Origin of the sequence: Paenarthrobacter sp. NPDC091669, from assembly GCF_044756725.1 — a bacterium.
GTDB classification, from domain to species: Bacteria; Actinomycetota; Actinomycetes; order Actinomycetales; family Micrococcaceae; genus Arthrobacter; species Arthrobacter bambusae_C.
The window spans coordinates 1-57,671 of sequence record NZ_JBIVTK010000016.1 but is presented as its reverse complement, the minus strand read 5'-3'; the positions used below and the strand labels follow the sequence as shown (position 1 = coordinate 57,671).

Here is a 57,671-nt window from a genome sequence, read left to right as displayed (position 1 = left end):
CGCCGACGCCGCAGGACAGACTCTGCGCCGGGCCGGAACAGCCGTGGAACCACGCCTTCAATGGCCCAGTGGAATGGACCGGCTCGGAGTGGCGGTCAAGGGAAAGATCAAGCCCGACGAGAGCGTGTCCGAGGGCCGGATTCTTGCCAGGCTCACCGACCTTGGCTGGGGTGGGTCGCTCCGCGAACTGTTCGCCGCCGGGGCGCCGGACCGGGCAGTAGACCCCGCCATGCTGCAGGCCTGTGTCCAGGTCCTGCGCGAATGGTCAGGTGCTGAGGGCGGGACCCCGTGGAGCGGTGCCGGCCGTCCGGCAGCCGTGGTCAGCATCCCTTCAAGGAGCAAACCGCAGTTGGTCGAGTCCTTGGCTCAAGGAATAGCAGGCATAGGGCGGATGCCGTACCTCGGACAACTGCAACCCCAGCACGGCGGGCCCACCGGCGCACGTGGAGGAAACAGTGCGTACCGGTTGGCCGGGGTGTGGGACAGGCTGGTGGTCGGTCCCGACCTCGCCCAGGCTTTGGCAAGTCTCGGCGGCCAACCCGTGCTGTTGGTCGATGACCTCATTGACAGCCGCTGGACCATGACGGTCTCGGCCAGGGCATTGCGCCAGGCAGGCGTGAGCGCGGTGCTGCCGCTCGCGCTGGCCCAAGCCGGGTAGTGCCGCCCAAGTCGGGTAGTGCACCGGCATCTCTCCGGTAGAACTACGTCATGTTGTGATCGCTCCCACGCCGCATCTATAGGATCGACAGGATCGACCAAACAGCCTGCTGCCCGTCGCAGGCACACGCCAGAACCCGGACCGGAGCCATGAGCGCAAACCCGAGCAACCCCGACGTCGATGCCGCCGACCAGACGACGTGGCGGCCGCGCCTGGCGTTGCTGGTGGCTGCGACGTTTTTCATGGAGTTCCTGGACGGGACCATCCTCACCACGGCCATTCCCAGCATCGCCTCCGATTTCCGGGTAGCACCGGCCGACATCAACATCACCATGACGGCCTACCTGGTAACGGTCGCCATGGGCATTCCGTTGAGCAGTTGGCTGGCAGAGCGGTTCGGCGCCCGCAGGATTTTCTGTCTCGCAATATCGGTGTTCACCCTTGCATCCCTGCTCTGCGCGATCAGCACGGACCTGACCATGCTCACGCTCAGCCGGGTGGCTCAGGGCGTGGGCGGGGCCATGATGGTTCCCGTGGGTACTTTGGTGGTGCTGCGGGGCACTCCCAAGTCCGAACTTCTCCGGGCCACCGCCTACCTCGTGTGGCCGGGCCTCCTTGCTCCCGTGTTGGCGCCGATGGTGGGTGGCGCACTCACCACCTTCCTGTCATGGCACTGGATCTTCATCATCAACATTCCGCTGGGGCTGGCTGCCTTCATCGCGGCCCTCAGGCTGGTGCCGCGGACACAGTTTGACGGGAAGCGCCGGCTGGACTGGTTCGGCCTGTTGCTGACCACGCTGGGTGTAGGCGCGTTGGTGGTGGGGTTGGAGACCTTAGGTGGGCACGCGTCAAATGTTCTGGCCGCAGGAGTTGTCTTTGCCGGGGTCCTGTCCCTCGCCGGCGCGGTTTGGTGGATGAGCAAAGCGAAAGTCCCCCTGTTCAACCTCAGCGTCTTCGGTACCCGGACCTTCAGGGCAACATCCACCGGTGGGTTCATTTACCGGCTGACCATCAGTTCGGTCCCGTTCCTGCTGCCCCTGATGTTCCAGGATGGGTTTGGCTGGGATCCACTGAAGGCCGGTGTCATGGTGGCAGCGGTGTTCGTTGGCAACATTGGAATCAAACCCGCCACTACGCCCTCGATCAGGCGTTTCGGGTTCAAGCCGGTGCTCGTTTTTGCCTCGTTCGCGTCCGCCGTGACCTTTGCCATGTGCGCTTTCCTTGACGCCCAAACACCCGAACCGCTCATTTTCGCCCTGCTGCTGTTCAGCGGCGCCTTCCGTTCCATCGGTTTTTCCGCCTACGCCTCGGTGCAGTACGCGGACATCGCCCCGGGGCAGCTGCCCTCTGCCAACGCCATATCGGCAACGCTGGTTCAGTTGGCGGCAGCGGCCGGGATCGCCGTGGGTGCTTTGTTCCTGCGCCTGTTCGAGGCTACTGAGGTGTTCGGTCCGGACCAGGTGGCGGCTTACAAGGGGGCCTTCGTGGCCATGGCGGTTCTGATGCTGATCAGCACAGTGGACAGCCTTACCCTCCACCGTCATGCGGGGGCTGAAGTAAGCGGCGGTTCAAAGCGCGGTTAAAACGCAAAAGGTCCCGGTTCGAAAACCGGGACCTGTTCGCGGAGACGGGGGGATTTGAACCCCCGGTGGAGTTGTGCCCCACACTTCATTAGCAGTGAAGCCCATTCGGCCGCTCTGGCACGTCTCCCTTTGCTATTGCTAGCCCACCAAGGATACGCAGAACGTGCCGTCGAGCGCAAAACGCGGCCATTCTCCTGCCCATTTCGCTGGTTCGCTGCGGGACAGGCCGTGCGAACGGCCCGGTGGGCAGCGAACCATCGAATCGGACCTCACGTGGCTGCTAGTTACTTCCGGCCAGCGCACGCCACAGGAAGTGGTTGCTCCGCGCCTGCAGCGATGCCGCCTGCCTGTTGTCCGAGGCGCCGGCGTGGCCACCTTCGAGGGCCTCGTGGAACCACACATTCGGGATGCCCATGGCCTGCATGCGTGCTGCCATCTTGCGGGCTTGGACGGGTCCCACCCGGTCATCGGAGGTGGCAGTCCAGATGAACGTCTCGGGGTATTCCACGCCGTCATGAAGCAGGTGGTACGGGGAGAAGGTGCGGATGAACTCCCACTGCGCGGGGACATCAGGGTCCCCGTACTCGGCAATCCATGAATACCCGGCCGAGAGCTTGGTGTATCGGCGCATGTCCAAGAGCGGCACGCCGCAGGACACGGCACCGAACAGTTCGGGGTACTGGGTGAGCATGTTTCCCACCAGAAGCCCGCCGTTGGAGCCGCCGACGCAGCCCAGACGTGAGCGGCTGGTCACTCCGCGGGAGATCAGGTCCCGGGCCACCGCGGCGAAGTCCTCGTAGGCGCGGTGACGGTTTTCCTGGAGGGCAGCCCGGTGCCATGAGGGCCCGTATTCGCCACCACCCCGGATGTTGGCCACAACATACACGCCGCCGCGCGAGTGTGTGCCGGCGCCATCCTCAGAGGCAACGCCCGCTGTTCGCCGTTCAAGCCATGCCCGGCCGATGGATCCGCTGTAGGCCGGGGTCCGGGAGATCTCGAACCCGCCGTAGCCGGAGAGTTGCGTGGGGTTCTGGCCATCGAGGACCAGATCCTTGGACGCCACCTGGAAGTACGGAACCTTCGTTCCATCGGCAGAGACAGCAAAGTGCTGCTGGACCTCGTACCCGGCTTCGTTGAAGAACGACGGCGACCGCTTCACTTCGGCATGCCGGCTCACCACGCCGCCGGACTCCACACAGCCGGAGTCCACTCCGCCGGACTCCACGCCGCCGCGCGTGAGCGCTCCCCGGGTCAGGGTGGTGGGGGTGGTGAAGCCGGTAGCCACCAGCCAGAAATCATTGCCGGCTGCGCCCAGGTCTTCGTCGTCTACAGCGTAGGCGTTGACATCATGCAGCGGCGGGCAGGCATCCAGGATGGAGGACGCCCAAGCACCTGCGGAGTCAACTGTGGAAGGGTCCAGCACCCGGATCTCGGAGGAGACGTCTCGCAGGAGGTTCAGCAGCAGGTAGTCCTTGGTCCAGCTCCAGGACTGCAACGACGTGTGCACATCCGGGGTGAAGAGGACCAGCAGTGAACGGGATCCCGCAAGATAGGAGTCAAAGTCGGCCGCCAGCAGAGATCCTGCAGGATGCACAATACCCTCAACATCCCAGTCTTTCTGCGGACGGAACAGCAGCCAGTCGCGGTGGGCGCTGATGTTGACGTCGGTGGGAACGTCGATTGCCACCCACGAGTCCTCGCGCAGCAGCCAGGTGCTCCGGTTGTAGAAATCGATGTAGTCCACGGCGAAGGTCCGCTCGTAGCCCGGGGTCGAGTCATGGGCCACCATGGCCAGCATGTGGTCCTCGGGAATCTCAAAGAGACGCTCGGCTTGGGCCAGTGTCTGTCCGCGTCGCAGCTTCACGCCGGTCCGCGCATAGGAAGACGTCGTCGCAGGCAGTCCCTCCGCCGTGCTGGACACCAGCAGCGTGTCGGCATCGAGCCAGCTGACATTTCCCTTGGCAGTAGGGAGGTCAAAGCCGCCCTCCACGAAGGTGCGGGATTCGACGTCGAACTCCCGGTGGCGGTCCGCGTCGCCTCCGTCGGGGGAGAGCGAGACCATGGCCAGGCGGTACTCATCGCCATCGGCCGGCCGGAGGAAACCGGCGCCGTGGAAGACCCACTCCACACCTTCGGCGGCGGCAAGGGCATCGATGTCCAGCAGGACGTCCCACTCGGGCTCGTCGGTGAGGTAGCTTTCCCAGGTGGTGCGGCGCCAGAGGCCTTTGGGGTGTTCCTGGTCCTTCCAGAAGTTGTAGTAGTGGTCGCCCCGCTTGGAGACCATGGCGATGCGGTCTGTTGAGTCGAGGACCTCCAGGATGCCGGCCTCAACAGCTGCATATTCGGCGTCCTCGAGCAGTTCCTCAGTGCGGGCGTTCTGTTCCCGGACCCACGCCAGCTGTTCCTCGCCGTGGATGTCCTCGAGCCAGACGTTTTCATCCGTGGGTTCAGCCGCCACGTCCGCAGCATGGCGGGGCCCGGAGGTGGTAGCGGTGTCATTCTCGGGAAGTGGCGTCTGATCAGCTTCTGTGGTGGTCATCGCCCCATCCAAGCAACAGTGTTCGACCCTAAGCAAGTCACAGGAAGTTAGGCTTGAGCGTGGCTAAATCGCAAACCATCCGTGTTGCCCTGATCGGGGCCGGCCCTCGGGGCACCAGCGTCCTTGAGCGGTTGCTTGCGAATTGGGCTGCCGGGAGCCCTTCGGGGACCACCCTGCACCTTGACGTGGTGGATCCGTTCCCGGCCGGATCGGGACATGTGTGGCAGCCCGAGCAGTCGCGCTTGTACCTGATGAACACCCAGTCTTTCTATCCGACACTCATCCCCGAAGACCCCATGCTGGCCCCGCCGTTGGCAGGTGGTTCTTTCGACCAGTGGCGTGAGGCCCGACGTTGTGATGGCGCGGGACTGAACGATGCCGAGAAGGCCGAGTTGGCCACCCTCGAGTCAAACAACTTCCCCAGCCGCGCGCTGTATGGCAGGTATCTGCGCCAAACCCTGGCGGGATTGCTGGAACGGCTTCCCGACGGCGTCGAGGTCACCTTCCACGAGACCACCGCGGTGGCGGCGCGCCCTTTGGTGGAGGGCACGGCGAACCGCGCAGGGGACGGGTTCGACGTCGAACTCGCCAACGGCGTCACCCTCACCGTCTGCTCCGTGGTCCTCGCCTTGGGACACATTGAGTCCCGGCTGAATCCGGAACAGCGCTCGTTCAAGCGCGCCGCTGCCGAACAGGGCCTGCTGTATTTTCCGCCCGCACCGCCGGCCGACGTGGACTGGCAAGCCGTGCCGGATAACGAGCCCGTGCTGGTCCGGGGTATGGGATTGAACTTCTTTGACGTCATGGGCCAGCTGACAGAGGGGCGCGGGGGCAAGTTTGTTGATGCCGGTGCGCCGGGAGCAGGGGTATTGGAGTACAGGGCATCGGGGCGCGAGCCAAAAATCATCGCCGCCTCCCGCCGTGGCACGCCGTACAGGGCCAAGGCCGGCCTGGATGGCTACTATCCGAGCAGCATCACCATGCGGTACCTGACCGAAGACGCCGTGGACCGGTTCCGTGCAGCGGGAATCCAACCTGGTTTTGACCATGATCTTTGGCCGTTGCTGCACCGCGACGCTTTGTGGGCCTACTACTCAACGCTGGCCCGCTCCCAGCCCACGGCCATCAAGGACCCTGCGCAGTTCCTCGTTGATCTTGAGGACGCGCTCCAACCACACGCCCACACCACTACGCACTGGGAAAGCAGCGTGGGCGACCTCGTGGAAAAGCACGTTGTGTCCTCCCGCCGGTTGAACCTCCGCGGACTTGCTGCTCCGCTGGCAGGACGCACCTTTTCCTCCCGAGGTGAGCTGGATGCGGCCATCACGGCGTATCTGGACGATGATGCACGACGCTCGGCGCTCGGTGAAGCAGACCCCGTCAAGATGGCCATTGGTGCGCTCCACACCGGCCGGGCCATCCTCAAATCGGTCGTGGCAGATGGCGGCATCACGGACGAATCGTGGCTCTCAGGGTTGCGCGGCTGGTTCGAGTCCTTCGTCGAAGGGCTGGCCAGCGGAGCCCCTGCACTGCGATCGGAGCAGCTGGCCGCTTTGGCGCGTGCCGGCGTCGTGAGTTTCGTGGGACCCGACCCCAAATTCAGCGTGGACCGGGCAGCCAAGGTGTTCCGGGCGGTTTCGCCTTGGGTTCACGATGCGCCGGCCGAAGCACCTACCTTGATCGAGGCGATGTCGCCGGCCAACAGGGTGGGCATGAACGTCTCCCCGCTGTTGGAGCAGCTGATGGCTGATGGCCTGGTGCGGACCAAGATCATGATGGGCGGCGAGGGCGCTCCTGTGCAGACCACAGGATTGGACGTTGAACCGCATCCTTACAGGCCCCTGGCCGCGAATGGATCCATCACCAGGAACCTCTACGTTTTGGGTCTGCAGCTCTCCGCGGTGCAATGGGGCACGGCCATCGCTGCGGAAGCCCGGCCCCGGACCGGACCGGCCTACGCCAGCGGACAGCGGACCCTCCGGGATGCCGACGAAATTGCCCGCAGCATTCTGGCCCGCTGAGCCACGCACGCTACGGATCGACTTAGCCTTCATCACGCAGTCTTGGTGTTCAGCGCAAAGTCTTAGCATTGAGCACAAAAGGCAGGGTCCTCACGGAAGGTAAGTTCGTGAGGGCCCTGCCTTTTGGCGTTCAGGGGGTTGCTAGCCCCGCAGGCACCTCTGGTACTCCAACCAGGCGAACGCATACCGCAGCCAGCCCACGATGTCGTACCACTTGGACGGCTTGGCAGGTGCGGTGCACTGTGGCGGGTTCGGGCCGCTCTCAGCCACCTTCACCAGTGCTTTCACCACGGTTCCGCTTTCGACGGCGGTGAGCACCAACGTGCCAGTGCCCGCCGCTGCCGAGGCGGGAACCTTGAGGTCCACCGTGGCTGCACCTGCTGTTACCGGAACAGCTCCGAGCGTCACGGCCGCACCCTTGCTGTCAACGAAGACGGCGTTGAGGGTGGCGTTGGCGGGGCTGCCAATCGATGTCAGGTTCAGCTTGGAGACAGCCAATGCGATGGGTTCGCCGGCCTTGACCTCGGCTGCGGTGGAGTTCGCCACAGCGACGGAACGACGGGCAAAGTCCGGAGACACCGGCTTGTGCTCCTGCAGGTACTTGATCCAGGCGTCCCGGTCCACCAGTCCGGTGTCCTTGGTGTTGCTGCCTTCCTTGAACACGCGGAAGTTATCTCCACCGGTGGCAAGGAAGCTGAACGTGCCGATCCTGTACTGTTTCGCGGGATCGATGACGGCACCGTTCACCCAGATGCCGGTGATGCGGTCCCCTGCCGGACGGGCGGCGTCGTAGGTGTAGTTGACGTTCTTGGACAGGCCAAGCTGCTGGTAAGGGCGGCTGGGCACGGTGCCGTCAGCGTTGGTCTGCCACTGCTGCTCCAGGAGCGTCTTGAACTGGGCACCTGTCAGGGACGTGGTCCACAGGTTGTTCACGAACGGCAGGACCGCGTTGGCCTCGGCGTAGGTGATGGTGCCATCCGGGGCGTAGTAGAGCTCGTTACGCAGGCCGCCGGGGTTCACGACGCCGATCTCCGCCGCACCCAGTTCGGGTGCCTTGAGCGTATCCACCAGGGAGTCCGCCACCAGGTTGCCCAGCGTGGATTCGTTTGCGCGGTCGTCCCGCTTGGGGGCGCCGCCGGCTGGATCCGGGGTGAAGGCGGTGGTGATATCGGCCGTGACTGTGCCAACGGGCTGGTTGCCGATTTCAGCAGCTTGGGCCAGCGCCTTGTCCACGATGGTCTTCACTGCAGCCACCCTCGGGTACGCAGCAACCAGGCTTTCGGCGGTCTCGGTGGTCCGGTCCACGATTGCGGCCTTGTAGGCCGTCACCGACTTGCTGGCAGTGTCCACAGTGAGCGTCACGCTGCCCACGTTCTCGCCGTAGTTGCCGGTCTGAACGATGGGACGGGTCTTGCCGGTCGGCTGGCCGTTGGCGTCCAGTACCGGTGCGTCCCAGGCGTATTCCTTGTGGGTATGTCCGGTGAAGATGGCCGCAACGTCGGGAGTGGTTTCGTTGACCAGCTTGGCGAACGGTCCTCCGGCGGCAACTTCCTGCTCCAGCGTGGCACCCTCAGGAGTGCCGGACGCGGCGCCGTCGTGGTTTTCCACGATGATGAGGTCGGCCAGATCGTCGGCCTTGATCTTCGCGGCAACCCGGTTGATGGCCTCCACGGGATCCCCAAATTCGAGGTCCGAGATTCCGGCGGGCGTCACCAGGGAAGGAACTTCCTGGGTGACAGTGCCGATGACGGCTACCCGCATGCCGTTCATGTCCAGCACCTTGTACTCCGGCAATACCGGCGTGGTGGTGCCCTTCTGGTAGACGTTCGCACCGAGGTACGCGAACTTCGCGTTGGTACCTCCGGCGACGACGCGGTCGCGCAGGTCCTGCCAGCCGCCGTCGAACTCGTGGTTGCCCACAGCGGAAGCCTGCAGCTCCAGGGCGTTCAGGACGTCGATGGTGGGCTGGTCCTTCGCCACTGAAGAAGCGAAGAGTGAGGCGCCGATGTTGTCGCCGGCTGAGATGAAGGCCGTAGCGCCGGGAGCAGCTGCCGCGCGGAGCTTCTCCACCGTTCCGGCGAAGAGCACGGTGTTGGTGTCGATGCGGCCGTGGAAGTCGTTGATCCCCAGGAACTGCAGGTCAACGCTTGCGGGTGCTTCCGTGGTCAGGTTCAGGCCCACCACCACAGGATCGTGGTCGCTGGCCCGGAACTCGTCCGCGGCATAGTAGTTGGTCACATTGTTGTTATACCTGCTGTACTCCAGCGCGACGGACTCCACGGAGTTGATGTTCCAGATGTCGGTTCCAGTGACGGTCTTGGCGGCAGCAGGTGATGCAAGGATGTGGTCCAGGGAACCCACCATGCCGCCGAACAGGTACGAGTGCTTGCCGGTGCCGGCCTCGAGGTCGGAATAGCCGGCGCCGGTGAGGACATTGATGGGGTCTTCCTTGGCGTAGGCGTTGAAGTCGCCGGTCAGGAAGACCTTGTCCGTGCCCTTGGAGGCCTGAAGATCCTTCGAGAAAGCGAGCAGCGATTCAGCCTGCTTGGTGCGGGCAATGTTCGAGGCACCCTGGCCCTTGTCGGTATCGTCCGGAGTAGCGGCCGAGCCCTTGGACTTGAAGTGGTTTACGATCGCGATGAACTTCTTGTCATCGGCTCCGCCAACCGGTTTGAAGACCTGGGCCAGCGGCTTGCGTGCACTGGCGAATGCCACTGTGTCGTTGTGGATGATGGACTCACCCACGGGCTCAGCCACGGCCTTTTTGTAGATGAACGCGGTGCGGATCATGTCTTCATCGCTCAGCGGGGGAGCGTTGGCGGGCGTCCGCACGTAGTCCCACACGCCAGGTGTTTTGACGTTGAGGGCCTCCACCAGCTTGGACAACGCGTAGTCGCGCGCCTTGCCGAACTGTGCGGAGTTTTCGATTTCCTCAAGGGATACGACGTCGGCGCCGGACTTGGTGATGGCCGCTACGATCTTGGCCTGCTGGCGTTCGAAGTTCTCCGCATTGGCAGCACCGCGGGCGTTGCAGCCTTCCTTGACCGTGATGGGGTTGCCCTCGCGGTCGGTATAGAAGACGCAGCCGGCCAGCTGGTCACCGGTGGTGGGGAAGTAGTTCAGCACATTGAAGGAAGCGAGCTTGAGGCTGCCTCCCACATCGGCGGGACCTTCGGGCCGGGTGCCGGTGAAGCTGGCCGGTTGGACTGAGCCGGCGTTTGCCGCGTTTAGTGCGGTGAGCGGCTGGAACTTCCAGGAGTTGTTGCCGTAGCCCAGGATGACGTCGGTCCGGAACTGTGCGGGCGAACCCACACGGACAGGATCCGAGGTTGTCAGGTACGGCAGTTGCTGGGCCTTGGTGGTGGCGTCCTTGAGGAAGTTGGTGGACGCACCGTCGTCGAGCTTGATGCCGCGCAGCGCGTTGTCCGCCACCACGGCGGCGTACTCCGGTGAGCCGTAAGCTGCCACCGCGGTGGGCTGGACCAACGGCGAAGTACCGGCCGCGAGGCCGATTTCGCCGTATTGGTTCAGGGAGTAGTTATCCGTGACAGTGAAGTCGCCCTGGGGAGCCACGAGCATGCCCTCCAGGCTTTCCCTCGCCGCCTCATTCGCCGGCAACGCAAACGGCGTGGACTTGACCTCGGGGGCCGCCTCAGCGAGCTTCTTCAAGCCTGCAGCCTCAACAGTGAGCTGGGTCTGGTTGGCGAATTCGCTGACGACGCCTGTGAGTTCCAGGTAGTCGCCCTGCTGGATGGTACCGGTGGTCGTGGGTGAGTAGACGAACAAAGCGTCCGACGCCGTCCTGGCCGCCCCGGCAGTATCGCCGCCGGTTCCGGGGGTCTGGACGTAGTAGCCGTTGAACCCGCCGGTTGCGTAGAGGGCGGTGACCTTGCCTCGCGTGGTCACGGTGCTGCCGGCCAGGGGGCTCGCCGTACCCGTTCCCTGGATCTCGGCAATGGCCTTGACGCCGGGCTCCGGCTCCGGAGCCGTGGGAGGGGTTCCACCGCCGTTGGAGGCCGTGGGCGTGATGGTGGCGTTCAGGCTGAAGTCTGTGGCGTTGGAGTCGGTGTCTGCCCCGTTGGTGCGGTTCAGGCTCTTGACGTCGGAGTTGCCGGTGGGCGCAGTGGCCGCAGCGGTTTCGAACGTATTGGAGGTGCCATAGCCCAGGAGGTCGGCAATGGCAGCGTTGCCCGTCACTGATCCAGCCGGCAGCGGGGACACAGCGGTGGCCTGCTTGGCAAGGACCAGTGTTCCCGTGGTTCCGCTGGGGTTCAGGGTTCCAGTGGCTTGGAGATCGGCCGGGGGAAGCGCCGGCGCGGTGGAGGTTCCGCTGTTGGTGGCTCCCTGGACCAGGAAGTAGCCCTTTGCGGGGATACTGCCGGTCAGGGGAGTAATCCCCGTGGGTGCGGCGGTGGCTGTTCCTGAACGGTACTGCAGCGACCAGCCCGCCAGGCTGACCGGGGAATCCGAGGAGTTGTAGAGCTCAACGAACTTGTTCTTGAACGCGGCGCCGGCACTGCCACCGCTGAGATACGCCTCGTTGATGACTACCGGCGATGAGCCGGCAGGGGCGGACGGATCATCCGCCGCCATGGCCGGAGCGGCCGTCAGCGGGGCGGCAAGCAACCCCGCTGACAAGACCGTTCCTGCCAGTACTTTCCACTGTTGTTGGTGCATCCGCTCTAACTTTCATTAGGGGACCCTGTGGGGCCCTTTGGACGACGCCCACAATCTTGTGAAGTGGGCGTTGTTCCGGAAGTTACTCCGGGGTAAACCTATTGCTCCGGCAAAGCAGAACACGATGGAATGAATGGGAGGTGGACCGAGGATGGCCGCAGGGTTCCCCGGGCACTCCTGCGTTACTTGGCAGCGCCCTTCAGGGTTCCTGTGGTGGCGGCTCCTGCTGCGCCACCGATCAGGCAGACGATCTCGCGGTCTCCGTTTTTCCAGGAATCACTGGTGGGGTGCAGGAAGGTGACGTCCAGCTCGGATTCCTCGAACGGCAAGCCAACGAACGGCGCGAACTGGGCGCCGCAGTACTCTTCAGCTTTGGTGCCCACCTCAGTGTCACCGGGAAACGTTGACGCGTCCATGTTGGTCAGTGCGTAGGCTTCGAGGTCGTGGCTCTGATCGCACGGAATGATGGTGACATCCATAACTTCCTGGCTGTCCGGATTGGCGATGCAGTCGCCCAACTTCACCTTGAACGCATCGGCCTTGGACGATTCCGTAGGCTTTCCTGATTCATCCCGCTTGGCATCGCCGCTGCTGATCAACGAACAGCCAGCCAGTGCGATCGAAGCCATGCCCAGCACGGCAGCGGTCCTCAATCGTCGTGAAAAGTGGTGCATGTGGGTCCTCATTCCCCGCGGGATCGCAGGCAACAGGCCTGCGATCGACAATGAGGGACCAGACAAGGACCCACGCCGGCTGATCCCCCAACGCCGGCAATGAGCGGATCTGGCCGGCCCCCTTGGGTAGAGGGCGGCCGGGCAGACCCGATGTGATGAAACCCTAGGCCGTTTGGCCCAGGTCCTGGATAACCTTGAAGACAGCTCCCGTGGGGTCCTGCACCGTCGCCAAACGACCAAACGGAGTGTCCTCTGCAGGTTGGGTAATGGTAGCGCCCAGGGCCGTGGCTTGCTCCACGGTGGCGTCCGTGTCCTCCACAGCGAAGTAGACGCTCCACATGGAGGGGACCTGGTCCGGAAGGAAACCGGAGGCATCCATGATGCCCGCCTTGGCATCGTCTCCGGCGCCAAGGGTGGTGTACCGGAACTCCGGAGTGTCGCTCATGACGTCGGTGTCCCAGCCGAAGACCTTTTGGTAGAAGGTGACCGCTGCCTCGTAATCCTTGGAGAGGAGTTCATGCCACGCGGGAGCACCGGCCTCAGCCGCCAGCTCGTAGCCCGTCATTCCACCGAACTCCCAAGCGCCGATGGACGCGCCCGAGGCATCGCCGTACATGGCCATGCTGCCCTGCTCGGGTACTTCCATGGGTTCCAGATACACCTGGCCTCCATGGGCGGCTGCTGCCTCGGTGGTTGCGTTGATGTCATCGGTGCGCAGGTAAGTGGACCAGACGTCTGGCATGGCACCCATGTCAGCCTGCTTGGCCATGATGCCCGCCACCATCCGGCCGTCCTTCAACGCCGTGATGTAGCCGCCGTACTTTTCCTCATCCCCGGTCTCATACGTCCAGCCGAAAAGAGCGTTGTAGAACGTCTTCGCCTTCTCAGTATCGGACGTCATCAGATCAATCCAGCAGGGTGCGCCGGGAGTGATGTCAGGCTTAGGCATGGGTCAGGCTCCTGTTGTTATTTCGCGGCGAAAGCTACGGCATATGTCAGTGGTGTGGAGACAGACAGAACACTATGCGGGGGGTCTGACACTTTCAATGATCTACCGGGTGTCAGTTCTCAGTTGCGCGCGCCTTGGGGCCCCTGCCGAGGCCCGTACAGAGGGGCGGCAGCCGTGCGGAACAGCAATCAAGCAAACAAAAATGCCCCGGGTCCTGGGACCCGGGGCATCTCTTTGGCGGAAGGTAAGGGATTTGAACCCTTGGTACGGGGTTACCGCACACTGGTTTTCAAGACCAGCTCCTTAGGCCGCTCGGACAACCTTCCTCGCCTAGTAGTGTTTCATAGGGAGTTGGCTGTTCCAAAACATCACGTCCTCCAACCCCTGCCCCGGGGGTTTGAGGACCAGCAAGAAACCGGGAGTTCGTCATGAAAGCCGTCTACATCTCAGAGCCAGGCGGGCCCGAAGTCCTCGAAATCCGCGAGGTCCCCGCACCGGTGCCAGGCGCCGGTGAGGTCCTGATCGACGTCGTGGCCGCCGGGCTGAACCGTGCGGATGTCCAGCAGCGGCGCGGCTTCTACCCGCCACCGCCTGGCGCGTCCGATATTCCCGGGCTTGAGGTCTCCGGCCGCATCGCAGCCTTTGGTCCCGGCGTCACCAAGGCGTTCTCCGTGGGGGACAAAGTCGTTGCGCTGCTCTCCGGCGGCGGCTACGCCCAGCAGGTTGCGGTGCCAGCGGAACAGGTTCTGCGGATTCCCGAAGGAGTGGACCTCATTACCGCCGCGGCCCTGCCTGAAGTTGCTGCCACCGTCTATTCCAACCTCATCATGACAGCGCAGCTGCAACCCGGGGAGACAGTGCTCATCCATGGCGCCACCGGCGGCATCGGCACCATGGCCATCCAGTTGGCCAAGGCCTACGGCGCAACGGTAGCGACTACTGCCGGAACCGACGAGAAGGTGGGAACTGCCAAGGCCTTCCTGGGGGCCGACATCGCCATCAACTACACCGAAGAGGACTTCGCGGAAAGCCTCAAGGCGCACAACGGGGGCAAAGGCGCGGACGTGATCCTCGACGTCGTGGGTGCCAAGTACCTCCAGCAGAACGTCGAGGCGCTCGCCGAGTACGGCCGCCTCATCGTCATCGGCCTGCAAGGCGGCACCACCGCCGAGATCAACCTGGGCCAACTCCTCAGCAAGCGGGCGGCCGTGATTGGTACGGCGCTTCGGCCGCGGTCCGTGGCGGAAAAAGGCATCATCATGTCCGCCGTCCGCGAGTCCGTGTGGCCGATGCTCACCGACGGCAGGATCAGGCCGCTCGTGGCCAAATCCTTCCCCCTGGATCACGTCCGGGAAGCCCACCGGTATTTCGACTCGGGCGAGCATGTGGGCAAGGTCCTGCTGCTCCTCTGATCCGTCCGTCCAACCGCAGCGAGGAACCATATGTCCATCCGGCACAGCCTGCTGGCCCTGCTCCAGGACCAGCCCCGGTACGGCTATGAGCTGCGCGTTGAATTCGAGGACCGGACCGGTGCGGCCTGGCCGCTGAACATCGGACAGGTTTACACCACCCTGGACCGCCTTGAGCGCGATGGCCTGGTCAGTAAAGACGGCGACGACGGCGGTGGCCACGTCGTCTACAGCATCACTGACGCCGGTGCTCAGGAAGTCGGGGCTTGGTTTGGCGGCGCCGTGGACCGCGGCGCCCCGCCGCGGAACGAGATCGCCATCAAACTGGCCCTTGCCGTGACGCTGCCCGGTGTGGATACCTCTGCGGTGATCCAATCCCAGCGTGAGGTGTCCGTCAGGGCGTTGCAGGAGCACACGATGGCGAGAAAGGCCGTGTCCGCCAACCAACGTTCTGTGGACACCGCCGGGCTTCTGGTGCTCGATTCCCTGATTTTCCAAGCGGAAGCCGAAGTGCGCTGGCTGGATCTCTGTGAAGCCCGCATGGTGCAGGCGCAGGCCAACGGGGGAGCCAACTAGTCTCCTCCGGTGCGTGGAGCCTGGTCATCCGCCGCAAGGCCGTGACCGTTCACCGCCGCTTTGTGCCACGTTGGCGCGTGCCCCCTTTACTTGTCTGTGACGGTTGTTACTGTGCTGGAAGGCACCCGGCGATGCGGTCCCCACCGCGAAGATCGCCACAAGAGCAGTACCCATCACTGCAGCAGTTCTCAAGGAGGAGATATGGGCAAGGTTCCTGAAAAGACCGGACTCGCGGAAGGATTGGATCCTACGCTGCCCTCCCCGGCCGTGGATGATTCCGTCCGGGAGGCAGAAGAGCGGACGTGGACCCCGGCCAAGATCGGGCTGTGGGTGGCGATTTCGCTGCTGGGAGCGGTGGCATGGTTCATGCTGGCGTTGGTACGCGGCGAAACCGTGAACGCCATCTGGTTCGTTTTCGCCGCGGTATGCACCTATCTCATTGGCTACCGGTTCTATTCCAAGGTCATTGAGCGCTACTTGCTCAAGCCGGATGATCGCCGCGCCACTCCCGCCGAGTACAAGGCCGATGGCAAGGATTACGTCCGCACTGACCGGAATGTGCTGTTCGGCCACCACTTCGCCGCCATTGCCGGCGCGGGGCCGCTGGTGGGACCTGTCATCGCAGCCCAGATGGGCTATCTCCCAGGCACCATCTGGATCATCATCGGCGTCGTTCTTGCCGGTGCCGTGCAGGACTACCTGGTCATGTTCTTCTCCATGCGCCGCGGTGGCCGCTCCCTGGGCCAGATGGCACGTGAAGAACTTGGCGTCATTGGCGGCACGGCGGCCCTCGTGGCCACCCTGCTCATCATGATCATCATTGTGGCCATCCTTGCGCTCGTCGTGGTCAACGCCCTGGGCGAGAGTCCGTGGGGTGTCTTTTCTGTGGGGATGACCATCCCCATCGCACTGTTCATGGGCGTTTACCTGCGCTTTATCCGGCCAGGCAAGGTGATGGAGGTGTCCATCATCGGCTTCGTCCTTCTGCTGGCGGCCATCATCGGCGGCGGCGCAGTAGCCGGAACCGAATGGGGTGCAGCGTTCTTCCACCTGGACAAGGTCACCATCGCCTGGGGCATCATCATCTATGGCTTCATTGCTGCCATCCTGCCGGTGTGGCTGCTCCTGGCCCCTCGTGACTACCTCTCCACGTTCATGAAGATCGGCGTGATCGTGATGCTGGCTTTGGCCATCATTGTGGTTCGTCCTGAAATCACTGTCCCCGCGTTCAGCGAGTTCGCCAGCCGTGAGAACGGGCCCGTTTTCTCCGGGGCGCTGTTCCCCTTCCTCTTCGTCACCATCGCCTGTGGTGCCTTGTCAGGATTCCATGCCCTTATTTCCTCCGGCACCACGCCCAAGCTGATCGAGAAGGAACGGCAGACGCGCTTCATCGGCTATGGCGGCATGCTCATGGAGTCCTTTGTGGCCATCATGGCCCTGGTAGCTGCGATCTCGATCGACCGCGGCATCTACTTCGCCATGAACGCACCGCTTGCCCTCACCGGAGGCACGGTGGAGTCCGCAGCGCAATGGGTGAACAGCCTCGGCTTGGCCAACGTGAACATCACCCCGGACGTGCTGGCCCAGACGGCCAAGGACGTGGGCGAGGAGAGCATCATCTCCCGATCCGGTGGTGCACCCACACTGGCTGTCGGCTTGGCGCACATCATGCAGCAGTTCATCGGTGGGCCCGGCATGATGGCCTTCTGGTACCACTTCGCCATCATGTTTGAGGCACTTTTCATCCTCACCGCAGTTGACGCCGGCACGCGGGTTGCCCGGTTCATGTTGCAGGATTCCATCGGCAACTTTGTTCCCAAGTTCAAGGAAGCCTCTTGGCGTCCCGGCGCCTGGCTGTGCACCGCCATCATGGTGGGTGCGTGGGGTGCGGTGCTCCTGATGGGTGTTACCGACCCCCTGGGCGGCATCAATACGCTCTTCCCGTTGTTCGGCATCGCCAACCAACTCCTGGCGGCCATCGCGCTGGCGGTGTGCCTGGCCATCACTGCCAAGCGTGGAGTCTTCAAGTGGCTGTGGATCGTGGCGGTCCCTCTGGCATTTGCCGCCGTAGTGACCATAACTGCCAGCTTCCACAAGATCTTCTCGTCGGTTCCTGCTGTGGGCTACTTCGCCAACAACCAGGCCTTCTCCAAGGCCTTGGCGGACGGCAAGACGGAGTTCGGCACGGCAAAGACCGTGGCAGCCATGGAGGCGGTGGTCCGTAACACCATGATCCAGGGCGTCCTATCGGTCATCTTCGTGACGTTGAGCATCATCGTGATTGTCGCCGCCCTGCTGGCAACCATCAAGGCCATCCGTGCGGGCGGCGGACAAGACCATGAGGACCCGGCCCTGCCTTCCAAGGTGTATGCCCCGGCCGGACTGATCCCCACCGCAGCGGAGAAGGCCCTGCTGGCGGAGTGGAATGCCCTGCCTGCGGAGAAACGAGCGCAGAAAGCCGGGCATCACTGATGAAGGCGGTGGCCAAAGGTCTTCGCGGGTTCGCCACCTACATGGGCTCACTGATGGGTGCTGACGCCTACCGCAAGTACCTTGAACACTTCAATGCCAGCGGCCATACCGGTCCCGCCATGACGGAGCGTGAGTTCTGGCGGGACCGGATGGACCGGCAGGACAGCAATCCCCAAGGCCGCTGCTGTTGACGGCGAGCCAGGTTTCGCTACGAACGAAGTCCAAAATGAGGGACTGGAAGGGGGTTCGCGTGAACCCCGTGAGAGTATGAACGAATGAGCGATCTGAACGACATTCAGCCCACGGATGAGGCTTCGGACGACACCCCCGTGGAGGGAACCATGCTGGAAGAGGGCCGTGATAAGCCCAATGGACAGCAGCCCGGTGGGGGAGAGCCCGGAAGCGATGCCAAGCCCAAGGGCGGGAATCTTCACGAACTTGTTGACGAACCGGCAAAGGTGATGCGGATCGGCACCATGATCCGCCAGCTTCTGGAGGAAGTTAAGGCCGCGCCCCTGGATGACGCTGCGCGCGGCCGTCTCGCTGAAATCCATGAGCGCTCCATCAAGGAACTTGAAGATGGGCTCGCGCCTGAACTCATCGAGGAGCTGGAACGCATCAGCTTGCCTTTCCCCGACGAAAAGGCGCCCTCCGATGCGGAACTTCGCATCGCCCAGGCACAGCTGGTGGGTTGGCTGGAAGGCTTGTTCCACGGTATCCAGGCAGCCATCGCCGCACAGCAGGCTGCCAAGGAACATGCGGCCGCGCAGATGCAGCTTCGCCAGCTCCCGCCGGGAACTGTCATTGCGCCGGGCATCGTCATTGGCGAAAATGGCCAGCCACAGCGTGCCGCGGCGCCGGGAGCTCCCGGTGCTGCTGCGCATGGCCGGCCGGAAGACCCCGACCACGGTCCGGGTCAGTACCTCTGAGTTCGCTCGTGGGTTTCTTTGGGGCCGTCCGCCAAGGACGGAAAGATGATCTGGAGCTCGGTAAGGGGTTGTGGCGACGCGCCCACGACCGTTTCCACCGTGGCCTGGACCGGTACCACCAAGTTCTTGAGGGCGTTGACGATGACCAGCTGTACAACGAGCTTGTGCAGATCGCCAATGAGCTTGCCGAATTGTCTCCGCGCGTGAGGACCATTTGCGTCGAGGCGCAAAGACGCTCCCCAAGCGACGGCCTGGATGTTCCGGGGGCGCTGGCGGGGGTGCACCGGGCGTTGTCCAAGGCCGGAAATTCCCTTGCCACCACTGCGGAAGCGGCCGCGATGTTGAGGTTGGCCGTTGGCCCGGTCCCTGTGGGGGCACTCTCGGTCAGACGGCGCTCGGAATCTGTCTTTGAGCAGGTTGCCGATGCGGAGCGTCAGCTTGGAGCCTGAGCGGCCCCGGAGAAAAAGATGTAAGGCGTGCGCAACTACAAGCGTGCGCCTTTATTCCTCCTCCACAATAAGTTAAGCGCATAGCTGATCTGCGTAACATTCCGGGCTTTTCACAGGTTCGTGCTGGCAGGATGGCAAACATGACTTCGTCACCAACACTTACTTTCAACGACGGCAACACCATCCCCCAGCTCGGCTACGGGGTGTGGCAAGTTGAAGACGATGTAGCCGAAAAGGTGGTGCGCCAGGCTTTTGAAGCCGGCTTCCGCCACATCGATACCGCCAAGATCTACGGCAATGAGGCAGGCGTCGGCCGTGCCATTGCTTCCTCGGGCCTTTCCGCCGACGAAATCTTCATCACCACCAAGCTGTGGAACGCAGACCAGGGCTACGAATCCACGCTCGCAGCCTTCGAGGAGTCCATGGACCGCCTCGGCCTCGAGACCCTGGACCTCTACCTGATTCACTGGCAGCAGCCCAAGCAGGAAAAGTACGTTGACACCTGGAAGGCGCTCATCGAGCTCAAGAAACGCGGCCGCGTCAAGTCCATTGGTGTTTCCAACTTCACCAAGGAAGGCCTGCAGCACATCATCGATGAAACCGGTGTTGTTCCGGCCATCAACCAGGTTGAATTGCACCCCTTCTTCAACCAGGCCGGCCTTCGCGAATTCAACGCCTCCAAGGGCATCCTGACCCAGGCTTGGTCCCCGCTGGGCCAGGGCGGCGAGCTGCTGGAAAGCGCCACAGTTGCTGAGATCGCTGCCAAGCACGATGCCACGCCCGCCCAGGTTGTCATCGCCTGGCACCTGGCCATCGGCAACGTGGTCATTCCCAAGTCCGTCACCGAGTCCCGCATCCAGGAGAACTTCGCGGCGCTCGACGTTACGCTGGACGCCACGGACATCGAGGCCATCAACGGCCTGGACCGCGGCGCCGAAGGCCGCATCGGACCGGACCCGGCAGTCTCCGACTTCGCCTAGGCCTTAAACCTGCCCCAGGTGCCCCGTCCCCTTCCTGGGGACGGGGCACCTGCCGTTAAGGCGCGACGCCGGCATCCGCCGTCGTGACGCAACGCACTTCAGTCCGTGGTGAAATTGAGCAAACCCCAGCAGACGGAGGATGGAGCTTGCATGGTGGTGTTTGACGCATTGGAGCGGCAGATTGTTGCCGCGCTCCAACTGGATCCGCGCTGCCCGTGGCGGAAGATGGCGGCGGTCCTTGGCGAGGCGGAACGAACTGTCGCCCGCCGGGGCTCACAGCTTGTGGAGTCCGGAGCTGTCGCTGTGGTGGGGATCCGGCCCCGGCCGGCCGTGGTGCTGGTGGAGATGAGATGCCTGCCCGGCACAGTGCGGGCCGCGGTCCACGCACTGGGGCAGAGGCCCGACACCACCTTTGTCTATACCACTACGGGTACCGGAGACTGCGTGGCAGAAATCCTCACCGAGCCCGCACGCATGGCCGATGTCCTCTCTGACGAGTTGCCTGCCACTATCGGTCTGCGCGATTCCACCAGTTACCCCGTTTTGCGTTACTTCCGCACCATCCGGGGGTGGCGGCCGGAAATCCTGACCAGTGACAAGGCGGAGGCGCTCCGCTCCACCCTCACCCCTGACTCCGGCATCCTGGTGGCGCGGCAGGATTTGAGCCGACAGGACCACGAGCTCGTGGATGCCCTCTGCGCCGATGGCCGGATGAGTTTTGAAGCGTTGGGCCGCCGGGTGGGTGTTTCTGAAGCAACAGCCCGCCGCCGCAGTGAGTGGCTGCTTGCCAACAACCAGGTTCACTTACGCGCCATTGTTGAGCCGGCATCCTTCGGCTTGAACGTCGAGGCACTGCTCTGGATCCGGGCCTCCCCGCAACACGTTGAACAGGTTGGCAAGAGCCTGGCGGAGCTACCCACTGTCCGTTATGCTGCGGCGATCGCCGGTAATTACCAGATCATGGCAGATGTCACGGTGGAGGACATGGCGGCGCTCTATCGCTTCATCACGGACTCGGAGTGGGCACAGCACGCTGTCACTGTGGATGTGTCCATTCTGCTGGACGCCCGAAAGCGTGGCGGGCGGGTTATGCGCGCACAGTAGTGAGGGCCTCGCCGGCCGCTGAGAAAACAGGAGCGACGGCGGCGTACCCGGTTTGCTGTTCGAAGGCGAAGCCGTAACGGAGCAACTGCATGTCCGTGTAGTGGTTGCCGGCGAGCTGCAGGCCGATGGGGAGGCCTGCGGAGCTGAAGCCAGCAGGGACGCTGAGGACGGGCAGTCCTGTGGCGGACAACAGGCAGGCTGAACGCATCCAGTCGAGGTAGGTCTCGGAAGGAACACCGGCAATGTCCACGGGATAGCGCAGTGCGGCGTCGAAGGGCAGGACCTGGGCGCAGGGGCTGGCGAAGAGGTCGTATCGCCCAAAGAATGACTGGACGCTGCGTTCCAGCCGGGTGCGGGCTGCGGCTGTCTCGATCAGGTCGCGCGCGGTGAGGTCGAAACCCTTTTGGACGTTCCAATGCACTTCCGGTTTGATGACGTCTCCAGCGCGCTCCAGGATGGGCCCCAGTCCTGCAGCGAAGTCCAGGGCCCGGGTGTTGCCGAACACCAGGTCGCCCTCGCTGAAATCGGGGGTGGCTTCCTCCACGATCGCGCCAAGGCCTTCGAAGACCGCGAGTTGCCGTTCGAGGTGCTCCAGGATTTCAGGGTCCACCGGCACCCCAATCCCAAAGTCCCGTGACCAGCCAATCCGGACACCGCGCATGTCGGTTTCGAGTCCAGCCCGGAAGACCTCCGGATCAAGCCCTTCCGGATGGGGCACTCGAGGGTCCTTACCGGCCGTCACGGACATGAACAGGGCAATGTCCTCAACGCTACGTGCCATGGGTCCGGTTCGGCCCAGCCACGCATAGGCGTTGACGTCGGACGGCATGGGGATCACCGCCGTCGACGGCCTGAAACCCACCACGTTGCAGAAGGAGGCCGGGATGCGGAGCGAGCCGCCCATGTCGCTGCCGTCGCCGATGCTCTGGACGCGGGAAGCGACGACGGCGGCCACCCCGCCGCTGCTGCCGCCGGCGCTGAGGGTGGGTGCGTACGGGTTGGTGGTGGTCCCGAAGAGGTCGTTGAACGTGTGGGAGCCAGCGCCAAACTCGGGAACGTTCGACTTTCCGGTGCTGACCACCCCGGCCGCCTTCAACCGGGCGATGATGAGGTCATCGGTGTCGGGAACAAAGTCACGCAAGGCGAGCGAGCCCTGGGTGGTGCGCATCCCGGCGGTGTTATTGGTGTCTTTGTGGGTCATGGGCACGCCGTGCAGGGGCGGAAGGTCTGCCCCTGACGTCGTCAGCTGGTCCGCGCGGTGCGCCAGGGCCTGAGCGCCTTCGGCGTCGAGGGTCACCACGGCATTGATCACGGGGTTGACCTCGGCGATGCGCTCAAGGTGATCGGCAAGGGCTTCGCGGGCAGAGATCTTCCTCGCCCGGATCGCTGCGGAAAGTTCGACGGCGGACAGCTCGCCAATGGTTTCGGGCATGGTGCTCCTTTGCTGGATGTCTACTGCTTGAAGTGTGCCGCGTCACACTGGAGCGCGGAAGCCCGGGACCACCGATGGCAAGGTTTGGCGGATTCGGCCATCTTCGAGGCTGATTCCGTCAACTATTGTGTGTGATCCGGCTCATAGTAAAAGGTGTTTGTAACCCCATGGCCGATCTGGTTACTGGGTATGGATTTGCCCCACAGCACCGCACACTGAACAGCGTCGTCCGGTCGAGGAACAGCTGAGGGGCTCACACCCGGAGGTTTCCATGCACCAACCCCAGGCACTGCAATCACTGGTTCCCACCGATTCAACGGACATCATGGTCATCGCCAACAATCCTGTCCTGTGGATCTGCGTGGCCGGCGTCTTCGGCGTCATCATCCTCCAGTCCGTGATCTTCATGAAGGCTGCCCGACGCGCAGCACCCTCCGTTGAGATGAGTCCGCAGGACATCAAGACCTCGTTCCGTTCCGGTGCGGTCTCTGCCATCGGACCATCCTTGGCCGTATCACTCGTCGCCATCGCCCTGCTGGGCCTCTTCGGTGCCCCGGCCGTGCTTTCCAGGATTGGTTTGATCGGTTCCGCTGCGTACGACGTCTCCGCGGCCGGCATCGCCGCAGGCTCCATGGGCGCGAAGCTCGGCGACGCCAGCTACACGCAGAGTGTCTTCACCGTCGCGTTCTTCGCCATGAGTATTGGCGGTGCCATGTGGATGCTCGCCACCCTGATCCTGACTCCGCTGCTCCGCAAGGGAGATGCCAAGATCCGCTCCGTAAACCCTGCGGCCATGGCCATCGTCCCAGCGGCTGCCCTGATCGGAGCCTTCTCCTGCCTGGGCTTCACCGAACTCCCCAAGTCCGGCGTCCACGTGGTGTCCTTCCTCATCTCCGCCGCAGTCATGGGGTTGTGTCTGCTGCTGGCCAGGAAGCTCGGCAAGAGCTGGCTGCGCGAGTGGGGGCTCGGCTTCTCCATCGTCATCGGACTGGGGGCTGCCTACCTCGCCGTCGGTGCCTGATCCCCACTCCCAGCCCTGTCTTTGAGCACGAAAGGAACACCCCGTATGTCTTCCACTACTTCCGCTCCCATCACCACTACCACCAACTCCGCCATGGCTGAGTTCGGCCGCACCACGTCCCGCTGGGGTCAGATCACCATGATCTGTGGCCTGCTGATCTCGGTAGCCGGTCCACTGTTTCTTGTCTTCGCCAGCGGCCTGGACATAGGCCCCGCACAACTCTGGATCGCCTTCGCTGCGGTAGCTGCAACCTTCGGCATCATCTGGATCGTGGAGCCACTCACGTACTACCCGATCCTCGGCCCCGCAGCGATGTACCAGGCCTTCATGATCGGCAATATCTCCAACAAGCTCCTGCCGGCAGCTTTGATCGCGCAAACCAACATCGGTGCCAAGCCGGGGAGCAAGCGCGCCGAGCTGGCCGCCGTCGTCGCCATCTGCGGTGCCGCGGCAGTCCACCTGATATCACTTGCGATCTTTGTGGGACTCCTGGGGAGCTGGCTGATCAGCGTCATCCCGCCGTCGGTGCTGTTGGTGACCCGCCTTTACGTGCTGCCCGCTGTTCTTGGCGCAGTGCTGGTGCAGGCCATCGTGTCCATGAAGCAGCCCCGCACCACGGTGTTCGCGCTGCTGGTCTCGGCCGTCGTCGTGTTTGTTGTGTTGCCCCTGGTGCCCTCGCTCGCCATGGTGTCCACCGCGATCGCCGTGCTGGGCACCATCCTGCTGGCATGGTTCTTCCGGGGTAAGACCACCATCACCGACGCGAAGCCGATCCACATCGAATAGCACTTCCAGCGCCCATGGCCCCCAACAACCACCAGAAAGCCAGACTCATGACCTACACCGCCACAGCCCTCCACCTCGACGCCCAGCAAACCGCCAAACTTCACTCGCTGTACCGGCACCTCCACGCACATCCGGAACTGTCCATGCAGGAGTACGCCACGGCCGCCCTCATCGAGGAACAACTGGACGGCTTGGGGATTGAGCACTTCCGCTGCGGCGGGACGGGCGTGGTGGGCATTCTTCGGAACGGTGACGGGCCCGTGGTGGCGTTCCGCGCCGATTCGGATGGCTTGCCCATCGAAGAAGCCACAGGGCTGGACTACGCCAGCACGGACACCGGCACACTCCCTGATGGCACCACAGTCCCGGTGATGCACGGCTGTGGCCACGACACCCATGTGGCCAGCCTGCTGGGTGCCGCCGAGGTGCTTGCAGGGAATCCGGACGCTTGGTCGGGAACCCTGGTACTGATCTTCCAGCCGGGCGAAGAGACTGCCGCCGGCGCGCTGGCCATGCTCGACGACGGACTGTGGGACAAAGCGCCGCGGCCGGAGGTGGTCTTCGGGCAGCATGTCATGCCCCGGCAGGTGGATACGGTCGCGATTTCCAGCGGCCCGGTAGCTGCCATGGCGGATTCGCTGCGGGTCACCGTGCACGGCCAGCAGTCGCATGGCTCCCAACCGCAGGACGCCATCGATCCCATCGTCATGGCCGCGCACATGGTCACGCGGCTGCAGGGGATCGTGTCGCGTGAGCTGGATCCGCGGAAGTCCGCCGTCGTCACCGTGGGGACGTTCCACGCGGGACTCAAGGAGAACATCATCCCGGCCTCGGCCGAGTTCACGCTCAACATCCGCACCTTCGACGACGACGTCCGCGACCAGGTCCTCGCCGCTGTCCGCCGCATCATTGACGCTGAGGCCGCAGCGTCCGGGGCGCCCGCGCCGGTCATCGAGGAAATGTACCGCTTCCCGCCATGCTTCAACGATCCCGACGCCGTCCCTCCCGTCATCGAGGCACTGCGGCTGGCGTTGGGGGCTGAGGCAGTGGAAATCACCCCGCCGATGATGGGCAGCGAGGACTTCGGGCACCTGGGCACCGCGATCGGAGTGCCGTCCGTGTTCTGGATGTTCGGTGGCACGCCTGCCTCCGGGCACGAAGGACCCGGTCCCGTCCCCGTCAACCACTCGCCGTTCTTCGCACCCGAGCTGGAAGGAACGCTGGCCGGGGGAGTCTCGGCCGCAGTCGCCGTGCTGATGTCCCGGCTGGGGATATGATTCCCTGGATCCAACGTCTATTCGTGTTTCGGGGCCAAGACCCGCCGCGCAGCTCACCGATTCGGTCCCCGCGCAAGTACACATCAAGAGTCTTGCGGGGGCTCATGGTTGCACCTGCAGTTTCGAGAATCGCGGCACCAGGGCCACGTCGCGGCCCACCGCCCTGATGGCGTGCATGGCCACGACCATGGAGACTGCTCCGCCGGCTTCAAGTCGAACGATGGTTCCGCGGGTGACACCCAATATCACGGCAAGGTCGTGCTGCGTGAGTGTGGCCTCTTTGCGCGCCTCGGCGATGGATCGCCCAAGGGAGGCTGCATCAACAGCCCGGTAAAACGGAGTCACCTCGTCCGAATGTTCCATAAATCGATCATACGGCTCAATGCACGAGATGTCCTATATTTCGAACATTCCGAGAGTTTTGATAAATGTTCGATATTTCCACCATTGAGCTGGTCGACTTAGTCCCGGACTTAAGAAGCAAAAACCCCGCCGGTTCAACGAACCAGCGGGGTTTTTCTCTGAGCTTCCTATCAGAATCGAACTGATGACCTTTTCATTACGAGTGAAACGCTCTACCGACTGAGCTAAGGAAGCACCGCGTTCATCACCGGTTTCCCGGGCGATCACGCAAGACATAACTGTAATAGAGGCACCGTACCCGGGTCAAAACGAGCCCGGTGGCGGCCGTTGCGGGGATGTTCACCCCTGCGTCGGGCCGGGTTCAGGCAGGCGTTTCCCTGCGGCCGGAAGCTGGGGAATCAACTGTGGCGGGGTACACCCGCCACACAGACAAGCCAAAGGAGCCGCTCAATGACCGGGGACGCAATGACCAGGGACGCCAGCTACACATCCAACCGGCTGAGGCTGGCGGTGGTGGACATGGTGGGCACCACGATCACCGATGATGGCCGCACGGAACGGGCCATGTCCCGGGCGCTGGTAGAGCACGGCATTGAACCCGGCAGCAGCAAGTTCGAGAGCATGTTGGGCTATGCCCGGGACACCATGGGCTTCTCGAAAATGACAGTGTTCAGCCACCTCTTTGACGACGCAGAGGTGGCCGCCAGCGCCAACAAGGTCTTTGAGAAGGCGTACGACGAAATGATCGACGACGGCGGCGTCCGCGCCATTCCGGGCGCGGAGGACGCCATCCTGTGGATGCGTGAATCCGGCATGCAGGTGTGCCTGGCCACGGGCTTCGGCCGCCATACGCAGAACATGGTGCTGGAATCCCTGGGCTGGATGGGTTTGGCGGACCTCAGCTTGTGCCCTGCCGATGCCGGACGTGGCCGGCCTTACCCGGACATGATCCTGACTGCCGTGCTCGCGCTGGACCTTGACGACGTGCGCGAGGTAGCCGTGGTGGGCGATACGAGCTCGGACATGGTGTCGGGCATCCGCTCAGGCGCGTCCCTCATCGCCGGCGTGCTGACGGGCTCGCACTCGGAGGCGACGCTACGCGCAGCCGGCGCCACCGTTGTGGTGGATTCCATCAAGCAACTCCCACTGCTGGTGGAGAAGCGCGAAGCCAGGCACCTCTAGCACTTCAGGCCGTCCTGCGGCAGCTTTCCGTCAACAAAGTACTCGTCGACGGCGGTGCTGACGCAGGAGTTCGAGCGGCCGTAGGCGGTGTGCCCCTCACCTTCCCAAGTGACCAGTGACGCGTTTTCCAACTGCTTGCGCAGAGACTGGGACCACTCCAAAGGAGTGGCGGGGTCGCCGGTGGTGCCCACCACCACGATGGGCGCGGACCCGTTGTATTCAACAGGTGCAGGCGTACGGGTGTTCTTGTACGGCCAGTCCTTGCAGTTGACTCCGCCGTAGGCAAAGAACGAACCGAAGGTGGGGGAGTCCTGGATCAGGCGGGCTTCCTCGGCCCGCATGCCCGCTGTGTCGGTGACCATGGGGTAGTCCAGGCAGTTGATGGCCTGGAAGGCGAAAGCGGAGTTGGAACTGTAGCTGCCGTTGGCCTCACGGTCGGCTCCAAGATCAGCAAGCCGCATCATCTGGGACACGTCCCCGGAGAAGGCGCTCTCCAAGGCCTGGGTCAGGGCGGGCCAGCTTTGGTCGTTGTAGAGCGGCAGGATCAGTCCGTTGACGAAGTCATTGCTGGTCACCAAACGTCCGTCCTTGGCGGTCTGGGGGTTCTGGTCCACGGCGTTGATGAGGTCCCTGATCTCCTGGACGCCGTTCTCCACGGATCCGCTGAGCGGGCACTGGTTCTGGCCCTGGCAACTGGCCACGTAGGTGCGGATCGCCCGTTCGAAGGCCCGTGCTTGTCCGGCGGTCAGTTCCTCGTTGCTGATGGACGGATCCACGGCACCATCCAGCACCAGACGGCCCACGTTGTCCGGGAAGAGGGCAGCATAAGTGGATCCAAGGAAGGTGCCGTAGGAGAAGCCCAGGTAGTTGAGCTTGGCGTCGTTGACCACGGCGCGCAGGATATCCAGGTCCTTGGCCGCGCTGACGGTATCGATATGCCCCAGGACATCCCCGGTCTGCTCTGAGCACTGCTCAGCGAAGGATTTGTTGAAGGCCAGTGCTGCTTCCAGTCCTTCGTCGGTGTTCTTCCGGAAGACTTTTTCGCGGGCAGCATCACGTTCGGCGTCGGTCATGCAGGTGACGGGAGCGGAGCGTTTCACGCCGCGGGGATCAAATCCCACGAGATCGTAGTTGTTCTTCAGTTTTTCGGTGAAATTGGTGTTGCCTGCATCCTTGATGTAATCCACCCCGGAGCCGCCGGGGCCACCGGGGTTGACCAGGATTGATCCCTGCTTGCTGCCGGTGCTGGGCAACTTGATGACGGAGAGCGTAATGTCGCCGGCACCCGGGTTGGCGTAGTCCTTGGGGACCTGGACTTTGCCGCACTGGAAGCCATTCTCACAAGAACTCCACTCCACCGGCTGCGAGTAGAACTTCTCCAGGCCCTTGGGGGCCGAGGCCGCTATGGAGGGATCCACGGTGCTGGTGGACGGCTTGGCCGTGGGTGCCGGCAAGAACGGCACAGTGCAGGCGCTCAGCACCAGCGCAGCAGCTACGGCAATACAGGTAGCCACGAAGCCGCGACGGGCCCCACGCTGGGCGGACCGGTCCCTTGAAGGGGCACCGGCGGACCGGCGGGGTGCGGACGTCATGGGTTCTCCTATTGCTGGATGAGGCTCGTGGCCATGGACTCGACCGCCAACAGGGGAGCCACGTTGGTGGTGGTGATTCGGACACGGGCTTTGTTGATGGCGTCCATCCGGGCCAGGGTGGTTTCCGGTGTTGAACTGCCGGCGTAGTCTTCCAGTTCGCTCTTGAGCTCAACGTTGACCAGTTCCACAGCGTTCCCCAACTGGATGATCAGCACGTCCCTGTAGAAGGACAACAGATCTGTCAAGGTACGGTCCAGGGAATCGGTGATGGACCGCTTGGCCCGCCTTTTCTGGTCGTCCTCAAGTTGTTTGACCTGGCTGCGCATGGAGGGCGGCAACGTGCCGGACTCGGGGGCGCCGAGGCTCGCCAACAGGGCAATCTTCTCCGCTGCATCGCGCTCGTCATTGGAGCTGTTGGCTTCTTCAGTGGCGATTCTCACCAGCTTTTCGGCCATCATCACCGCAGCAGTGACGCCGCGAAGGCCAAGGGGGATCCGTACGGTATCCAGGCGGCGTTGCCTGGCATCGGCATCGCGTGCCAGCCGTCGGGCAATACCAATGTGGCTCTGCGCAGCGCGTGCGGCGCGGTCAGCGAGTTGGCGCTCGACGCCGTCGCGCCTCACCAGGAGATCGGCGACGTCGGATGCCGGCGGGAGCCGAAGACTCACAGGACGGCACCGGGAACGGATGGTGACCAGGACGTCGGCGGGGGAGGGGGCGCACAACATCCAGATGGTGCGGGGCGTCGGTTCCTCGATCGCCTTCAACAGCACGTTGGTGGTCCGCTCGGCCATGCGGTCTGCGTCCTCCACCACGATGATCCGCCACCGGCCAGTCGCCGGCCTGTCGCCCGCTTTGGACACCAGTGCACGGGCCTCGTCAATGGTGATGGTGACTTTCTCGGTCCGCACGAAGGTCACATCGGAGTGCGTCTCTCCGAGAATCGTGTGGCAGGCCGCGCATTCGCCGCAACCGCGAAGGGCGACGTCATCCTGCTCGCAGTTCAGCGCAGCCGCGAAGGCCTTGGCCGCATTGGAACGGCCGGATCCCGGCGGGCCGGTGAACAGCCAGGCATGGGTCAGCCCGGTTTCACCCTGCGCCGCCTGCTTCAATTGCGCTACAACGGGTGCCTGCCCTTGGAGGTCGTCCCAGACACTCACGGACGGTCGCCCGGAACGCGGTCGCCCAGCAAAGACTCCACCCGCTCCAAAATCTGGGCGGCGAGGGTCTCCATGTCGGAATTGGCCGGCAGGACCAGGTAGCTCGACGGCGTGGCCTCGGCGAGTTCCAGGAAAGCCTGGCGGATGGCGGAGTGGAACGCATCAGGCTCGGACTCCAGCCTGTCCTCCGCGGCGTCCCCGGCAGTCCGCCGGCGGCGGCCATCTGAGGGGTCGACGTCGAGCAGTACGGTCAGGTCCGGGCGCAGACCATGGGTAGCCCATTGGTTAAGCGTCAAGACGCCCTCGGCACCCAAACCGCGTCCGGCACCCTGGTAGGCCACCGACGAGTCGATGTAGCGGTCAGTGATGACCACCGTTCCCTCAGCCAAGGCGGGGCGGATCACCTGGCTCGCATGGGCGGCGCGGGCCGCAGCAAACATGAGGGCTTCCGTGCGGGCATCGATCGTGCCGTGCCCATGGTCCAGAACCAGGGAGCGCAATTTCTCGCCAATGGGGGTGCCACCGGGTTCCCGTGTGCGCAGCACGGAAAGTCCCCGCGACTGAAGGGCGTCAGCGAGCCGGGCGGCCTGCGTGGACTTGCCCGCTCCGTCCCCGCCTTCGAAGGCGATAAATAGACCTGGGCTCTGAATACTCACGCGTCTAGCCTACCGAGCTTCACTGACATCAAGTCGCGTAACGCCTTTCATCCACAGCCTCGCCCGCCACTAGGCTGAAACCATGAGCCTTTCCGATCAGCACGCCGCCGATTTGTCTCCGGAAACCGTTGTAGTTGCTGCCGGCCGCCCCGAACGGGCCCACGATGAGCCGGTGAATCCGCCGATCGTCCTGTCCTCCACATACTTCGGCACAGGTTCATTGGGCGACGGAGACCGCGGCTACGGACGGTACGCCAACCCCACGTGGGACCCTTTCGAGGACGCCCTCGCCAAGTTGGAAGGCGCCACCCTCCCGGGCCTGCTGTACGCCTCCGGTCTGGCGGCCGTCAGTTCCGCACTCTCCCTGGTACCTGCAGGCGGTGTCGTTGTCATGCCATCCCACAGCTACGCGGGGTCCCTGGTCATGGCCACGGAGTTGGCAGAGAAGGGTTTCCTGGAACTGCGCACGGTGGACATCACGGATACGGATGCCGTGAAGGCCCTCATCAGCCCGGACAACGGCAAGAAGGCCGATCTCCTCTGGTTGGAAAGCCCCACCAACCCTATGCTCGGCATCGCCGACATCCGGGCACTGACCGATGCCGCGCACGCAGCGGGCGCAATCGTGGTCACGGACAATACTTTCTCTACGCCGCTGGTGCAGCAACCGCTCAGCCTGGGTTCCGACGTCGTACTTCACTCGGTGACCAAATACCTGGCCGGGCATTCAGACGTAGTCCTTGGCGCCCTGGTGACCTCCAACCCGGAGCTGCGTGCCACGCTGCTGCACCACCGCATCATCCATGGTGGAATCGCCGGCCCGTTCGAAGCCTGGCTGGCGTTGCGCGGGCTCCGAACGCTGGCGCTGCGGATTGAGCGCTCGCAGGCGTCCGCGGCAACCCTCGCCGAACGCCTCAGCAGCCACCCCCGGGTGGAAACGATCCGCTACCCGGGCCTGCCCACCGATCCCGGACACGGGCGCGCCAAGGTACAGATGAAGGGCTTCGGCTCCATCCTGTGCATCCAGATCGCCGGAGACGAACACCGCAGCGGTGCCGACGCAGCCGATGAGTTGGTCCGCGCGCTGCAGCTCTGGCTGCCCGCAACGTCCCTGGGGGGCGTCGAGTCACTGATTGAACGCCGACGCCGGCACACAGCCGAGCCGCTCAGCGTTCCGGAGAACCTGGTCCGCTTGAGCGTCGGAATCGAAAACGTGGAAGATCTTTGGTCCGATCTTGAGCAAGCGCTGAAGTCGCTGGACGGCTAGGCTAAAGGGCGTGGACGGAAAACTCTTGATTGCCTTTGTCACCAGCGGGGTCTACTTGATCCTTGGCCTGGTGGCCCTTGCCCTGGAAGTGTGGGCCTTTGCGGACTGCCTGCGCCACCGCCCGACGCTCTTCGTTGCCGCTTCCAAGCGGACCAAGACGTTCTGGACCGCGCTCACCGGCATTGCTTTCGCCATTGGCGCCCTGACGGTCTTCACCGGCGGAAGCGGCTTGGGCCTCTTCGGCATCGCTGCCGTCACCGCGGCCTGCGTGTACCTGGCCGATGTCCGTCCTGCCCTGCGCGAGGCCGGCAGCGGCGGCAACCGCAACGTTGGCCCTTACGGTCCCTGGTAAGTACTTCCGGAAAGCGTTACCGGGGCGCCACCGCGTCCCACGCCACTGTCACTTCACCGAGGCGCCACCGCGCCGGTCCGTCCTGAAGCGGCCATCCGGCGTCGCGCAGTGAATGGCACATGCCTGTCCACCGCTGCCGGTTTCCGAACGACGCCAGAGGTGCCGCCTCCAGCCAGGCTTTGTCCATCGCCTGCAGGAAGGCGTGAACCGGTTCGCCGGGAATGTTCCGGTGAATCAGGGCTTTTGGCAGCCGCTCAGCGATCTCCGACGGCAGCTCGAAACTGCCGAACCGTACCGAAAAACTGAGGCTCAACGCGCGCTCGGAATCCAAGGCCACCCACGTCACCCGGCGGCCGATCTCATCACACGTGCCGTCAATGAACAGGCCACCCGGCGCCAGCCGCGACTGCACCAGCCGCCAAATCCCGGCAACGTCGGCTTCCTCATATTGGCGCAGCACATTGAAGGCGCGGACCAACACCGGATTTCCGGGCACGGGAATCTCGAAGCCCCCAACGTGGAAGCTCAGGCCGGGCCGCTCCAATGCTTTGGCGGTCCTGACGCGCTCCGGCTCGATCTCGATCCCGCAGACGCGCACGTCAGGCCGTACGGCCTGAAGACGTTCAAAAAGTTCGACGGCGGTGGCCGGCGAAGCGCCATATCCCAGGTCCACCACCAGGGGCTCGACGGCGGCGCGCAGCCGCCATGCCTGCGGCCCGGCAAGCCAACGGTCCAAACGGCGCATGCGGTTGGGATTCGTGGTGCCGCGGGTGATGTTGCCAACAGGCTTTCCGCCCCGACTGCGGGGAGAGCCCACCCGTTCCGCTTTTTGCACCACGGCCCCCACTTTATCTCGCGCGGACGTAATGCCGGGCAGGCAATGGAACCGCTCGGCTAGGATGAAAACCATGACTTACAAGCTGATTCTGCTGCGCCATGGCCACAGCGACTGGAACGCCAAGAACCTGTTCACCGGTTGGGTGGACGTAGACCTGAACGATCAAGGCCGCGAAGAAGCAGTCCGCGGTGGAGAGCTCCTGGTGGAGAACGACATCCTGCCGGACGTCCTCTATACCTCGCTCCTGAAGCGTGCCATCAACACCGCCAACATGGCACTGGATAAAGCCAACCGCGGCTGGATCCCGGTCAAGCGCGACTGGCGCCTGAACGAACGCCACTACGGCGCGTTGCAGGGCAAGGACAAGGCCCAGACCCTGGCCGAGTTCGGTGAAGAGCAGTTCATGGAATGGCGCCGCAGCTACGACACCCCGCCGCCGCCCCTGTCCGACGACAGCGAATTCTCCCAGGCACACGATGTCCGCTACAAGGATCTTGGTGACGCACTGCCGCGCACCGAGTGCCTCAAGGACGTCCTGGTACGTCTGCTCCCTTACTGGGAATCGGACATCAAGGAAGACCTCAAGGCAGGCAAGACCGTTCTGGTCACCGCCCATGGCAACTCCCTGCGCGCCCTCGTCAAGCACCTGGACGGCATCAGCGACGACGCCATCGCCGGCTTGAACATCCCCACGGGCATCCCGCTGGTCTACGAACTGGATGAGGACTTCCAGCCCATCAACCCCGGCGGAACCTACCTGGACCCCGACGCCGCAGCCCAGGCCATCCTCGCGGTAGCCAACCAGGGCAAAAAGTAGCGCTTGAGCAGTACACGACGGCGGCCGGTCACCTGAGGTGACCGGCCGCCGTCGTTGTTTCTACGGTATGAAGAGGGCTAGAAGCCTTCAGGCTGCCATTCGCCCGTCACCAGGTAGGTGACCTTGCGGGCAACGGAGACGCCGTGATCAGCGAAGCGTTCGAAGTAGCGGCTGGCCAAGGCGACGTCCACGGTGGTGGACGGGCTCTCGCTCCACTCAGGGGCGGCGATGGCCTTGAAGACGCTGAGGTGAAGGTCGTCTACGGCGATGTTGATCTTGAGGATGTCGCGGGCTACCTCGAGGTCGCGGGTCTCAAGGAGCTCGATGACTTTGGCGGTGATTTCGATGTCGTGCTGCGCCATGGCCTTGAAGGTCTGGGTCAGCGAAGCGGGGATCACGGTGGCCGGGTAGCGCAGGCGCGCCAGCTGGGCTACGTGCCGGGCGAGGTCGCCCATGCGTTCCAGCGACGCACTCATGCGCAGCGAACCCACGATCATGCGGAGGTCGCTGGCCACGGGGCCCTGCAGGGCAAGGATGTCGATGGCGCGCTCGTCGAGGCTGTTCTGCAGGAAATCGATCCGTGCATCCGCCGCGATGACGTCCTGGGCCAGATCCACGTCGGCGCCTTCGAAGGACGTTGTGGCCTTCGTGATTGCTTCGTGAACCAGCTTGGAGATCTCGATGAGGTCGTCACCTACCTGGGTGAGCTCCTCCTGAAAAACCTTGCGCACTAAGGCGTCCTTTCTTTGGAAATCCGGTTCCCTTGAAGCGGGCCGGACTTCAAAACCATTGGCAGTCCAACCAGTAACTGTGTCAGGACCCAGTGAACTGTTCGGCACCTTTAGGTGAACGTTAGTTGAACCGTCCGCGTTTGGCGCCGGATCACTGCTTGTCCGTCTTTCCACAGCATAAGCTGGAGCCGTGGATCCATTGCTCATAGGTGTCGTCGCCGGCCTCGTTGGCCTGTCGTTGGGCGTCTTTGGCATGCTCGCATTCAGGATCAGTGAGCGGCAGCGGAGCATCGTGGACCTGGACGTTACTGAGCCCCGCCTTCCTGACGGAGCCGCGGAGGTGCTTGCCGTCGTCGGGCGTGCGTTTGTTGTGGTGGACGTGATCGACGGCGTGGTGCGCGCGAGTCCCGCTGCGTATGCCTACGGCCTGGTCCGCGGTCACACGGTGGTACACAAGCAGCTCCTGGACATGACTGCAAAGGTCCGCCGCGACGGCGTGATCCTGGAGGAGCAGTACGAGCTTCCCCGTGGTCCTTTGGGCAAGGGAACCATCGTGGTGCAGGTTCGGGCGGCCATGCTGGGCCAGGAATACATCGTGCTCCTCGCGGACGACCGCACGGAAATCACCCGTACCGAAGAGATCCGCAACGACTTCGTGGCCAACGTATCCCACGAGCTCAAGACTCCCGTCGGTGCGATCTCCCTCCTGGCTGAAGCTCTGGAAGCATCGCCGGATGATGAGGAAGCCGTACGCCGCTTCGCCAAGCGCATGCACAAGGAATCCGGCCGGCTCGCAGCACTGGTGCAGGACATTATTGAACTTTCCCGCCTGCAGGGTGCCAACGTCGCCCAGCAAGGGCACGCGGTGGACATCAACACCGTGATCACCGAGGCAGTGGACCGCTCGCAGCTGCCGGCGGAGAGCAAGAACATCCAGATTGTGGTGGGTGGCCATTCAGATTCACTGGTCTTCGGCGACCGCGACCTGCTGGTGACTGCGCTGCGCAACCTGATCGACAACGCCATCCGCTACTCACCCGAAAACACCCGGGTGGGAGTGGGCATCCGAACCCGGGAAGGCGTCGTCGCCATCTCCGTGACGGACCAGGGCGAGGGTCTGACACCTGAGGATCAGGAACGCGTTTTTGAGCGCTTCTACCGCGTCGACGCCGCGCGTTCACGGCACACAGGCGGCACTGGTCTTGGCCTGAGCATCGTCAAGCACGTGGTCTCGAACCACGGCGGCGAGGTGACCGTCTGGTCCCAGCCCGGCCAGGGGTCCACGTTCACCATCCGCCTGCCGGAGATGGAAGGCCAGGACGACGACGACGCCCTTCCGGCTCCCGCTGCTGCAGGGGACGCGTCCGGGGAACGTAAGGTGCCTGCTGCCGCCGTCGAACCCCGCCAGGCGGTTCACCAAGCCAACAATGCGATTCAACAAACCCCTGTCGGGGGTAAACCCCGGATCGCGGGTCAACAAGGGGGCGCCAGCGGCGCCCAAGAGCAAGGAGCCAGCGCTTGAGCCGGATTTTGATTGTGGAGGACGAAGAGTCCTTCAGCGACCCTCTGTCCTATCTCCTGGGCAAAGAGGGCTTTGACGTCGAGGTAGTGGACAACGGCAGCGATGCCCTGGTGGAGTTCGACCGGAACGGTGCGGACCTGGTCCTTCTGGACCTGCAACTGCCAGGAACTCCGGGAACGGAGGTATGCCGTCAGTTGCGCCAGCGTTCAAGCGTGCCCGTCATCATGCTCACGGCCAAGGACTCGGAGATCGACAAGGTGGTTGGCTTGGAACTCGGCGCCGACGACTACGTCACCAAGCCCTACTCCTCGCGTGAACTGGTGGCCCGTGTCCGTGCAGTCCTGCGCCGGCAGGGCGAGCCGGAGGAGCTCATCACATCCACCGTGCAGGCTGGTCCTGTCCGCATGGACATTGAACGGCACGTGGTCAGCGTCAACGGCGAACAGGTATCACTGCCGTTGAAGGAGTTCGAACTGTTGGAGATGCTGCTCCGCAACTCGGGGCGGGTGCTGACGCGCGGCCAGTTGATTGATCGTGTGTGGGGTTCGGATTACGTTGGCGACACCAAGACGCTGGACGTTCACGTGAAACGCCTCCGCAGCAAGATCGAGCCCGATCCCTCTGCACCCCGCTACCTGGTGACGGTGCGTGGACTCGGTTACAAGTTCGAGCCGTAAAGATTTCGCTGCAACAACAGGGGTAATAACAGCAGTAACAGTAAAAGGAAGGGTCCCGCCGAAGCGGGACCCTTCCTTTGTTGTCTGGCTTGCCGCGAGCTGCCTGCTAGTGGCCGGCTGCTGCGGATTCGGTGGACGTCGACGTCGACGTCGGCGTTGCCGTGGGAGTAGGCGTGGTGGGCAGGTACTTGGTGTACTCAGCCAGCGTGCCGTCGACCACCGGAACGTTGATCGTGGCGGAGTCCGACCCGCTGCGGATGGTGACCGGAGTCAGCCCGCCGGGGATCACGCCTGCGGTGCTCAGGATGGCGGCGTCCGTGGTGTCGTTCAACAACGTCTCCGAGTTGGCCTTGACCGGGATCTCCGTCTGGGCGCCGTTCGCGCCGCTGACGGTGAGCGTCGCATCAGTGCCGGACTGGTTGAAGACGGCGCCGATTACGCGGCCCGGCTCGTTCTCACCGGAGGCAACAATCAGGATGTTGCGCAACTGCAACTGACCGAGATCAGCTTTGATCCCGTCCGATGCCGAGTACTGGTGGGTAGTCTGCTGGGCGTTGACGAATCCGCAGCCGGTGACGGACAGAAGACCGACGCCGATTGCAGCCGCCGCAATTGCCAGCTTGCCGCGCTGGACAGGGTTCATCGCAGTATTGCGCACGACACCTACTCCTCAAGAGTCATTGGAACACTTTTCAGCCATAGCCTATCGGCAAACCCGCCAAAATAAGGATTCGGGAGGCCATTGTGGCGCCGGCGCCGGAGGAGATCTTGGTCGCACGTTGCTTGCTCGAAGCATCTTTCCCGGATTACGTCAAGACCTTGGAGGAAGTCGTTTAAGGCCTTTTTCCCTGTATTGGCGCGGTAGAACAGCCTTCCGGGTGCCAGTCGTATGCCTTAATCGTGATAGACTAATCTGCGGGAAAGGGGAAAGTCCACATGGTTTTTGAGGTCGGCGAGACAGTAGTTTACCCTCACCACGGTGCAGCAAAAATTGAGGAAATCAAGATGCGCACCATCAAGGGCGAAGAGAAGATGTATCTCAAGCTCAAGGTGGCTCAGGGTGATCTGACCATTGAAGTTCCAGCAGAGAACGTTGACCTTGTTGGGGTCCGGGACGTAGTGGGCAAAGAAGGCTTGGAGCACGTATTTGACGTTCTCCGCGCCGAGTTCACTGAAGAGCCTACCAACTGGTCACGTCGTTACAAGGCGAACCTGGAGAAGCTTGCTTCGGGCGATGTCATCAAGGTGGCGGAGGTCGTTCGCGATCTTTGGCGTCGTGATCACGATCGCGGCCTTTCCGCAGGCGAGAAGCGGATGCTGGCCAAGGCGCGGCAGATTCTGATTTCAGAACTGGCCCTGGCTGAGAAGACGGACGAAGAGAAGGCTGCAAGCGTTCTTGACGAGGTCTTGGCTTCCTAAGAATTGAGCCCCGGTGGTGCGAAAGCGCCGCCGGGTTTCTTTTTGCCACAAAGTACTCTGGTGACCATGAGTAATCCTTCCAAGCGCGCCGTTACGGCCGTGATCGTGGTTGCCGCAGGTTCCGGTGAGCGCCTCGGCTACGGCATGCCCAAAGCCCAAGTTCCGCTGGGCGGCGAAGCCATCCTGATGCATGCCCTCCGTGGGGTGGTCGCGGCGGACGTCGCGCGCCAGATCTGCATCGCAGTTCCGCAAGGCGACACAGAGCTCCGCGAGCTGATCGCCGATTTCACCATTGACCTGGTGGATGGCGGCCCGGAACTCTCAGTGGTCGACGGCGGATCATCCCGTGCGGATTCCGTCCGGGCCGCTCTGGCTGCTTTGGAAGACGGTACGGAATTCGTCCTTGTGCACGATGCTGCCCGGGCCTTGGCCCCGGAGCGCGTCTTCCAGCGCGTTGCCGATGCCCTGGCCTCCGGTGCGAAAGCCGTCATTCCGGCCATGCCGGTGGTGGACACCATCAAGACCGTCGCCGGGACCACGGGCACGGACTCGTCCATTGCGCCGGAGGTGGTCACGGGAACGGCGCCGCGCGAATACCTCAGGGCCGTGCAAACGCCGCAGGGCTTCGAGCTGGCCACGCTGCGCCGCGCCCACGAGGCTGCTGGACTTTTTGACGACAAGCAAGCCGCTGCCGTGACGGACGACGCCATGCTGGTGGAGCTGCTGGGCGTGCCGGTCCACTCCGTCCGCGGGGCCAGCCAGTCCCTCAAGATCACCACTCCGCTGGACCTCATCATCGCTGAAGGCCTCCTGGAAGGTCCGCTGGGGATTCGCTGGGTGGAGGGCTGATGACGTTGAGCCAGGACGTGATCCTGCCCCGCACCGGCATTGGCATCGACGTACACGCGTTCGCCCCCGACGACGATCCCCAGCCGCTCTGGTTGGGCGGGCTCTTCTGGGAAGGCGAGCAAGGACTCTCGGGTCATTCGGACGGCGATTGTGTGGCCCACGCGGCAGCCGACGCGCTCTTCTCCGCCTGCGGGATCGGAGATCTCGGCACGCACTTCGGTACGGACCGACCGGAGTTCGCCGGAGCCCCAGGGGTCAAACTCCTCGGCGAAGCCGCCCGAATTGTCCGGGCAGCCGGCTTCGAAATCGGCAATGTCGCTGTGCAGTTCGTGGCCAACCGGCCCAAGTTCGGCCCCCGCCGGGAAGAATCCCAGAGGGTCCTGACCGAGGCCGCGGGCGCTCCGGTCAGCGTCACGGCCACTACCAGCGACGGTCTCGGCTTCACCGGCCGGGGCGAAGGTATTTCCGCTGTTGCCACCGCCCTCGTGTACCCGATGCCCGCCCACCAAGCCACCGCAACGGAGCCGGGTCCCGCGAAAGGTGCGCCGCATGGTTAAGCCGGGCGCCGGCGTCGTGCGTTCCGCGGTGATGCTTTCCGTAGGGCTCGCCGCTGCGCTCCTGCTGGGCGGTTGTGCCGGGACATCGAAGATGGACGTGGCGGCCAGCTGCGAATTCCTGAACAACGACACCTTCAAGCCCGATGGCAACCAACAGCAGCAGTCCAAACAGATCGCCGCGCACTACCACGAGATCGCTGGCAAGCTGGCTCCGGAGATCGGCAATCCGATCAAGGACATGGCGGCGATCATGGATGAAGCGGCGGCTTCATCGCTCGGCGCAGCAACCAAGGACCAGCAGGAGAAGCTCACGGTCCAATTCAATAAGATCGGCGAATACTGCAAGTAGGCAGGTCATGGCGCGTCATCGGCTAATCTGGAGCGGTGACCCTGCGCTTCTATGACACCGCCTCCGCCGAAGTCCGCGACTTCGTTCCCCTCGAAGACGGCAAGGCCAGCGTCTACTACTGCGGGGCCACTGTCCAGGGAATGCCGCACGTGGGCCACGTCAGGTCGGCCATCGCCTTCGACCAACTGACCCGCTGGCTTGAATTCCGCGGCCTCCGCGTCACCGTGGTGCGCAACGTCACCGACATTGACGACAAAATCCTTGCCAAGTCCGCCCAGTCCTTTGGGCCGGACTGGGACGCCGAACCCAGCGCGCGCCAAGCAGAAGAATGGTGGGCGTTGGCCTACCGCTACGAGCAGGATTTTGAGGACGCCTATGACTCCCTGGGAGTCCAGCGGCCAACCTACGAGCCACGCGCCACCGGCCACATCCCGGAAATGCACGCGCTCATCCAGCGCCTCATCGACCGCGGCCACGCGTACCCCGCGCTGGACGATTCCGGCGACGTGTACTTCGACGTCCGCTCCTGGAGCAAGTACGGCTCGCTGACGCGGCAGAATATTGATGACATGCAGGGGGCCCCCGACGCCGACCCCCGCGGCAAGCGCGACCCGAGGGACTTCGCGCTGTGGAAGGGTTTCAAAGACGGCGAGCCCGTTACCGCCAAGTGGGACTCCCCGTGGGGTGCCGGACGTCCCGGCTGGCACCTCGAATGCTCTGCCATGGTCACCAAATACCTTGGCCCGCGCTTCGACATCCACGGTGGGGGACTGGATCTTCGCTTCCCGCACCACGAGAACGAGATGGCCCAGTCCCAGGCTGCCGGAGACGAGTTCGCCAACTTCTGGATGCACAACGGCATGGTCACCTTCGAGGGCGAGAAGATGTCCAAGTCCATCGGCAACACGGTGAGCCCGGCCGAAATGCTGGAGCTCGCATCGCCCCGCGTGGTCCGGTACTACCTGGGCCAGGCGCACTATCGCTCCATCCTGGATTACCGCCCCACCTCACTGCAGGAGGCCGCGGCCGCCGTCGAGCGTATTGACGGTTTCATTGCCAAAGCGTCGGCCAGGATCAGCGGCTCCGCCTCTGAGGTGGCACCGCAGGCCAACATGCCGGCTGCTTTCATTGCCGCCATGGACGACGACCTCAATGTTCCGCAGGCGCTGGGTGTTCTCCACGAGACCGTCCGCGCGGGCAACACCGCGCTGGCATCCGGCGACCTCGACGCCGCCAAGGCTACCCTCTACAGCGTGCTCTCCATGACCGAAGTTTTGGGCCTGGATGCGGTCAAGCGTCCGGAAGCTGTGCAGGGACGCGAGCACGCCGCACTGGAAGTACTGATCGACGCTCAACTCGCGGCCCGGGCAGCCGCCAGGGCCAACAAGGACTGGGCCGCATCCGACGCGATCCGCGACACCCTGGCCGCCGCGGGCGTCGTCGTCGAAGATGGTGCGGACGGGGCCACCTGGAGCCTTAAACGCGACTGACAAACCCGTGCGGCGGCCGAATTGCATCGGGTCAGTAGACTTGATTCCAGACTTACTCACAAAATCAAGGATGGAATCTCATGGCCAACAATGGTCGCCGGTCGGTCAAGCAGAAGAAGGGCCCCACCACCGGAACCGGTGGCCACGGCCGCAAGGCCCTGGAGGGCAAGGGTCCCACGCCCAAGGCGGAGGAACGCACCTACCACAAGGCTTACAAGAACAAGCAGCTGGCAGAACGCTCAGCTGCCAAGCGCGGACCTGGCACCCGTCAGGGTGGCGCAGGCGCGCGCTCCGGTCCCAAGGGCCGTGCAACCGAAGAATTGGTCACTGGCCGTAACTCGGTTGTCGAAGCCCTCCGCGCCGGCATCCCGGCCAAGGCGCTGCACGTCGCCATCCGCATCGAGATGGACGACCGCGTCAAGGAATCCCTCAAACTCGCGGCCGAGCGTGGCATCCCCTTGCTCGAAACCGGCAAGGTTGAGCTGGACCGCATGACCGAGGACGCTGTCCACCAGGGCCTCGTCCTGCAGATCCCGCCGTACGAGTACGAGGACGCCTACGACCTCGCCGAGACAACCCTGGCCAAGTGGAAGAAGGGGCACATCTCCAACGCCCCCATCTTCGTAGCACTGGACGGCATCACCGATCCCCGTAACCTCGGTGCGATCATCCGCTCCGTGTCCGCGTTCAGTGGCCACGGCGTGATCGTTCCCGAGCGTCGCTCCGTGGGCGTCACCGCGTCCGCGTGGAAGACCAGCGCCGGTGCCGCTGTCCGCGTACCTGTGGCCCGCGCGTCGAACCTCAACAACGCGCTGAAGCAGTTCAAGAACATGGGCATCTACGTCCTGGGCCTGGACGGCGACGGCGACGTCTCGCTGCCCGACCTCACCGTTGCCACCGAGCCTGTCTGCATCGTGGTCGGCTCAGAAGGCAAGGGCCTCAGCCGGCTCGTCCGCGAAAACTGCGACCAGATCGTCTCCATCCCGATCGACTCTGCCATGGAGTCGCTCAACGCATCCATGGCCGTCGGGATCTCGCTCTACGAAGTGTCGCGGCAGCGCGCCGCTAAGTAGTCCTCAAGGAGGCGCCGCAAGCGCCATCCTCCGCGTGCTCGCTCGTTCCTCGCTTGGACGCACGCTTCCGGATGGCCCTTGCGGCGCCTTTTGTGCGCTGAAGTGCCGTTGGCGGAGTCGAACGCTCGCTCATGTCCCTAGGGTTTGAGTCGAACGCTCGCTCATGTCCCACGGGTTAAGGGGGCGGACTGCCACGACACCTGGCCCCGTTGCTCAGGCCGGGCGTGACGATCCCTTGAGTTTCTCGATCCCTGTGAAGCGGGTATCCCACGTGCTTTCCTTCACTCCGAGCCCTAGGGATGTGAGAGAGGGCCGGTGGGAAGGGCTAGGGATGTGAGAGAGGGCCGGTGGGAAGGGCTAGGGATGTGAGAGAGGGCCGGGGGGAAGGGCTAGGGATGTGAGAGAGGGCCGGCGGGGGAGTTAGAACCGGCGGCGGTTGGTCAGCACCGGGAGTTTCTGGCGGGCTTCCTCGACTACGGCAGGGTCCAAGTCGTAGAAGATCAGGCCGGGTTCGCCGTCGAGCGCCTCCAAGACCTGGCCGAACGGGGATACGACGGCGGAGTACCCCACTCCTGTGGGCGCGGCACCTTTGGGCTCAACGCCCTGCGTGGCGGGATCGCCCTGGCCGCACGCGAGCACGAACGTGGTCGTGTCCACGGCGCGGGCGCGGGCAAGAAGTTGCCACTGCTCGGCTTTGCCCGGCCCGGACCCCCAGGACGCCGAGACGATGTTCACCACCGCACCGCGATCGGCGTTGGCCGTGAACAAAGCCGGGAAACGGATGTCGTAGCAGGTGGCCAAACCAAAGGTGAGGCTGCCGGCGTCGAACGTTACGGGGTCTGTACCCGCCTCCACGGTGTCCGACTCAGCGAAGCCGAAAGCGTCAAAGAGATGGATCTTGTCGTAGCTCGTCTCGACGCCGGGGCCGGTGGCCAGCAGCGTGTTACGCACGCGACGGGCCCCTGTAGTCGAAGGACTGCCGGGGGTGAACATGCCGGCCACGATCACCAGCTGCAACTCGTCGGCGAGGGCGCGCACCCGGCCGGCCCACGGCCCATCCAGGGGTTCGGCAATGTCCAGCAGTGAATTCCCGAATGCGCGCATCATGGCCTCGGGGAAGACCACCAATTCGGCGCCGCCGTCTTTCGCCAGACGGGCGTACTCCTCGAGGAGCCGCAGATTGTCGGCCAGATCCCGGCCGGTGATGACTTGGGCGAGTGCCACACGCACGATAGAACCTCCAGTTGTCTCCGTCCCAGTATGCCAAGCAGGCGGGACAACAGCCGGTCCGTGCGACTTATTCACGTAGTCTCCCCGCCGCGAAGGTGACACCGGAACAGCATTCCAGCACGTGAGCGGCCCAAGTAATCCGGCCCTCACCAGGCAAGTAATCAAATCGCGATGTGGAACGTCGTCACATGCGCGGCCGGCGCGGCACATACTTGGCGTGGAACTAAACTTGCAAGCAATGGTTATGCCAATTTTTGACACAGCAGCTACCGTCGACGCCTCGCGGCCACGGCCCCTCGGACTGAGCACGCCCCAGCCCGGCCTTGACGATGCCGAAAAAACGCAGGACCACCAGGTGAACGTGGCAGTTTTCGCACCCGACCTGACAGAAGTAGAGATCGCCTTCCAGGCTCCCGGAGAGCCGTGGCGCGCCCACATCCTTCCCAACATTGAAGACGGCGTGCACTTCGGGTTGGTCAGCGGAATGCCGCCGGGCACCCGTTACGGTTTCCGCGAGGCATCGTCCGAGCGCGGCTTCCCGCTGTCCTTGCCGGCCGTGGACCTGGACGACGACGGCGAACACCGGCTGTTGCTCGACCCCTACGGCCGCGCTGTGGACCAGCGGGGCGAGTTCCTCACCAGCGTGCACGTGGAAACAGGTTTTGACTGGGGCGACGACCGTCCACCCCGCATTCCTTTGCGCACTTCCGTCATTTACGAAGCACACGTTCGTGGACAGACGATGCTGCACCCGGACATCCCGGAGCACCTCAGAGGTACCTACGCCGGTATGGCCCATCCGGTGATGATCCAGCACCTCACTGAGCTCGGCATCACGGCAGTTCAGCTCTTGCCCATCCATTTCCACTTGGATGAGTCCCACCTCCAGGACCTGGGCATGACCAACTACTGGGGCTACAACACGGCCGCCTTCTTCGCGCCTCATTCGGACTACGCCACGGAGGCAGCGCGCAACGCCGGTCCCCACGCGGTACAGGACGAGCTCAAGGGCATGATCAAGTTGCTGCACGCGGCGGGCATCGAGGTCATCCTGGACGTGGTGTACAACCACACCGCCGAAGCTGGTCCGGATGGACCGCCGCTGAGTTTCCGTGGACTCGCAGAGAAGCGCTACTACCGGCACGATGCCCATGGGCGCTACCTGGACACCACTGGCTGCGGAAACACCTTGGACTTCAGCGATCCCGTGGTGGTGGACCTGGCCTTGGATTCCTTGCGTTACTGGGTGAACGACTTCCACGTGGACGGCTTCCGCTTTGACCTTGCCGTGACTTTGTGCCGGGACGCGGGCAACTCCTTCGACCCCCAGCATCCCTTCCTGCAGGCCATTGCGGAGGACCCGGTATTGTCCGAGGTCAAGCTCATTGCCGAGCCGTGGGACGTCGGCTACGGTGGCTGGCAGACAGGCCGTTTCCCCCACGGTTGGTCGGATTGGAACGACCATTTCCGTGACGGCGTCCGCAGCTTCTGGTTGTCCGACCGCGCCGCCATCGAAGCAGGTGGCCAGGGCGGCTCCGTGGCATCGTTGGCTGAACTCATGGCCGGTTCCGCGAACCTCTTCGCATCCTCCGGGCGCACCCGGCTTGCATCGGTCAACTTCATCACGGCCCACGACGGCTTCACGTTGAAGGACCTGGTGAGCTACGACCGTAAGCACAACGAGGCCAACGGTGAGCAGAACCGCGACGGCCATGGCGATAACCGCAGCTACAACCACGGTGTGGAGGGGCGGAGCGAGAACGAGGCCATTGTGGCCGCCCGCGCCCTGTCCATCCGCAACCTGATGGCCACCCTGCTGTTGTCCTTCGGCGTCCCCATGATCACGGCAGGCGACGAAATTGGCCGGACCCAGCAGGGCAACAACAACGCCTACTGCCAGGACAACCCCACGGCATGGCTGGATTGGAGCCGCACCCAGGAAGCCAATGCCATGTTCCGGACCACGCGTGAGCTGGTCCGGCTCCGCCGCTGGTTCCTGCGTCACCAGCCTGAGAGCTTCCCAGGCAACGCGAACAATTCCAGCCTGCAATGGTTCGACGAGAAAGGTCAGCGGATGACTCCCGCACGTTGGAACGATCCCAATGTGCGCTCCGTCCAGCTCCTGATGGGGCACGAGGACAGCGAAATCCGTGGCTTGATCGTAGTGAACGGAAGCAACCAGGATGTGAAGATGGTGCTGCCGGAGATCCTGAGTGAAACGGGCATCGGCAAGCGCATGTTCGAGCTCCGCTTCACAACGTCGGTGCTGCATGAACGGCGGAAGGGCGCGTTGGTGGCCTCAGGCGAGCGGGATATCCTGCAAGCCAACACCATCAACATCTACCGCACGTAGGCACTCACCCTTCAGGAGCTCTTCGCATGAACCGCAGCCGCAGCAAACTGGTGGCGTTCGCGGGGTTGGTGATCGCCGTCGTCGTGTTGGTGGTCGCCATGGTGGGCGGTGGCGGGCTCACGGCGCCAACCACGACGCCGGAACCTGGCTCCGCGTCGTCGTCGGCCGCTGCGGTGGCAAACCCCTCAACGCTGCCCACCATCAATGCCTCACACTTGCCCAAGGAAGCCCGCCAAACGCTGGCCCTGATCGCCAAGGGCGGCCCCTATCCATACGACCGTGACGGCGTAAACTTCGGCAATTTTGAAGGCCTCCTGCCCAAGAAGACCAGCGGCTTCTACAAGGAGTACACGGTCAGGACGCCCGGAGAGTCGGACCGGGGCGCCCGCAGAATCGTCGTGGGCAAGGACTCAGCCAAGTACTACACCGCGGACCATTATGAGTCGTTCAAGTTCATCGTCGAAGGCAAGTAGGAGCCCATGAAGATATATTCCGCAGACACCTGGACCCTGGAAGAACTGCAGGAACAGATTTCCGACGCCGGTCGCAGGACCGTGATGGTCCCCCCGGCAACCACCAAACAGGCGGTCCTGGAAGTCTTCGCCCAGGTATTGGACTTCCCCGAGTACTACGGCGTGAACCTGGACGCCCTGAACGACTCCCTGCACGACTACGCCGACGCCCTTTCAGAGGACGACGGCGGCCCCGTCACCATGATCTGGCAGGTACCGGCCGCCTACCGCACAGACCGATCCTTCGGGGTAGTCTGCGAAGTCCTCCAAGACGCAGAGCGCTACGCTGGCCGCGACCTCGCAGTCATCGCGGTCTTCGAGAACTAGTCGCGCCAACGGGCCCTATGGATCCCAAACGTAGCAAGCCTTGAGACGCAATTGGCGACCGTGACCCGGCAGCGCACGAGGGTTACGGTCGCCAATTGGGCTACGGAGGACTAGGCGTTCGCGATCAATCCCAGTTCAGCCTTGGAAGCCAGCGCCGAGTGCTTCGGGAACACCCGGACGGTGTAGCCGAAGGAGCCGGACCGGTTGATGACCAGGGAGCCGTGGAAGAGGTGACGTCCGCCGCCGAGGTCTTCCAGGGAGTCCAGTTCGGCCACCACTATGTCCTCGAGCTCGTCGGATTCCTCCGCCCGCCCAAAGGCTACCTCGACGGACACGTCGTCCGGGGTGAGGCTGTTGAGGGCTACGTAGGCATTGACCTGGAGTGAGTCGCCTACCTGGGGTTCCTCGGAGACCCCCACGGAGTCAACGTGTTCCACCACTACCTGCGGCCACGCGTTCCGGACCTTGGTAGTCCAAGCGGCGAGTTCCTTGGCTTCCTTGAAGGCCTCGGCAACAGCCCTGCGCCCCGAAACAGCGGCCGGGCAGTAGAGGTTGTTGACGTAGTCGTGGAGCATGCGTTCCGCGGAAACGGCGGGGCCGAGGTTTGCCAGGGTGTGCTTGATCATGGACACCCAGTGGGTGGGCACGGTCTCGCGGCTGGACTCGGACGGTCCTGCAGCTCCGGCGCCTTGGGCAACGGTGGTGCCGTAGAAGCGCGGAGCTACCTGGTTTTCGAGGAGCTCGTACAGTGCGGATGCTTCGATGTCGTCGCGTTCGTCGGCGGACGCGCCGTTGTTGGCGGTGGGGATCGCCCAGCCGTTTTCGCCGTCGTACATTTCGTCCCACCAGCCGTCCAGGACGGACAGGTTAAGCGAGCCGTTGATGGCGGCCTTCATGCCGGACGTGCCGCAGGCTTCCAACGGGCGCAGCGGGTTGTTGAGCCAGACGTCGCAGCCCGGGAACAGGGTCCGTGCCATGGCGATGTCGTAGTTCGGCAGGAAGACGATCCTGTGCCGGACTTCGGGATCGTCGGTGAAGCGGACCAGGTCCTGGATCATCTTCTTGCCGGCGTCGTCTGCGGGGTGCGATTTGCCGGCGATAACCAGCTGGATGGGGTGTTTCGGATCCAGCAGCAGGGCCTTCAAACGTGCGGGGTCGCGCAGCATGAGGGTAAGTCGCTTGTAGGTGGGCACGCGCCGGGCAAAGCCGATGGTGAGCACGTCCGGGTCCAGGACGGAGTCGGTCCAGCCGAGCTCGGCGTCGGCGGCGCCGCGCTTCTTCCAGGAGGCACGGAGCCGGCGTCGGACGTCGTCAATGAGTTGGGCGCGGAGCTCGCGGCGGAGTGCCCAGACGTCTTCGTCGCTGACGTTGTAGGCGAGGTCCCAGCGACCCAGCGCTTCAGCCTCGGCACCAAACTGGTTCCGGGCCAGGGTGGAGATGCGGGGGTCCACCCAGGTGGGGACGTGGACGCCGTTGGTGACCGACGTGATGGGGATCTCAGAGTGGTCGAATCCTGGCCACAGGCCGGCGAACATTTCGCGGGAGACCACGCCGTGCAGCTTGGCCACGCCGTTGGCCCGCTGCGCCAGGCGCAGGCCCATGACTGCCATGTTGAACACGGAAGGGTTTCCGCCGTCGAAGCTTTCGCGGCCGAGTTCCAGGATGCGGTCCGTGGGCACGGCCGGTGCCAGGCCTGCTTCGAAGAAGTGCTTGATCTGGACGGTCTCGAAGCGGTCGATGCCGGCGGGGACGGGCGTGTGCGTCGTGAAGACGGTGGACGCGCGTCCGGCAGCGAGGGCCTCGTCCCAGCTGAGGGGCACGGTGGGATCGGACATGGCTTCCTGGATGCGTTCGATGCCCAGGAATCCTGCGTGGCCTTCGTTGGTGTGGAAAACTTCCGGCGCGGGTGTGCCGGTGAGTTCCTGGTAGACGCGGAGGGCTTTGACACCGCCCATGCCCAGGAGGAGTTCCTGCTGGAGCCGGTGGTCGCCCCCGCCGCCGTAGAGGCGGTCTGTGATGCCGCGGGCGGCCTCATCGTTGGAGGGAACGTTGGAGTCCAGCAGCAGCAGCGGAACGCGTCCGACGTCGGCACGCCAGACGTGCGCGTGGAGCTCGCGGCCGTTGGGCAACGGAAGGGAGATGTGGACGGGCTTGCCGGGCATGCCATCCTTGCCGGGGTGGCGAAGAAGCGTGAGGGGAAGTCCGTCGGGGTCCAGCACCGGGTAGGTTTCCTGCTGCCAGGCATCCCGGGACAGGGACTGCTTGAAGTAGCCGGCCTGGTAGAGGAGCCCGACGCCGATCAACGGCACGCCGAGGTCTGAGGCGGCCTTGAGGTGGTCGCCGGCCAGGATGCCGAGGCCGCCCGAGTACTGCGGAAGAACCTCGGTGATGCCGAATTCGGGGGAGAAGTACGCAATGCAGGCGGGAGCGTCTTCGCCGAGGCCCTGGTACCAGCGCGGTTCGCTGAGGTACCGGTCCAGGTCGGAGGCAGCGGCCTGAACGCGCTCCACCACGTCGCCGTTGTTGGCGAGGTCCTGCAGTTGTTCGCGGCTGATGGACCCCAGAAGGGCAATGGGGTCGTGCTGCGACGCCTCCCACAGAGCCGGGTTAAGGCTCGCGAAAAGTTCCCGTGTGGGCCGGTGCCAGGACCAGCGCAGGTTGGTCGCCAATCGGGCCAGGGGCCGGATGGGCTCGGGGAGGACGGTACGGACTGTAAACCTTCGAATAGCCTTCACGAGCGCCACACTAACGGACGGACATGGCAGTCGGAACTGGATTGGGTTTCTTTTAGGTAAAAGTCATCTTGCGTCGAGTAGATAGGTCGTGTGCTTAGCATTCTGTGATTTTTGTCGCTAACGTCGTGGTTGTGACGAAAACTGCGCGAACCATCATCGCACTGAAATCCAAGACGACTACGGACATCACCCAGGGACTGCGCTTCGGCCGCTTCCCGATCACTGCCGTGCAGCCGGTGGTTGAGGGTGGCCGTTTCCCGGCGAAGGCTTTGCCAGGCGAGGACCTCGTTGTCGGCGCCACGGTCTTCCGTGAGGGCCATGACCAGCTCGGCGTGTCCGCCGTGCTGCTTGATCCCCGGGGCAAGGAACGCCAACGCGTCCGCCTGAGCCCTGCAGAGGGTGGGCAGTGGAAGGGCTTGGACCGCTGGGAGGGCCTGATCACGCCCACCGGTACTGGGGCATGGTCGTTCGTTATCGAGGCGTGGCACGACCGTTATGGCACCTGGCACCACAACGCCGAGGTCAAGGTAGGCGCCGGCATCGACGTTGAGTTGATGCTCGCCGAGGGCGCTGCCCTCCTCGCGGAAGCAGCCGACGACGCCGGACGCAGCGCTGTTGAGAAGCGCACCTTGCGTGCCGCTTCCGTCGTGCTGGCCGATACCACCAAGACTGCCGAGGAGCGCCTTGGCGCCGGTTTCAGCCCTGAGGTGCTGGCCGCCGTCGGACGTGTTCCGATCCGCGAATTGGTGACTGTTTCCGAACGTTTCCCGCTGCAGGTGGAGCGCGACCTCGCGGGCCGCGGTTCCTGGTACGAGTTCTTCCCCCGTTCAGAGGGCGCTGTGCTGGATCACTCCACAGGCGTCTGGACTTCCGGTAACTTCCGCACGGCAGCCCAGCGGCTCGATGCCGTGGCGGAGATGGGTTTCGATGTCATTTACCTGCCGCCCATCCACCCGATCGGTTTCCAGCACCGCAAAGGCCGCAACAATACCTTGACGCCGGGACCGCAGGACCCGGGTTCGCCGTGGGCCATCGGTTCCAAGGACGGTGGCCACGACGCCATCCACCCTGAACTGGGCACCTTTGATGATTTCGACGCCTTTGTGGCGCGCGCCAACGAGCTGGGGCTTGAGGTCGCCTTGGACCTTGCCCTGCAGGCAGCCCCGGACCACCCGTGGGTGACGTCCAACCCTGAGTGGTTCACCACACGGGTGGACGGTTCCATCGCTTACGCGGAAAACCCGCCGAAGAAGTACCAGGACATTTATCCCCTGAACTTTGACAACGACCCCACCGGACTGTCCAAGGAAATCCTGCGGATCGTGCAGTTGTGGATCAGCCACGGCGTGAAGATTTTCCGCGTGGACAATCCGCACACCAAGCCTGTGTGGTTCTGGGAATGGCTGATCGGCAAGATCAACAAGAAGAACCCCGAGGTTGTCTTCCTGGCGGAGGCCTTCACACGCCCGCCGATGATGCACGCCTTGGGGCGTGCGGGCTTCCAGCAGTCCTACAGCTACTTCACGTGGCGGAACACCAAGACCGAGCTGGAGGAGTACTTCCACGAAGTCAGCCATGAGAGCCCGGCGTTCTTCCGCCCGAACTTCTTTGTGAATACGCCGGACATCCTCACCGAGTACCTGCAGTACGGCGGTCCGGCCGCCTTCCGCATCCGGGCTGCACTGGCTGCTACGGCCAGTCCGCTCTGGGGCGTCTACGCAGGGTACGAGCTCTACGAGCACGTGGCCCGTCCGGGTGCCGAGGAATACATCGACAACGAAAAGTACGAGTACAAGGCGAGGGACTGGGAGGGCGCAGCCGAATCCGGACGCACTCTGGCGCCGTACATCACCAGGCTCAACACCATCCGCAAGAAGCACGTGGCGCTGGGCGACCTGCAGAACCTGACGCTGCACAGCAGCACTGATGATGCCACGATCGTGTACTCCAAGCACAAGACGCTGCCGGACGGCACCAAGGACACCTTGATCATTGTGGTCAATGTGGATCCGCACAGCACCCGCGAAAGCACGGTCTCCCTGGACCTCGCGGCCCTGCAACTGGATCCACGGGACCTTAACGACGACGGCCGGTTCCGGGTGGATGACCTCATCAGCGGCGAGAGCTGGGAGTGGGGCGAGCACAACTACGTCCGGCTGGATGCGCATGTTGAACCGGCACACATCCTGAGCATCCGGAGGCAGCCTTAGTGAGTTTTTCTCCGCAGAACCCCAGCCAGTACTTCACTCCGAAGAACACCTTCGAGTTGAACGCCCCCGGTCTCCAGCATGATCCACACTGGTACCGCAAGGCAGTCTTCTACGAGGTACTGGTGCGGGCCTTTGCGGATGCCAACGGGGATGGCTCCGGCGATTTCCATGGGTTGATCGAGAAACTGGACTACCTTCAGTGGCTGGGCGTTGACTGCCTCTGGTTGCCACCGTTCTTCCATTCGCCGCTGCGGGATGGCGGCTATGACATTGCGGACTACACGTCCGTGTTGGATGAGTTTGGCACCATCAGCGACTTCAAGCGGTTGGTTGCCGAGGCACATGCCCGGGGCGTCCGCGTGATCATCGACCTTCCGTTGAACCACACCTCGGACCAGCACCCGTGGTTCCAGGAATCGCGCAAGGACCCCACGGGACCCTACGGTGATTTCTACGTCTGGAGCGATACGGACGAGAAGTACCAGGACGCCCGCATCATCTTCGTTGACACCGAAGAATCCAACTGGACGTTCGATCCCATCCGGCGGCAGTTCTTCTGGCACCGTTTCTTCAGCCACCAGCCGGACTTGAACTTCGAGAACCCCAAAGTCATCGAAGCGCTCTACGACGTGATCCGGTTTTGGCTGGACCAGGGGATCGACGGCTTCCGGGCGGACGCCATTCCCTACCTGTTCGAAGAAGATGGCACCAATTGCGAGAACCTGCCGGCCACGCACACTTTCCTGCAGGACCTTCGGCGCATGGTGGACGCGAACTATCCCGGCCGGGTGATCATTGCGGAGGCCAACCAGCCGCCGCATGAAGTGGTGGAGTACTTCGGTACCGAGGAAGCACCCGAGTGCCATATGGCGTTCCACTTCCCCATCATGCCGCGGCTCTATTACGCCCTGCGGGACCAGAAGGCCGCACCCATCATCGAGACCCTGCGGGAGACCCCGGAAATTCCCAAGGGTGCCCAGTGGGGAACTTTCCTGCGCAACCATGATGAACTCACCCTGGAGATGGTGCCGGCAGAGGAACGCGCCGCGATGCTTGGTTGGTATGCCCCTGATCCCCGGATGAGGGCCAACATCGGCATCCGCCGCCGGCTCGCGCCGCTGCTGGACAATTCCCGGTCCGAGATTGAGCTCATCAATGCCCTGCTCCTTTCCCTGCCCGGCAGTCCCTTCCTGTATTACGGGGATGAGATCGGGATGGGCGACAACATTTGGCTCGATGACCGTGATGCCGTCCGCACGCCAATGCAGTGGAACCCGGACCGCAACGCAGGTTTCTCCGGAGCAGATCCGGGCAAGCTGTACCTACCGGTCATCCAGTCGCTGGTTTACAACTACGGCATGGCCAACGTTGAGGCCCAGGCCGCGCACTCCGGTTCGCTGTTGCGCTGGACCCGTCAGATCCTCAGCGTCCGCAAGAACCACCCGGTGTTTGGTTTGGGCGGCTTCCGGCACATCGAAGCCGATCATGAAGTGGTGTTGGCCTATGTACGGGAATTGCCTCCAGGCAACGCCGAGGGCGAGGACGCCGAAACCATTCTGTGCGTCTTCAACCTCTCCCAGCACCCTGTGGCGGCAACGCTGGACATCCCCGAATTCGCGGGCCGCGGCCTGCGCGATATTTTCGGCGGCCAGCCATTCCCGGCCGTCGGCGACAACGGTCATCTGACCGTGATGCTGGGCAGCCACAGCTTCTACTGGCTGCGGGTGCGCTCGGCCTTTTCCAATCCCTCTTCGCCTTTTACCCAGGCGATTCCCGTGGTGACCTCCAAAGGATGAGATGAGCAAGGCAAACTTGAACCCCTCCGTTGAAGGACTTCTCCGTCACTGGCTGCCAGGCAAGCGCTGGTTCCCGGTCAAGAGCCCCGACTTTGCGCTGGAGCAGGTAGGCGCAGTCAGCCTCCCTGGCGCAGGCGGTGACACGGCTTTTGAGGTGGTGCTGCTGGCGGTGACCCACCGGACGTCCGACGGCGGTCCCCGGACTGACGTGGTGCAGGTTCCGTTGAGCTATCGGAGCCAGCCACTGGTGGACGCTCCGGCGGCATTGTTGGGCGAGTTCACGGACGACTCGGGCCTCCGCCTGGTGTACGACGCCGTGTACGATTCCGACTTCGTCACCGCCTGGCTGGAGCTGATGCGGAGCGAAGGCAGCGTGGGAGGTGCGCGCGGACACCTCACGCGTGGCCGCGTCGCGCTTCCGGAGAACCCCACTTCCGTACGGGTCCTGTCCGGCGAGCAGTCCAACACGTCCGTCATCATCGACGACGGCGATTCGGCCGCGATCGTGAAGATCTTCCGTGTGCTGGCGGCAGGAAAGAATCCTGAAGTCGAGCTTGGCGCCGCCCTGACCGCAGCCGGGACCACCGAGGTTCCTGCGACGCTGGGCTGGATCACCGGCTCGTGGGAGGGGCCGGCATCGAACGGATCCGTGCCGGCCGCCGGCGAACTGACCGTGGCCCATGAATTCCTGCTCGGTGGGTTGGACGCCTGGCGGTTGGCCGTCGAAGCAGCCGCAGCCGGTAAGGATTTCACCGCCGAGGCCCGCGGGCTTGGGGCAGCGACCGCCACGGTTCACGCCAGGCTGGCGGAAACGTTCGGTACCCAGGACGGTCAGGAACAGGGCCCCGACATCATCGCGACTGTAGCCCGTCGTGTCCGCCAGTCGTGGGCTGAGGCGGCATCCGCCGTCGGGCCCTATGACGATAACCTCGACCAACTGCTGGCCGCACTGGATCCCCGGGATGTAGGGCAACTGCAGCGTGTCCACGGAGACCTGCACCTGGGGCAGATCCTGTTGGTTCCGGGCGCTGAGGGACAGCCCGGGCGGTGGGCCATCCTCGACTTCGAGGGCGAGCCGCTGCGGACCATCGACGAGCGCAATAATCCTGATCTTCCCCTGCGCGATGTCACGGGAATGCTGCGATCCTTCGACTATGCGGCGGGTGCCGCCACGCGCGAAAATTCCCACGCCACCGTCCCCGAAACCTGGGTGGATGACTGCGCTGCAGCGTTCCTTGAGGGGTACAGCGACGTCACCCCCGGAACCATAGACCGCCGCTCGCCGCTCTTTGTGGCATTGTGGCTGGACAAGGCCTTATACGAGGTGGTGTACGAGTTGCGGAACCGGCCCGACTGGCTGTCGATTCCGGTCAACGCATCACGACGAATCCTCGACAATACAAGCCGCGGCAAGCATGCGGCAGCTACAGCGGAAGGTAATGATATGACTGGCTCTGCACGCACCGAACGGCCCCGAGTTCCCTTGCACGTGGACTCCGAGACCTTGGAACGCGTGGCAGCCGGCGCCTATCACGCGCCGCACTCGGTCCTCGGAGCACACTTGGACGACCACGGCCACGTCACGGTCCGTACGGTAAAGCACCTCGCGAAGTCCGTGGCGGTGGTGACCGAAAACGGCCGCACCGACATGGAGCATGAAGCCCATGGCGTGTGGGCCGCCGTCCTGGAACCGCTGCAGGCCGGCCACGTGCCGGACTACCGTTTGGAAGTGGTGTACGACGTCGAACCCGTCACCATCGATGACCCGTACCACTACCTGCCTACCGTGGGTGAAGTGGACCTGCACCTGATCGGTGAAGGTCGTCATGAGCGCCTGTGGGATGTGCTCGGCGCGCATGTGCAGCATTACCGTTCCGCGCTCAGCGAGGTGGACGGTGTCTCGTTCGCAGTGTGGGCTCCGAACGCGCAGGCGGTCCGCGTCAAGGGCGACTTCAACGGCTGGGACGGCCGTCAGCACGGCATGCGTTCCCTTGGTTCCTCCGGGGTCTGGGAACTCTTCATTCCGGGGGTTGTAGCAGGGGCGTGCTACAAATACGAGATTCTGACCAAGTCCGGTCACTGGATTGAAAAAGCCGACCCGTTGGCGTTCGGTACCGAGGTTCCGCCGCTGACGGCGTCGCGCGTTGTGGACGCAAGCTACAGGTTCAAGGACGCGGAGTGGATGGCAGCCCGCGCCCGGAAGGACCCGCACAACTCGCCCATGAGCGTCTACGAAGTGCACTTGGGTTCCTGGCGGCTGGGTCTTGGCTACAAGGAACTTGCCAAGGAACTCGTGGAATACGTGAAGTGGCTCGGGTTCTCCCACGTCGAGTTCATGCCGGTCGCAGAGCACCCCTTCGGTGGTTCGTGGGGCTACCAGGTGACGTCCTACTTCGCTCCGACCTCACGCTTCGGACACCCGGACGAGTTCCGCTTCCTGGTGGATTCACTCCACCAGGCCGGCATCGGCGTCCTCCTCGACTGGGTACCTGCCCACTTCCCCAAGGACTCCTGGGCCCTGGCACAGTTCGACGGTCAGCCGCTGTACGAGCACTCGGACCCTGCCTTGGGCGAGCACCCGGACTGGGGAACCCTGATCTTCGATTTCGGGCGCAGCGAGGTCCGCAACTTCCTGGTGTCCAATGCGCTGTACTGGCTGGAAGAATTCCACATCGATGGCCTGCGGGTGGACGCTGTTGCCTCGATGATCTACCTGGACTACTCCCGTGAAGAAGGACAGTGGAAGCCCAACAAGTTCGGCGGCCGCGAGAACCTCGAAGCGATTTCCTTCATGCAGGAAGTCAACGCCACCGTCTACAAGTCCCACCCCGGGGCCATCATCATCGCCGAGGAATCCACCGCCTTCCCGGGTGTCACCGCGCCCACCAACCACGGCGGCCTGGGCTTCGGGCTCAAATGGAACATGGGCTGGATGCACGATTCCCTCAAGTACATCTCCGAAGATCCCATCAACCGCAAGTGGCACCACGGCACCATCACGTTCTCCATGGTTTACGCCTTCACCGAGAACTTCCTGCTGCCCATCAGCCACGATGAAGTAGTTCACGGCAAAGGCTCCATGCTCCGGAAGATGCCCGGCGACCGTTGGCAGCAGTTGGCCAACCTGCGCGCCTTCTTCGCCTACCAGTGGGCACATCCGGGCAAGCAACTCATCTTCATGGGCACCGAGTTCGGCCAGGAAGCCGAATGGTCCGAGCAATATGGACTGGACTGGTTCCTCGCCGAAATTCCAGCCCACCGTGGGCTGCAGCTTCTGGTCAAGGACCTCAACGGGCTCTACACCTCGACGCCTGCTCTGTACCAGAGGGACAACGAGGCCGGCGGTTTCCAGTGGATCAACGGTGGGGATGCCGACCACAACGTCCTGACCTTCATTCGCTGGGATCAGGACGGTAAGCCGTTGGTCTGCGCAGTGAACTTCTCCGGCGGTCCGCACAAGGACTACATCCTGGGTGTGCCCGCAGCCGGGGAGTGGACCGAAGTCCTGAACACCGACTCGGAAACGTATGGCGGCTCCGGAGTGGTGAATGCAGGTTCCCTGAACGCCTCGTCGCCCGGAACCGATGGCCAGCCAGCAGTGTTGACCGTCACTCTTCCTCCGCTCGGCGCCTCTTGGTTCGCGCCGGCCGGGTAGCTTGAGGGTACGTACTCATCCCGTGGGGCAGTAGCTTCTGAGGCGGAGAGGGTCCGGAGCCATGCTTCCGGGCCCTCTTCCCTTTGTTTCCGGGGATTTTGTTAGTCGAAGCGACCGTGTCGTTGCGGGGTTTTGCCATCACGGGGAAGTAGGGGTATAGTTAGTACCCGCGCTGCTCCCCAGTGGAGGACGGTGAATCTGACAAGAAACCGCAAGGAAAATCAAGTCAAGTTCGCCGATTTGACCCGGAGGCAGGCAGCGTGTAAGTTTGAAAAGTTGCTCCGGAGCGATCCAGCGAAGGCTGGTGGTACTGCTTTGGAATAGTGACCTGTTGTTTGAGAACTCAATAGTGTGCCAAGTTTGTTGATACCGATTGTTTTATTGATTGGTTGAAATTATGGCTGGATCATTGCGCACCCCCGT

At 63.6% G+C, this 57,671-nt stretch carries 46 protein-coding genes and 3 tRNA genes (1 of these 49 running past the window's edge); 32 read left to right on the top strand and 17 right to left on the bottom strand.

The genetic code is table 11. The features are described from left to right. Together ACIQLI_RS21125 and ACIQLI_RS21120 are read left to right on the top strand one after the other, a co-directional pair. Positions 1–658, top strand: partial view of a RecQ family ATP-dependent DNA helicase gene (locus ACIQLI_RS21125; protein ID WP_400392104.1) — the 3' portion only. It extends 1,508 nt beyond the left edge of the window; 658 of the gene's 2,166 nt are visible here — the last part of the coding sequence; its start codon lies beyond the left edge, outside the window; its stop codon occupies positions 656–658. 149 nt (positions 659–807) lie between these two features. Continuing rightward, a complete protein-coding gene (locus ACIQLI_RS21120; RefSeq protein ID WP_400392101.1) occupies positions 808–2,241 on the top strand; it encodes an MFS transporter in 1,434 nt (477 codons plus the stop codon). A gap of 39 nt (positions 2,242–2,280) precedes the next feature. Here ACIQLI_RS21120 and ACIQLI_RS21115 read toward each other — a convergent pair. Both ACIQLI_RS21115 and ACIQLI_RS21110 read right to left on the bottom strand, forming a co-directional pair. Continuing rightward, positions 2,281–2,368, bottom strand: a tRNA-Ser gene (locus tag ACIQLI_RS21115). Positions 2,369–2,521: 153 nt separating this feature from the next. Next, on the bottom strand, positions 2,522–4,780 hold the full coding sequence (locus ACIQLI_RS21110) for a prolyl oligopeptidase family protein (protein WP_400392099.1): 2,259 nt from the start codon (positions 4,778–4,780) through the stop codon (positions 2,522–2,524). Positions 4,781–4,839: 59 nt separating this feature from the next. Between ACIQLI_RS21110 and ACIQLI_RS21105 the strand changes: the two genes are divergently transcribed. Next, the gene (locus tag ACIQLI_RS21105; RefSeq protein WP_400392097.1) at positions 4,840–6,801 is read left to right on the top strand and encodes an FAD/NAD(P)-binding protein; all 1,962 of its coding nucleotides are present in this window, start codon (positions 4,840–4,842) and stop codon (positions 6,799–6,801) included. A gap of 141 nt (positions 6,802–6,942) precedes the next feature. On the opposite strand, the gene ACIQLI_RS21100 is transcribed toward ACIQLI_RS21105, so the two are convergent. The 4 genes from ACIQLI_RS21100 to ACIQLI_RS21085 all read right to left on the bottom strand — a co-directional run bounded on the left by ACIQLI_RS21100 (position 6,943) and on the right by ACIQLI_RS21085 (position 13,427). Continuing rightward, entirely contained in the window at positions 6,943–11,478 is a 4,536-nt protein-coding gene (locus tag ACIQLI_RS21100; protein ID WP_400392094.1) for an ExeM/NucH family extracellular endonuclease, read from the bottom strand. A gap of 182 nt (positions 11,479–11,660) precedes the next feature. Continuing rightward, positions 11,661–12,152, bottom strand: a complete 492-nt coding sequence (locus ACIQLI_RS21095; RefSeq protein WP_354232686.1) for a septum formation family protein — start codon at positions 12,150–12,152, stop codon at positions 11,661–11,663. 163 nt (positions 12,153–12,315) lie between these two features. Then, positions 12,316–13,101 (bottom strand): VOC family protein, encoded by a 786-nt coding sequence (locus tag ACIQLI_RS21090; protein WP_400392091.1) that lies wholly within the window; start codon positions 13,099–13,101, stop codon positions 12,316–12,318. A gap of 235 nt (positions 13,102–13,336) precedes the next feature. Next, positions 13,337–13,427 (bottom strand) — tRNA-Ser (locus ACIQLI_RS21085). A gap of 102 nt (positions 13,428–13,529) precedes the next feature. Here ACIQLI_RS21085 and ACIQLI_RS21080 point away from each other — a divergent pair. From ACIQLI_RS21080 to ACIQLI_RS21045, 8 genes are all read left to right on the top strand, one after another. Next, positions 13,530–14,513: an NAD(P)H-quinone oxidoreductase gene (locus ACIQLI_RS21080; protein ID WP_400392088.1), complete on the top strand. Its 984-nt coding sequence runs from the start codon at positions 13,530–13,532 to the stop codon at positions 14,511–14,513. Between the two features lie 30 nt (positions 14,514–14,543). After that, entirely contained in the window at positions 14,544–15,086 is a 543-nt protein-coding gene (locus ACIQLI_RS21075) for a PadR family transcriptional regulator (RefSeq protein WP_400392085.1), read from the top strand. Between the two features lie 201 nt (positions 15,087–15,287). Next, positions 15,288–17,558: a carbon starvation CstA family protein gene (locus ACIQLI_RS21070; RefSeq protein WP_400392083.1), complete on the top strand. Its 2,271-nt coding sequence runs from the start codon at positions 15,288–15,290 to the stop codon at positions 17,556–17,558. Continuing rightward, entirely contained in the window at positions 17,558–17,749 is a 192-nt protein-coding gene (locus tag ACIQLI_RS21065) for a YbdD/YjiX family protein (RefSeq protein WP_354232681.1), read from the top strand. Before ACIQLI_RS21070 ends, ACIQLI_RS21065 begins: the two co-directional genes overlap by 1 nt. Before the next feature lie 84 nt (positions 17,750–17,833). Then, positions 17,834–18,487, top strand: a complete 654-nt coding sequence (locus tag ACIQLI_RS21060; RefSeq protein WP_400392079.1) for a bacterial proteasome activator family protein — start codon at positions 17,834–17,836, stop codon at positions 18,485–18,487. Between the two features lie 8 nt (positions 18,488–18,495). Next, complete coding sequence (locus ACIQLI_RS21055) at positions 18,496–18,936, top strand: hypothetical protein (RefSeq protein WP_089593773.1); 441 nt, start codon at positions 18,496–18,498, stop codon at positions 18,934–18,936. A gap of 140 nt (positions 18,937–19,076) precedes the next feature. Continuing rightward, on the top strand, positions 19,077–19,916 hold the full coding sequence (locus ACIQLI_RS21050; RefSeq protein ID WP_400392061.1) for an aldo/keto reductase: 840 nt from the start codon (positions 19,077–19,079) through the stop codon (positions 19,914–19,916). 150 nt (positions 19,917–20,066) lie between these two features. Then, positions 20,067–21,020 (top strand): AsnC family transcriptional regulator, encoded by a 954-nt coding sequence (locus ACIQLI_RS21045; RefSeq protein ID WP_354232678.1) that lies wholly within the window; start codon positions 20,067–20,069, stop codon positions 21,018–21,020. On the opposite strand, the gene ACIQLI_RS21040 is transcribed toward ACIQLI_RS21045, so the two are convergent. Then, positions 21,004–22,452 (bottom strand): amidase family protein, encoded by a 1,449-nt coding sequence (locus tag ACIQLI_RS21040; protein WP_400392058.1) that lies wholly within the window; start codon positions 22,450–22,452, stop codon positions 21,004–21,006. The two genes, ACIQLI_RS21045 and ACIQLI_RS21040, sit on opposite strands and share 17 nt — an antisense overlap. Positions 22,453–22,723: 271 nt before the next feature. On the opposite strand from ACIQLI_RS21040, the gene ACIQLI_RS21035 reads away from it, so the two are divergent. The 3 genes from ACIQLI_RS21035 to ACIQLI_RS21025 are packed head-to-tail and all read left to right on the top strand — an operon-like array spanning position 22,724 to position 25,536. Then, the gene (locus ACIQLI_RS21035; protein WP_400392056.1) at positions 22,724–23,473 is read left to right on the top strand and encodes a DUF5058 family protein; all 750 of its coding nucleotides are present in this window, start codon (positions 22,724–22,726) and stop codon (positions 23,471–23,473) included. Between the two features lie 45 nt (positions 23,474–23,518). Next, positions 23,519–24,259, top strand: a complete 741-nt coding sequence (locus ACIQLI_RS21030; RefSeq protein WP_400392054.1) for a hypothetical protein — start codon at positions 23,519–23,521, stop codon at positions 24,257–24,259. Between the two features lie 47 nt (positions 24,260–24,306). Continuing rightward, on the top strand, positions 24,307–25,536 hold the full coding sequence (locus ACIQLI_RS21025; protein WP_400392221.1) for an amidohydrolase: 1,230 nt from the start codon (positions 24,307–24,309) through the stop codon (positions 25,534–25,536). 102 nt (positions 25,537–25,638) lie between these two features. On the opposite strand, the gene ACIQLI_RS21020 is transcribed toward ACIQLI_RS21025, so the two are convergent. Both ACIQLI_RS21020 and ACIQLI_RS21015 read right to left on the bottom strand, forming a co-directional pair. Then, positions 25,639–25,899, bottom strand: a complete 261-nt coding sequence (locus ACIQLI_RS21020) for a helix-turn-helix transcriptional regulator (RefSeq protein WP_400392051.1) — start codon at positions 25,897–25,899, stop codon at positions 25,639–25,641. Positions 25,900–26,060: 161 nt separating this feature from the next. Beyond that, positions 26,061–26,133: transfer RNA gene (locus ACIQLI_RS21015), tRNA-Thr, on the bottom strand. A gap of 216 nt (positions 26,134–26,349) precedes the next feature. Here ACIQLI_RS21015 and ACIQLI_RS21010 point away from each other — a divergent pair. After that, positions 26,350–27,081 carry an HAD family hydrolase gene (locus tag ACIQLI_RS21010; RefSeq protein WP_400392048.1) on the top strand — a complete coding sequence of 244 codons (732 nt, stop codon included), beginning with the start codon at positions 26,350–26,352 and terminating at the stop codon, positions 27,079–27,081. Here ACIQLI_RS21010 and ACIQLI_RS21005 read toward each other — a convergent pair. The 3 genes from ACIQLI_RS21005 to tmk are packed head-to-tail and all read right to left on the bottom strand — an operon-like array spanning position 27,078 to position 30,489. After that, positions 27,078–28,673: an alpha/beta hydrolase gene (locus tag ACIQLI_RS21005; protein WP_400392045.1), complete on the bottom strand. Its 1,596-nt coding sequence runs from the start codon at positions 28,671–28,673 to the stop codon at positions 27,078–27,080. The genes ACIQLI_RS21010 and ACIQLI_RS21005 overlap by 4 nt on opposite strands. An 8-nt stretch (positions 28,674–28,681) precedes the next feature. Beyond that, a complete protein-coding gene (locus ACIQLI_RS21000; RefSeq protein ID WP_400392042.1) occupies positions 28,682–29,833 on the bottom strand; it encodes a DNA polymerase III subunit delta' in 1,152 nt (383 codons plus the stop codon). Further along, positions 29,830–30,489 carry a dTMP kinase gene (gene tmk / locus ACIQLI_RS20995; protein WP_400392039.1) on the bottom strand — a complete coding sequence of 220 codons (660 nt, stop codon included), beginning with the start codon at positions 30,487–30,489 and terminating at the stop codon, positions 29,830–29,832. Before tmk ends, ACIQLI_RS21000 begins: the two co-directional genes overlap by 4 nt. Before the next feature lie 82 nt (positions 30,490–30,571). Between tmk and ACIQLI_RS20990 the strand changes: the two genes are divergently transcribed. Further along, positions 30,572–31,756 (top strand): trans-sulfuration enzyme family protein, encoded by a 1,185-nt coding sequence (locus ACIQLI_RS20990; RefSeq protein ID WP_400392036.1) that lies wholly within the window; start codon positions 30,572–30,574, stop codon positions 31,754–31,756. A 10-nt stretch (positions 31,757–31,766) separates the two neighbouring features. Next, positions 31,767–32,108, top strand: coding sequence for a DUF2516 family protein (locus ACIQLI_RS20985; RefSeq protein WP_354232666.1), 342 nt, complete (start codon positions 31,767–31,769; stop codon positions 32,106–32,108). Between the two features lie 16 nt (positions 32,109–32,124). Here the strand turns inward: ACIQLI_RS20985 and ACIQLI_RS20980 are convergent, their stop codons facing one another. Further along, positions 32,125–32,946, bottom strand: a complete 822-nt coding sequence (locus ACIQLI_RS20980; RefSeq protein ID WP_400392033.1) for a class I SAM-dependent methyltransferase — start codon at positions 32,944–32,946, stop codon at positions 32,125–32,127. A gap of 70 nt (positions 32,947–33,016) precedes the next feature. Here ACIQLI_RS20980 and ACIQLI_RS20975 point away from each other — a divergent pair, with 70 nt between their 5' ends. Continuing rightward, entirely contained in the window at positions 33,017–33,763 is a 747-nt protein-coding gene (locus ACIQLI_RS20975; RefSeq protein ID WP_089597194.1) for a phosphoglyceromutase, read from the top strand. 77 nt (positions 33,764–33,840) lie between these two features. On the opposite strand, the gene phoU is transcribed toward ACIQLI_RS20975, so the two are convergent. Then, positions 33,841–34,494: a phosphate signaling complex protein PhoU gene (gene phoU, locus ACIQLI_RS20970; protein ID WP_026548399.1), complete on the bottom strand. Its 654-nt coding sequence runs from the start codon at positions 34,492–34,494 to the stop codon at positions 33,841–33,843. Positions 34,495–34,693: 199 nt separating this feature from the next. Here phoU and ACIQLI_RS20965 point away from each other — a divergent pair, with 199 nt between their 5' ends. Beyond that, the gene (locus ACIQLI_RS20965) at positions 34,694–36,016 is read left to right on the top strand and encodes a sensor histidine kinase (protein WP_400392218.1); all 1,323 of its coding nucleotides are present in this window, start codon (positions 34,694–34,696) and stop codon (positions 36,014–36,016) included. Next, complete coding sequence (locus ACIQLI_RS20960; RefSeq protein ID WP_020608526.1) at positions 36,013–36,693, top strand: response regulator transcription factor; 681 nt, start codon at positions 36,013–36,015, stop codon at positions 36,691–36,693. Before ACIQLI_RS20965 ends, ACIQLI_RS20960 begins: the two co-directional genes overlap by 4 nt. A 106-nt stretch (positions 36,694–36,799) precedes the next feature. Here the strand turns inward: ACIQLI_RS20960 and ACIQLI_RS20955 are convergent, their stop codons facing one another. After that, positions 36,800–37,336 carry a hypothetical protein gene (locus tag ACIQLI_RS20955; protein WP_354232736.1) on the bottom strand — a complete coding sequence of 179 codons (537 nt, stop codon included), beginning with the start codon at positions 37,334–37,336 and terminating at the stop codon, positions 36,800–36,802. A 293-nt stretch (positions 37,337–37,629) separates the two neighbouring features. Here ACIQLI_RS20955 and ACIQLI_RS20950 point away from each other — a divergent pair, with 293 nt between their 5' ends. The 6 genes from ACIQLI_RS20950 (at position 37,630) to rlmB (ending at position 42,430) form a co-directional block, all read left to right on the top strand. Further along, on the top strand, positions 37,630–38,112 hold the full coding sequence (locus ACIQLI_RS20950) for a CarD family transcriptional regulator (RefSeq protein WP_011690592.1): 483 nt from the start codon (positions 37,630–37,632) through the stop codon (positions 38,110–38,112). A gap of 66 nt (positions 38,113–38,178) precedes the next feature. Then, positions 38,179–38,961 (top strand): 2-C-methyl-D-erythritol 4-phosphate cytidylyltransferase, encoded by a 783-nt coding sequence (gene ispD, locus ACIQLI_RS20945; protein ID WP_354232664.1) that lies wholly within the window; start codon positions 38,179–38,181, stop codon positions 38,959–38,961. Beyond that, a complete protein-coding gene (ispF, locus tag ACIQLI_RS20940) occupies positions 38,961–39,518 on the top strand; it encodes a 2-C-methyl-D-erythritol 2,4-cyclodiphosphate synthase (protein WP_400392030.1) in 558 nt (185 codons plus the stop codon). The genes ispD and ispF overlap by 1 nt, the downstream gene beginning before the upstream one ends. Then, a complete protein-coding gene (locus tag ACIQLI_RS20935; RefSeq protein ID WP_400392027.1) occupies positions 39,511–39,867 on the top strand; it encodes a hypothetical protein in 357 nt (118 codons plus the stop codon). The genes ispF and ACIQLI_RS20935 overlap by 8 nt, the downstream gene beginning before the upstream one ends. 35 nt (positions 39,868–39,902) lie before the next feature. Continuing rightward, positions 39,903–41,357 carry a cysteine--tRNA ligase gene (gene cysS, locus ACIQLI_RS20930; protein WP_400392024.1) on the top strand — a complete coding sequence of 485 codons (1,455 nt, stop codon included), beginning with the start codon at positions 39,903–39,905 and terminating at the stop codon, positions 41,355–41,357. A gap of 80 nt (positions 41,358–41,437) precedes the next feature. Beyond that, positions 41,438–42,430: a 23S rRNA (guanosine(2251)-2'-O)-methyltransferase RlmB gene (gene rlmB, locus ACIQLI_RS20925; RefSeq protein ID WP_223941908.1), complete on the top strand. Its 993-nt coding sequence runs from the start codon at positions 41,438–41,440 to the stop codon at positions 42,428–42,430. A 420-nt stretch (positions 42,431–42,850) separates the two neighbouring features. Here the strand turns inward: rlmB and ACIQLI_RS20920 are convergent, their stop codons facing one another. Beyond that, positions 42,851–43,660, bottom strand: a complete 810-nt coding sequence (locus ACIQLI_RS20920) for a carbon-nitrogen hydrolase family protein (protein WP_400392020.1) — start codon at positions 43,658–43,660, stop codon at positions 42,851–42,853. A 238-nt stretch (positions 43,661–43,898) separates the two neighbouring features. Here ACIQLI_RS20920 and glgX point away from each other — a divergent pair, with 238 nt between their 5' ends. The 3 genes from glgX to ACIQLI_RS20905 are packed head-to-tail and all read left to right on the top strand — an operon-like array spanning position 43,899 to position 46,852. Beyond that, positions 43,899–46,013: a glycogen debranching protein GlgX gene (gene glgX, locus ACIQLI_RS20915; RefSeq protein ID WP_400392017.1), complete on the top strand. Its 2,115-nt coding sequence runs from the start codon at positions 43,899–43,901 to the stop codon at positions 46,011–46,013. A gap of 26 nt (positions 46,014–46,039) precedes the next feature. Further along, the gene (locus ACIQLI_RS20910) at positions 46,040–46,486 is read left to right on the top strand and encodes a ribonuclease domain-containing protein (RefSeq protein WP_400392014.1); all 447 of its coding nucleotides are present in this window, start codon (positions 46,040–46,042) and stop codon (positions 46,484–46,486) included. 6 nt (positions 46,487–46,492) lie between these two features. Further along, the gene (locus ACIQLI_RS20905; protein ID WP_207596380.1) at positions 46,493–46,852 is read left to right on the top strand and encodes a barstar family protein; all 360 of its coding nucleotides are present in this window, start codon (positions 46,493–46,495) and stop codon (positions 46,850–46,852) included. A 110-nt stretch (positions 46,853–46,962) separates the two neighbouring features. Here ACIQLI_RS20905 and glgP read toward each other — a convergent pair whose 3' ends face one another. Beyond that, entirely contained in the window at positions 46,963–49,587 is a 2,625-nt protein-coding gene (gene glgP, locus ACIQLI_RS20900) for an alpha-glucan family phosphorylase (protein WP_400392011.1), read from the bottom strand. Positions 49,588–49,712: 125 nt separating this feature from the next. Between glgP and ACIQLI_RS20895 the strand changes: the two genes are divergently transcribed. The 3 genes from ACIQLI_RS20895 to ACIQLI_RS20885 are packed head-to-tail and all read left to right on the top strand — an operon-like array spanning position 49,713 to position 57,248. Beyond that, entirely contained in the window at positions 49,713–51,797 is a 2,085-nt protein-coding gene (locus ACIQLI_RS20895; RefSeq protein WP_400392214.1) for an alpha-1,4-glucan--maltose-1-phosphate maltosyltransferase, read from the top strand. Continuing rightward, on the top strand, positions 51,797–53,593 hold the full coding sequence (gene treS, locus ACIQLI_RS20890; RefSeq protein WP_400392008.1) for a maltose alpha-D-glucosyltransferase: 1,797 nt from the start codon (positions 51,797–51,799) through the stop codon (positions 53,591–53,593). Before ACIQLI_RS20895 ends, treS begins: the two co-directional genes overlap by 1 nt. A 1-nt stretch (position 53,594) precedes the next feature. After that, a complete protein-coding gene (locus ACIQLI_RS20885) occupies positions 53,595–57,248 on the top strand; it encodes a 1,4-alpha-glucan branching enzyme (protein WP_400392005.1) in 3,654 nt (1,217 codons plus the stop codon). The last annotated feature ends 423 nt before the right edge of the window (positions 57,249–57,671 follow it).

Excerpts from the sequence above, each read along its gene's own strand:
- ACIQLI_RS21020 (WP_400392051.1), bottom strand. The coding sequence starts at position 25,899 with ATGGAACATTCGGACGAGGTGACTCCGTTTTACCGGGCTGTTGATGCA.
- rlmB (WP_223941908.1), top strand. The coding sequence starts at position 41,438 with ATGGCCAACAATGGTCGCCGGTCGGTCAAGCAGAAGAAGGGCCCCACC.
- ACIQLI_RS21080 (WP_400392088.1), top strand. The coding sequence starts at position 13,530 with ATGAAAGCCGTCTACATCTCAGAGCCAGGCGGGCCCGAAGTCCTCGAA.
- ACIQLI_RS21010 (WP_400392048.1), top strand. The coding sequence starts at position 26,350 with ATGACCGGGGACGCAATGACCAGGGACGCCAGCTACACATCCAACCGG.
- ACIQLI_RS21030 (WP_400392054.1), top strand. The coding sequence starts at position 23,519 with ATGTCTTCCACTACTTCCGCTCCCATCACCACTACCACCAACTCCGCC.
- ACIQLI_RS21110 (WP_400392099.1), bottom strand. The coding sequence starts at position 4,780 with ATGACCACCACAGAAGCTGATCAGACGCCACTTCCCGAGAATGACACC.
- ACIQLI_RS21095 (WP_354232686.1), bottom strand. The coding sequence starts at position 12,152 with ATGCACCACTTTTCACGACGATTGAGGACCGCTGCCGTGCTGGGCATG.
- ACIQLI_RS20885 (WP_400392005.1), top strand. The coding sequence starts at position 53,595 with ATGAGCAAGGCAAACTTGAACCCCTCCGTTGAAGGACTTCTCCGTCAC.
- ACIQLI_RS21070 (WP_400392083.1), top strand. The coding sequence starts at position 15,288 with ATGGGCAAGGTTCCTGAAAAGACCGGACTCGCGGAAGGATTGGATCCT.
- ACIQLI_RS21065 (WP_354232681.1), top strand. The coding sequence starts at position 17,558 with ATGAAGGCGGTGGCCAAAGGTCTTCGCGGGTTCGCCACCTACATGGGC.
- ispF (WP_400392030.1), top strand. The coding sequence starts at position 38,961 with ATGACGTTGAGCCAGGACGTGATCCTGCCCCGCACCGGCATTGGCATC.
- ACIQLI_RS20905 (WP_207596380.1), top strand. The coding sequence starts at position 46,493 with ATGAAGATATATTCCGCAGACACCTGGACCCTGGAAGAACTGCAGGAA.
- ispD (WP_354232664.1), top strand. The coding sequence starts at position 38,179 with ATGAGTAATCCTTCCAAGCGCGCCGTTACGGCCGTGATCGTGGTTGCC.
- ACIQLI_RS20955 (WP_354232736.1), bottom strand. The coding sequence starts at position 37,336 with ATGAACCCTGTCCAGCGCGGCAAGCTGGCAATTGCGGCGGCTGCAATC.
- ACIQLI_RS21045 (WP_354232678.1), top strand. The coding sequence starts at position 20,067 with ATGGTGGTGTTTGACGCATTGGAGCGGCAGATTGTTGCCGCGCTCCAA.
- ACIQLI_RS21120 (WP_400392101.1), top strand. The coding sequence starts at position 808 with ATGAGCGCAAACCCGAGCAACCCCGACGTCGATGCCGCCGACCAGACG.
- ACIQLI_RS21090 (WP_400392091.1), bottom strand. The coding sequence starts at position 13,101 with ATGCCTAAGCCTGACATCACTCCCGGCGCACCCTGCTGGATTGATCTG.
- ACIQLI_RS21035 (WP_400392056.1), top strand. The coding sequence starts at position 22,724 with ATGCACCAACCCCAGGCACTGCAATCACTGGTTCCCACCGATTCAACG.
- ACIQLI_RS21005 (WP_400392045.1), bottom strand. The coding sequence starts at position 28,673 with ATGACGTCCGCACCCCGCCGGTCCGCCGGTGCCCCTTCAAGGGACCGG.
- ACIQLI_RS20975 (WP_089597194.1), top strand. The coding sequence starts at position 33,017 with ATGACTTACAAGCTGATTCTGCTGCGCCATGGCCACAGCGACTGGAAC.
- ACIQLI_RS20950 (WP_011690592.1), top strand. The coding sequence starts at position 37,630 with ATGGTTTTTGAGGTCGGCGAGACAGTAGTTTACCCTCACCACGGTGCA.
- ACIQLI_RS20990 (WP_400392036.1), top strand. The coding sequence starts at position 30,572 with ATGAGCCTTTCCGATCAGCACGCCGCCGATTTGTCTCCGGAAACCGTT.
- ACIQLI_RS20935 (WP_400392027.1), top strand. The coding sequence starts at position 39,511 with ATGGTTAAGCCGGGCGCCGGCGTCGTGCGTTCCGCGGTGATGCTTTCC.
- ACIQLI_RS21100 (WP_400392094.1), bottom strand. The coding sequence starts at position 11,478 with ATGCACCAACAACAGTGGAAAGTACTGGCAGGAACGGTCTTGTCAGCG.
- ACIQLI_RS21050 (WP_400392061.1), top strand. The coding sequence starts at position 19,077 with ATGACTTCGTCACCAACACTTACTTTCAACGACGGCAACACCATCCCC.
- ACIQLI_RS20910 (WP_400392014.1), top strand. The coding sequence starts at position 46,040 with ATGAACCGCAGCCGCAGCAAACTGGTGGCGTTCGCGGGGTTGGTGATC.
- ACIQLI_RS21025 (WP_400392221.1), top strand. The coding sequence starts at position 24,307 with ATGACCTACACCGCCACAGCCCTCCACCTCGACGCCCAGCAAACCGCC.
- ACIQLI_RS21060 (WP_400392079.1), top strand. The coding sequence starts at position 17,834 with ATGAGCGATCTGAACGACATTCAGCCCACGGATGAGGCTTCGGACGAC.
- glgX (WP_400392017.1), top strand. The coding sequence starts at position 43,899 with ATGGTTATGCCAATTTTTGACACAGCAGCTACCGTCGACGCCTCGCGG.
- ACIQLI_RS21040 (WP_400392058.1), bottom strand. The coding sequence starts at position 22,452 with ATGCCCGAAACCATTGGCGAGCTGTCCGCCGTCGAACTTTCCGCAGCG.
- ACIQLI_RS21075 (WP_400392085.1), top strand. The coding sequence starts at position 14,544 with ATGTCCATCCGGCACAGCCTGCTGGCCCTGCTCCAGGACCAGCCCCGG.